We start from the raw sequence: 47,694 nt of genomic DNA, 5'->3' as shown, positions 1-47,694 counted from the left end.
GTACTGAACATCCGACCGCGCAAGCGCTTCAATTGGAAATGCCCGATTGAGGTCATGACAGAGGTAGTGGCGTTGCAGCATGATGCACCTGCTTCAATCCAGTAACCGTGTTGCACTCAGCTTCTGCAACCGCCCTCTTTATATTCTTATTTACACGGAGGATCTTTCTGATTCTGAACTCAGAATGCTTGAGACGCACAGCTGTGCACAAAGTCTCGCAAGAGGGTTCCTACTCCAATTTAAGCCAGAGGTATGCTGGACAATCGCCCATTCATACGAAAATGCGTTCGCAAAAGCCCTGCATGCTTAGGGCGGATAATCCGCTCCCAGTCATTCGCCCTACGAGCTGAGGCTCGATGAAATGACCACAAAAAAGCCCGGCATCTGCCGGGCTTTTTTATGTCCGCTGCGCATTCACCTGCGCGGGCTAAGCCTCTTTCTTCACCCTGAACCACGCCGCATAGAGCGCCGGCAGGAACAGCAGCGTCAGCGCCGTGGCGACGATCAGGCCGCCCATGATCGCCACCGCCATCGGCCCGAAGAACACGCTGCGCGACAGCGGGATCATTGCCAGTACGGCGGCCAGGGCGGTCAGCACGATGGGGCGGAACCGCCGTACCGTGGCTTCGATGATCGCGTGCCAGGTATCCATGCCATGGGCGCGATCCTGCTCGATCTGGTCCACGAGGATCACCGAGTTGCGCATGATCATCCCCGCCAGGGCGATGGTGCCGAGCATGGCGACGAAGCCGAAGGGCTTCTGGAACGCCAGCAGGAACAGGGTCACGCCGATCAGGCCCAGCGGCGCGGTGAGGAACACCATGATCATCCGCGAGAAGCTGCGCAGCTGGATCATCAGCAGGCTGAGGACCACCACGATGAACAGCGGTACGCCGGCGTTCACCGAGTTTTGGCCCTTGGCCGAATCTTCCACGGTACCGCCGACTTCCAGCAGGAAGCCGTCGGGCAGCTCGGCGCGGATCGGGTCCAGCGTCGGCGAGATCTGCTTCACCAGCGTTGCCGGCAGCGAGTCGTCGTAGATGTCGGCACGCACGGTCACAGTCGGTAGGCGGTTGCGCCGCCAGATGATGCCTTCCTCGAAGCCATATTCCAGGGTCGCGACCTGCGACAGTGCCACGCTGCGGCCGCTGCTGGTCTGCATCGACAGGCTGGGCAATTGCGAGAGGTCATGCCGGCCGCGCTCGTCGCCGCGCAGGAGGATCTCGATCAGCTCGTTGTCCTCGCGGTAGTAGCTGACGGTGGAGCCGGTCAGCGAGCTCTGCAGGAACTGCGAGATATCCGAAGTACTCACGCCCAGGGCACGGGCGCGCTCCTGGTCGATGTCGAGGAAGATCGCCTTGCTCGGTTCTTCCCAGTCCAGGTGCACGTTCACCACATGGGGGTTCTCGCGCATCTTCTCGGCGACCTTGCGTGCCAACTCGCGGACTTCCGGGATGTGCTCACCGGAGACGCGGAACTGCACCGGGTAGCCGACCGGCGGGCCGTTCTCCAGGCGGCTGATACGAGTACGCAGGGTCGGGAAGTCCTCGTTCATGTGCTTGATCAGCCACTGGCGGATTTCCTCGCGCGACTCCAGGCTCTTCGCCAGGACCACGAACTGCGCGAAGCTCGCCGCCGGCAGTTGCTGGTCCAGCGGCAGGTAGAAGCGCGGCGAGCCGGTGCCAACGTAAGCCACGTAATTGTCGATGCCCGGGTGCTCGGCGAGCATCTTCTCCAGGCGATTGACCTGCTCGGTGGTGGCGGTGAGCGAATCGCCCTCGGCCAGCTTGAGGTCCACCAGCAACTCCAGGCGCGCCGAAGGCGGAAAGAACTGCTGCGGCACCAGGCGGAACAGCATGATCGAGCCGATGAAGGCCGCCACGGTCAGCAGGATCACCGTCTTGCGGTAGCGCACGCACCATTCCACCACGCGGCGGAAGCGCTGATAGAAGGCAGTGGAATACGGATCGTGGCCTTTGTCGGTGCCGCCGTGTTTTTCCGCGTAACGCTTGGCAAGGTCGGGCAGAAGTTTCTCGCCCAGGTAGGGCACGAAGACCACGGCGGCGATCCACGACACCAGCAACGCGATGGTCACCACCTGGAACAGCGAGCGAGTGTACTCGCCGGTGCCCGATTGCGCGGTGGCGATGGGCAGGAAACCAGCAGCGGTCACCAGCGTGCCGGTGAGCATCGGGAAGGCCGTACTGGTCCAGGCGTAACTCGCCGCCTTGAGCCGGTCGTAGCCCTGCTCCATCTTCACCGCCATCATCTCCACGGCGATGATCGCGTCGTCCACCAACAAGCCCAGCGCCAGCACCAGCGCGCCGAGGGAAATCTTGTGCAGGCCGATGCCGAAGTAGTACATGCAGGCGAAGGTCATCGCCAGCACCAGCGGGATCGACAGCGCCACTACCAGGCCGGTGCGCAGGCCGAGGGAGAAGAAGCTCACCAGCAGCACGATGATCAGCGCCTCGGCCAGCACACGGACGAACTCGCCGACGCCTTCGCGCACCGCTGCCGGCTGGTCGGACACCTTGCGCAGCTCCATGCCTGCCGGCAGCGTCTGCTGCAGGCGTTCGAATTCCGCGTCAAGCTTCTTGCCCAGCACCAGGATGTCGCCGCCGTCCTTCATGGCCACGGCGATACCAATGGCGTCCTCGCCCATGAAGCGCATGCGCGGCGCGGGCGGGTCGTTGAAACCGCGGTGCACCTCGGCCACATCGCCGATACGGAAGGTACGATCACCGACGCGGATCGGGAAGGAGCGGATGTCCTCCACCGAGTCGAAGCGACCGGACACGCGCAGTTGCACCCGGTCAGTGGCCGTCTCGAAGAAGCCGGTTGCGGTGACCGCGTTCTGTTCTTCCAGCGCCTTCTGCACCGCCGCCAACGGGAGGCCGAGGGTGGCGAGCTTGGTGTTGGACAGGTCGATCCAGACTTTCTCGTCCTGCAGGCCGACCAGTTCGACCTTGCCGACGTCCTTGATGCGCTGCAACTGCAGCTGCAGGCGGTCGGCGTAGTCCTTGAGCACCGCGTAGTCGAAGCCCTTGCCCGACAACGCGTAGATGTTGCCGAAGGTGGTGCCGAACTCGTCGTTGAAGAACGGCCCCTGGATGCCCTGCGGAAGGGTGTAGCGAATGTCGTTGACCTTCTTGCGGATCTGGTACCAGAGCTCGGGGATATCGCGGGAGTGGAAGTCCTCGCGGGCGACGAAGGTCACCTGGGATTCACCGGGCCGCGAGAAGGAAATGATGCGGTCGAAGTCGCCGGTCTCCATCAGCTTCTTCTCGATGCGCTCGGTGACCTGGCGCGAGACTTCCTCGGCGGTCGCGCCCGGCCAGTTGGTCTTCACCACCATGGCCTTGAAGGTGAATGGCGGGTCTTCGCTCTGCCCGAGCTTGGTGTAGGACAGCGCACCGACTATGCCCAGCAGCAGCATGAGGTACAGCACGATGGAGCGGTTCTGCAGCGCCCAGGCGGAAAGGTTGAATTGCATCGGGCGTTACTCCTTCGCCACCAGCTTGATCGACCGGTTCTCCCGGTCGACAGGCCGTACCTCCTGCCCTTCACGCAGCACCTGGACACCGGCTGCCACCACCCAGTCGCCATCCTTCAAGCCTTCGAGCACCGGCACGCGGTCTTCGGCGTAGGGACCGACGCGCACCGGGCGACGGTGTAGGGTGGAAGTCTTCGGATCGACCACCCAGACAAATGGCTGGCCTGCCTCCGAGGTCAGCGCGGCCAGTGGCACCGCCAGCGGCACGGCGCCCTCGGCATGGACGTAGACGCGGGCGCTCTGGCCCAGTTCGGCGGGCACTTTCGGATCGTCGAAGGCAACGCGCGCTGCAAAGGTGCGCGATTGCGGATCGGTCGCCGGCGACAGTTCACGAATCTTGCCGCTGAAGCGCTTGTCACGCTGCGACCAGAGCTCGACGCTCACCGCCTCACCAACGCGGAAGCGCTCGAAGGCATGTTCGGGGAAGCTGATCAGTACTTCGCGGCCGCCATCGGCGGCCAGGGTGAAGACGGTCTGCCCGGCGGCGACCACCTGCCCCACCTCTACACGGCGCGTGGCGATCACGCCGTCCTGGGGCGAGCGCAACACCGCGTAGCCAGCCTGGTTGCTGGCCACGTCGTATTCGGCACGAATCTGCTTCACGCGCGCTTCGCCGGCGCGGTAGGTGTTCTCGATGTTGTCGAACTGCGACTGGCTGACCAGCTGGCGCTCCAGCAGGGTCTTGTAGCGGGTGTATTCGGAGCGGACGGTCTGCAGGTTGGCTTCGGCAGCCGCCACCTGGGCACGGGTGGCTTCGAGCTGCAGACGAACGTCTTCGGGATCGAGTTCCGCCAGCGGCTGGTCCTTCTTCACCCGTTCGCCGGTTTCCACCAGGCGCTTGCTGACTTTGCCACCGATGCGGAACGCCAACTCCGGCTCGTGGCGGGCATGGACTTCGCCGGGATAGGCTTCGGTGACGTCACGCGCCGGCAGCGGCTGCACCACGATGGCCGGACGCACGGCGGGCTTGGGAGGCTCGCCATTACCGCAGGCAGAAAGGGACAGAATGAAGGCAGCAGGCAGCGCGACAGACAGAGCATGGCGGAACATGATGTGTGACCCTTTCGCAAAACGCGGTTGGAATTCTTATACTCCCCAGTATAGTAAAAATACAGAACCCATCAGTCCAGTATTAGAAATGTAAAATCATGTCGCCATCGAACTCATCGAACGGACCGGGTCGCCCCAAGGATCCCGCCAAGCGCCGAGCCATTCTCGAGGCCGCCAAGGAGCTCTTCGTCCGCCATGGCTACGACGGCAGCAGCATGGAGGCCATCGCCGCCGGAGCCGGGGTGTCCAAGCTCACCGTGTACAGCCACTTCACGGACAAGGAGACGCTGTTCGTCGAAGCCGTGCAGGCCAAGTGTGCGGAGAACCTGCCAGAGCTGTTTGCTGAGCCATCGGCCGATGCGCCGCTGGAAAGCCTGCTGCTGAACCTGGCGCGCGGCTTCAATCAGTTGATCAACAGCCCGGAAGCCATTGCGCTGAGCCGGCTGATGATTGCCCAGGGCGGGCAGAACCCGCATCTGTCACAGCTGTTCTTCGACGCCGGCCCGCAACGCGTGCTGGACCAGATGGAACGCCTGCTGGAGCAGGCTCGCCAGCAGGGAAAACTGGCGATGGACAGCCCGCGCCGGGCCGCCGAGCACTTCCTGATGCTGGTGCAGGGCTGCGTGCACTTCCGCCTGATGATCGGTTGCGTGGAGCCGCCGACCGAGGAGGAGTCCGAGGCTCACGCGCAGGAAGTGGTGGCGCTGTTCCTCAAGGCCTTCAGGCCCTGACTCGCGCCGGAGTGCCTTGAGAAGAAGCGAGCTTGCTCGCGAACAGGGCTTCCCGGCGAGTTCGGCGTTAGGCGGGTTTGCGAGCAAGCTCGCTCCTACAAAAGCAAAGCTGCGGCGAAATGTTCTGTAGGAGTTTCTCGGGACCTCGAGCTGGCCGTCAGCCCTTGAGGCTCTTCAGCGGATAGATGTCATAGCGGCTGGACTTGCCTTCCAGGCTGTAGCTGGGCTTCTGCCCCTCGATGATCGGCGCCTTGCGTGGGCGCTTGACCACCACCCGGTGGCTGGCCAGCTTCAGCGCCGCATCCAGCAGCGCCGGCGCGTCCAGGTCGTCGCCCACCAGTGGGCGGAACAGGCGCATTTCCTTCTTCACCAGCGCGCTCTTGTCGCGGTGCGGGAACATCGGGTCGAGGTAGATCACCTGCGGCGCCTCGCCTTCCCAGGCGGCCATGCGCTCGATGGCGTTGCCCTGCAGCAGGCGCATGCGCGCGACGATGGCGCCCACCTCGAAATCCCCGGCGGCACGGGCCAGGCCGTCTTCCAGCAGTGCGGCGATGATCGGTTGGCGCTCGGTCAGGTGCATCTCGCAGCCCAGGGTCGCCAGCACGAAGGCGTCCTTGCCCAGGCCGGCGGTGGCATCCAGCACATGGGGACGCACGCCCTGCTGGATACCCACGGCCTTGGCAATCATCTGCCCGGCGCCGCCGCCGAACTGGCGGCGGTGAGCCGTGGCGCCTTCGAGGAAGTCCACCCGCACCGGGCCGGGCGAGTCCGGCCCCAATTGCAGCAATTGCAGGCCGTTATCGCCCAGTTGCAGGGCGAAGTCCGCATCCCCCTCGCCCATCGGCAGCCCGAGCCGCTGCGCCCACTGCTCGGCGAACGCCTGCCAGGCAGGCGCCAGGGCCTGGACGACGATGCGCGGCGGAGTGAGGACTTCGGTCATGACGGGGCGATCCTGGAAAAAACCGCGATTCTACCGCAGCGCGCAGCCAGCGGGCTCAACGGCAGATCTGCCAGCCGCCCAGGTCGAGGTGAAAATGGTCATGGTGGGCGCGGTTGTAGTCCGGCCCCAGCACAGCGTCGAAGTTGCTGCAGGCGCCGTCGCGCACGGCACGCAGGAAGCGAGCGGCATCGCCCTCCCCCGACCAGTCCCTGGCCACGACGATGCGCCGGCCGTCGGCGAGGCGGAAGGCAGCAATATCCAGCGCGTTGGCGCTCGCGTGCTGGCTGCGGCGGGCATCGGCGCGCCCGTAGATATTGCGGCAGGCAAAACTGCCCAGGTGCTCCACGCCAACGACCGGCTGGCCGTAGACGGCCCTTGCAGCCGGATGCAGCGAGTGCCGCTCGAACAGCGCGAAGCTCACCGCCAGCGGGCAACTGGCGAGGAAGCTGCTGCTCAGCTTTACCTCGGCGGCCTGCACGCGCCAGACGTTCTGCAACGGGCAACCGGCGACCGGCTCGCTGTCGGCCATCGGCTGCGCCTTGAGATCAGAACTCTGCAACGCCAGACGGCACAGGCCGACGTCGTCACGCAGTCGCCAGAGCTTGTAGCGGGTCAGCAGGTTGGGCTCATCGCGCACATCCAGCGGTGCCCAAGGATTCCAGCGAGCTGGCAGGCCCAGCCACTGCTGCTGCACCGATAACGCGAACCCCGCGCAGGCGAGGACGAAAGCGAGCAGCCACCAGCGCAAGCGTCAGCCCCGGAAGAGTCCGTTGATGCGGTCGAAGGGCATGGCGCCGTGCATCGGCTTGAGGTCGCCCTTGGCCAGCGCTTCGGCGCCACTGAAGAAGGCGCCGTAAGCCGCGCGTGCCAGGGTCGAACCGACGCTGACGCGCTTCACCCCCAACGCTGCCAGCTCCTCCAGGCCAAGTTGCACGGCGGGCGAGCCCACCAGCACGTTGACCGGTCGCGGTGCCACGGCGCTGACCACGGCGGCGATTTCCTCGCGGGTTTTCAGGCCCGGCGCGTAGAGCACGTCGGCGCCGGCTTCGGCGAAGGCCACCAGGCGGCGGATGGTGTCGTCCAGGTCGGCACGGCCATGCAGGAAGTTCTCCGCCCGCGCCGCCAGGGTGAACGTGAATGGCAGGGCTCGGGCCGCACGCACGGCGGCGGTAATGCGCTCGACCGCCAGTTCCAGCGGATAGATGGGTGTGTCCGGGCGGCCGCTGGCGTCTTCGATGGAGCCACCCACCAGCCCGCAGGCGGCAGCCAGGCGGATAGTCTCGGCGCAATCGTCAGGCGTATCGCCATAGCCATTCTCCAGATCGGCGGCAACCGGCAACGGCGTCGCCTCGATGATCTGCCGCGCATTGGCCAGGGCTTCGTCGCGACTGACCGCGCCTTCGGCGTCGCGGCGTCCCAGCGCGAAAGCCAGCCCGGCGCTGGTGGTCGCGAGGGCTTCGAACCCCAGGTGGGCAAGCATCTTCGCCGAACCGGCATCCCAGGGGTTGGGCAGGACGAACAGGCCCTCGCGCTGGTGCAGCGCGCGGAAGGCTTCGCCGCGTTGTTGTTGATGGGTCATGGCTGTCTCCTGGCCGAACGGGAAGGAGCAGGTTAGCCCCCTCGCCCGCTCGCCGCCATGCACAGTTGGGGTGTCAGAGCAGGCCGAGCTGCTCCACGTCCGGCTTCGGCGCGAACAGCGCCGGCAAACCCGGAAGGCGCTCGCGCAGCAAGGCATGGAAGCGCTGCGCCTGTTCGGCGGCACGGTGGTTGTCCGGCGTGTGGAGGAAAACGTAGGGCGTCAGGCCCTGCTCGATCCACTCGGCTACCTTGCCGACCCAGGGCGCAAGGTGAACGAGATTAGCGTCCAGGTCCGGCCCACCGATGAAGCGCACCTGCGGGCTGTCGCTGAAGGCCGCCGGGCGCACCGGCACCTTGGGCTTCTTCGACTGTGCGTGCAGCACGGCAGGATCGTCAGACCGGCAGGCAAACAGCGCCCGCGAGTCCAGGCAGATACGTTCTACACCGCGATCCAGCAGCAGCCGGTTGAGCGCCCGCTCCTCCTCGCCCTTGGCAAAGAACGCCGGGTGCCGCACCTCGACGGCAAGGCGACGCTCGGCGAAGGCGTCGAGCCAGGCCGCCAGCTCGCCCAGCCGATCCGGTCCGAAACTGGCCGACACCTGCAGCCACAGCGGCGCGACGCGCTTACCCAGCGGCTTCAGCAGATCAAGGAAGTGCCGCGTGTTCTCCAACTGGCCGCGCAGGTCACCCTCGTGGCTGATATCGCGGGGCAGCTTGGCGCAGAAGCGGAACGTCTCCGGCATGGTCTGCGCCCAGCGCGCGAGGGTATCGGCGTTGGGGCGGGCGTAGAAAGTGGTGTTGCCTTCCACGGCGTTGAACACCTGGGAGTAGAAGCCCAGGGTATCGGCGGGACGCAGGTCGGCGGGATAGAAGGTGCCGCGCCAGGCAGGCTCGTTCCAGGATGGACATCCGAGGAAATACGGCAGTGACATCGAATCAGGCGTAGAGGTCGAGACCGAGGACTTCCTGGCCTTCGTACTGGCCGGCCATGCTGGCGGTGCTGGTGTAGCTGGCCAGCGCCTGGGCAGCACGGGAGCTCAGCGGGCGCTGGTACTCGATGTCTCGCAGGGTCGCCGGCACGCCGTAGCTGCTGGCGCTGGACGATTCGACGCGGCGGGTCTGCGGCTGCGAATCCAGCCCCTGGCTCGCCGAGGTCGGCGCGGGTTGGTCGCGGCGGGCTTCGACGTCACTCTGCACATCCCGATACGGCGTGACCGCAGTACCCGTCCGGGAACCGCGCTCAGGCGTCTGGGATATGGAAGTGAAACCGTCGATACGCATGTCAGAAACTCGGTGGGAATGCGCTCACTCTAGCGAGCGCTCCAGGCTGCGGTCAATTGGCACAGGTCAGGCTTTCTTGGGTGTCGCCACGTTGTCGCGCAGGTAGACGGGCTGCGCGTGCTCTGCGTCAACCGCCTCGCCCCGCGCCCAGGCGAATTCGGCCAGGGTCAGCAGGTCTTCGGCGTGCGGCAGCAGGCTGGCATCGCGGGCGGCAACCTTCACCGCCAGGCGCTCCTCGAAGCCCCAGCCGGTTCCGGAGCCGAACCACGCGCCCTGGGCATCGCGCGGCAGCTCGACGCGCTCGGGCGGCAGCACCGCCTCGGCGCCGGCCAGACGCATCTCGCCCTGCTCCACGCGGTAGCAGCCCCAGTACACCTCGTCCATGCGCGCATCGATGGCCGCGGCTACCTGGGCGGCGCCGTGCTCGCGGTGCGCACGCTGGGCCAATACCGCCAGGTCGGAGATCGGCAGCACCGGCTTCTGCAGAGCGAACGCCAGGCCCTGGACGACGCCGATGGCGATACGCACACCGGTGAAGGCGCCGGGGCCGCGGCCGAAGGCGATGGCGTCGACGGCGGACAGCGCGATGCCGGCCTCGCCGAGGATGTCCTGCACCATGGGCAACAGGCGCTGGGCGTGCAGGCGCGGGATCACCTCATGGCGCACGAACCGACGGCCGTCATGCAGCAGGGCGACGGAACAGGCTTCGGTCGAGGTATCCAGGGCCAGCAGCGTGGGCATGGTGCTTTCCATTAGTCGATAAAAAACGGGCGGGCATTATAAACGCCAAAGGCCCGCATGTGCGGGCCTTTGGCAGACGCGAGAGCGATCAGCTCAGGGCGGCGAGCACCTTGGTGGTGATCTGCTCTACCGAGCCGACACCCTCGACGCGGGTGTACTTCGGGGTGCCTTGGGCGGCGGCCAGCTTCTGGTAGAAATCGACCAGCGGCTTGGTCTGCGAGTGGTAGACCGACAGGCGGTGACGCACGGTGGCTTCCTTGTCGTCTTCGCGCTGGATCAGCTCTTCACCGGTCTCGTCGTCCTTGCCGGCAACCTTCGGCGGGTTGTGCTCGACGTGGTAGACGCGGCCGGAAGCGGCATGCACACGGCGGCCGGCGATGCGGCTGACGATTTCTTCGTCTTCAACGGCGATCTCGACGACGTTGTCGATGGTGACGCCCGCTTCCTTCATGGCCTCGGCCTGGGGAATGGTGCGCGGGAAGCCATCGAACAGGAAGCCGTTGGCGCAGTCGGGCTGGGCGATACGTTCCTTGACCAGGTTGATGATCAGGTCATCGGAGACCAGACCACCGGCGTCCATCACGCTCTTGGCCTGCAGGCCCAGTTCGGTGCCGGCCTTGACCGCTGCACGCAGCATGTCGCCGGTGGAGATCTGCGGAATGCCGAACTTCTCAGTGATGAAGCGAGCCTGGGTACCTTTGCCGGCACCGGGCGCCCCGAGCAGAATCACACGCATCGATATGCTCCTTAATACTTGTTAAGCGAAATCACGGATCCGCCTCTTGGGGCCAATCTCATCGTGCTGGAATGGCGCAGACATGCGCCGAAAGGTTGCTCACGATACACAGCGGTCCCCTGCCAGACAAGCCGGCCATGGGGACTGCGCGAGCCGGTCCCGGGCGCTTGATGGCACCCGGAACAGCCATCAAATTAATCTCATTTGCCGGCTCGGCAATCCACCTTTGGTGGGGGGTGATGTGCCCTCAACCGGTATTGCGCAGCCCCGCGGCGATCCCCGCGACCGTCACCAGCATGGCCTGCTCCAGACCGCCGCAGGCATCGCCGGCGCAGCGTCGCGAGCGGGCCAGCAGCTCGGCCTGGAGCAGGTGCAGCGGGTCCAGGTAGGTATTGCGCACACCAATGGATTCGCGCGTCTCGGCGGCGTGGGCGAGCAGTTGGGACTGCCCGGTCAGCCCCAGCACCACGCGCACCGACTGCGACAATAGGTCGCGTAAATGCGCACCTAATGGTCGCAGTTCCGATTGCACCAGGCGCTCGTCGTAGAGTTGGGCAATTTCCCGGTCAGCCTTGGCCAGCACCATCTCCAGCATGTCGATGCGGGTGGTGAAGAACGGCCACTCCTTGCGCATACGGGACAACAGCGCGCCCTCGCCACGCTCGATGGCCTTGAACAGCGCGTCTTCCCAGCCCAGCCAGGCCGGCAGCATCAGGCGCGTCTGGGTCCAGGCGAAGATCCAGGGGATCGCCCGCAGGCTTTCCACCCCGCCCTCGCGTCGTTTGGCCGGGCGGCTGCCCAGCGGCAGGCGGCCCAGTTCCTGCTCCGGCGTGGCCTCGCGGAAGTAGTCGACGAACTGCGGGTTCTCCCGCACCACCGCGCGGTAGGCGAGCACGCCGTCGGCGGCCAGGCGATCCATCTCCTCGCGCCAGGCCGGCTCGGGCACCGGCGGTGGCTGCAGGGTGGCTTCCAGCACCGCGGCCAGGTAAAGGTTGAGGTTCTGCTCGGCGATGTCCGGCAGGCCGAACTTGAAGCGGATCATCTCGCCCTGTTCGGTGGTGCGGAAACGCCCAGCCACGGAGCCCGGCGGCTGCGAAAGGATGGCCGCGTGGGCCGGACCACCGCCACGACCGACCGTGCCACCACGGCCATGGAACAACAGCAGTTCGACGCCGTGGTTGCGGCAGATGTCCACCAGCGCCTCCTGCGCGCGGTACTGCGCCCAGGCGGCAGCCAGGGTGCCGGCGTCCTTGGCCGAGTCGGAATAGCCGATCATCACTTCCTGCGGTCCGGCCAGGCGGGTGCGGTAGCTGTCGAGGCTGAGCAGGCGGTCGATGCAGGGGCCGGCGTGGTCGAGGTCATCCAGCGTCTCGAACAGCGGCACCACGCGCATCGGCCGCTCCAGCCCGCACTCCTTGAGCAGCAATTGCACAGCAAGCACATCGGATGGATGACCGGCCATGGAGATGACGTAGGAGCCCAGCGACGCTGCCGGCGCCTGCGCCACCACGCGGCAGGTGGCGAGTACTTCGGCGGTCTCGGGGGAAGGTTGGTAGTTCGCCGGCAGCAGCGGGCGACGGCTGGCGAGCTCTTCCAGGAGGAATTCCTGGCGCACGCTTTCGTCCCACTCGGCGTAGTTGCCCAAGCCCAGGTACTCGGTAATTTCGCTCATTGCCCTGGCGTGGCGCGTGGAATCCTGGCGCACGTCCAGCCGGGCCAGGAACAGGCCGAAGGTAGCGGCGCGGCGCAGGGTATCGAGCAAGGCGCCATCGGCGATCACGCCCATGTCGCAATCGTGCAGCGAGCGGTGACAGAGTTGCAGTGGTTCAAGCAGCTCGCGGTTGTCTTGCAGCACCTCGCTGCCGGGCTCTTCGCCGGTATGGATGGCCCGCTCGGCCCAGGCACGGGTGGCACGCAGGCGTTCGCGCAGCTGCTTGAGCAGCGCGCGGTAGGGCTCGGCAAGCTCGCCCACTTCGGCGCGCAGTTCTTCGCTGGCCTGCTGCATGGACAGATCGGCAGCCAGGCTGTCCACGTCGCGCAGGTAGAGATCGGCGGCCATCCAGCGCGCCAGCAGCAGGACCTCGCGGGTGATGGCGGCGGTGACATTGGGATTGCCGTCGCGGTCGCCGCCCATCCAGGAGGCGAAGCGAATCGGCGCGGACTCCAGCGGCAGCCGTTCGCCGAGGGTTTCCTGCAGGGTGCGATCGACGTGGCGCAGGAAGTCCGGCAGCGCGTGCCAGAGGGAATGCTCGATCACCGCGAAGCCCCATTTCGCCTCGTCCACCGGGGTCGGCCGGGTGCGGCGGATTTCGTCGGTGTGCCAGGCCTCGGCGATCAGCCGCTGGAGTTTTTCCTGCACCGCCTGGCGCTCTTCGGGCAACAGGTCGCTGTGGTCACCAGCGGCCAGTTGGCCAGCGATGGCGTCGTACTTCTGAATCAGCGTGCGGCGCGCCACTTCGGTGGGGTGCGCGGTGAGCACCAGCTCGATCTCCAGCTCCGCCACCTGCCGCGCCAGGCCTTCCGCCCCCAGGCCGGACTTTTTCAGACGGCCCAGCAGTTCGGCCAGGACGCGGTTCTCGAAAGGTTCCGGCTCCTTCGGCGTGCGGCGGCGAATGCGGTGGTACTGCTCGGCGATGTTGGCCAGGTTGAGAAACTGGTTGAAGGCGCGCGCCACCGGCAGCAGTTCGTCCTCGCCCAGGCCGTCGAGGGCGGCGGTGAGCTGCTTGGCGCCTTCGGCCGAGCCGCGCCGGGCGGACTTGGCGCCCGTGCGGATCAGCTCGATCTTGTCGAGGAAGCCCTGCCCGTACTGGGCGCGGATGGTCTGCCCGAGCAGTTCGCCAAGCAGGTGAACGTCCTCGCGCAGGCGCGCATCGATATCCGGCATCGCGGTCTCCTTGGAGTGAGAGCGCCCATTGGAAAGGGCCACGCTGAGAGTTTCACAGTGCCGCCAGGTGTGGCGGCTGACAAGCGCTCGACGAACGCCCGCAGTCATGCTCGGACAACGTCTAGGCTGAAAGTTATCCCCATCGTCGGGAAAACCTGCGGCGGCCTCACGAGGGCCGACCGCCACGTAACGACCCTAGAGGTGAACATGAAGATCCGCGAGCTGGTACGCCATTGGGAACAGAACGCCAGGGGGCGCATGACCCACCATCAGTACAGCATTCCGCTGGACGTCGAGACCGCCGCGCGTCTGGCCGCGCTGCACGACATGTACCCCAAGCGCAGCGTCGAGGAGTTGCTGGGAGAACTGGTCAACGCTGCGCTGGAGGAGCTGGAGGCGAGCCTCCCCTACGTGCAGGGGAACAAGGTGGTGGCCCACGACGAACAGGGCGACCCGATCTACGAAGACACAGGCCCGACGCCGCGCTTCCTGGCGCTGTCGCGCAAGTACCTGCATGAACTGACGGAGGCGGAGCACTCCTGAATCGGCATCTGCCGAGGCGCATGGTTTCAGGCTTCAGGAGCACTGCCCTACTGCGGCTGCTTCGGTGCCTGGACGGCCCCTCACCCCAGCCCTCTCCCCCAGGGAGAGGGAGCAGATTGCGCCGGCTGACGCCATGGTTTCATCCTGCTCCATCCGGTCCCCTTTCCCTCCGGGAGAGGGTCAGGGTGAGGACTGCCCCAGTGCAGAAGCATACTGGCGAAGCCGGCCCACCTGCCTTCCTGCACGGACCAATCAATGCCGGCCGTGGACGCCGGGCACGTGCAAATGCCCCGCCTCGGCGCACGCATCGGGAATCACCGAAGGCTCCGCCGGCTGCTCCAGCTCGCGCAGGATACCGCAATCCACGCTGCTGCCCTCGCCCTGGCACTGCGCGCGCAGGTCGCGCAATTGCTGGCTGAGCGACTGCAGTTCGGCGATGCGCACCTCGACGTGGTGCAGGTGCTCGTCGATCAGCCGGTTGGCAGTACCGCAGTCGGACTCGGGGCGGTCGCGCAGGCCGAGGAGGATGCGGATCTCCTCCTGGGTCATGTCCAGCGAACGGCAATGGCGGATGAACGACAGCCGCTCGACGTGGCTGGCGTCGTACTGGCGGTAGTTGCCTTCGCTGCGCGACGGTGCGGGCAGCAGGCCTTCGCGCTCGTAATAGCGAATGGTTTCCACCGGGCAGCCGGTCAGTTTCGCCAGTTCACCGATCTTCATTTTCGACTCCTCGCCAGCAGGTGCTTGACTCTGTAGTTGCTACAGGGTGTGCAATCAGCAGCAACTCGTCAAACAGGAACGGACGACATGACTGCCAATCGCCAGGGCCCGATCATCCACGGCCCCGCCCCAATCCAGGATCAGCACCGCGAACAGGAAGCCGCCGGCTGCTGTGGCTGCGACAAAGGCGCGCTGCTGCGCGCGCCGGCCGCCGAACCTGCGCCGCATGATCACGGCCATGCCCACGATCACGATCACGATCACGATCACGATCACGATCACGATCACGATCACGATCACGATCATCAGCATGAGCACATCGACCCCGCGCAAGCGGCAAGCGCCGTGGCAGGGGCTGCGGCCGGCGAGCTGCGCTGGACCAGCCTGCGCATCGAGGCCATGGACTGTCCCACCGAGGAACGCCTGCTGCGCGACGCACTGGGCCGCGTGCCGACGGTGGAGGACCTCGACTTCAACCTGATGCAGCGCCTGCTGCGCGTGCAGCACCGTTTCGACAGCATCGAGCCGTTGCAGAAGCTGGTGGCGTCCCTGGGCATGCAGGCCGAGCCCGTGGCTGAAAACGCCCCCGTGCCCGCACAACCCGCCCAGCAGAAACCCTGGTGGCCACTGGCGCTGGCCGGTGTCGCGGCGGCAGGTGCTGAGTTCTTCGAGTGGTTCGCCATCGGCCCGCAGTGGCTGGTGGCGGCGCTGGCCATTGCCGCCATCCTTGGCGCGGGACTGCCGACCTACCGCAAGGGCTGGATCGCCCTGAAGAACCGCAATCTCAACATCAATGCCCTGATGAGCATCGCCGTGACCGGCGCCATGCTGATCGGCCAGTGGCCGGAAGCGGCCATGGTCGCCGTGCTGTTCGCCATCGCCGAACTGATCGAGGCCAAGTCGCTGGATCGCGCGCGCAACGCCATTCGCGGCCTGCTGCAGCTGGCGCCGGAACAGGCGACGGTACAGGTGGACGGGCAATGGCAGGAAGTCTCCGCCAAGTCCGTCGCTCTCGGCGCTCGGGTGCGGGTGCGCCCCGGCGAGCGCATCGCCCTGGACGGCGAGGTGCTCGACGGCCGCTCCAGCGTCAACCAGGCACCCATCACCGGCGAGAGTCTGCCGGTGGAAAAACAGGCCGGCGACACCCTGTTCGCCGGCACCATCAACGGTGAAAGCGCGCTGGAATACCGCGTCACCCGCGTAGCCGACGACAGCACCCTGGCACGCATCATCCATGCGGTGGAAGAAGCCCAGGGCTCGCGGGCGCCGACCCAGCGCTTCGTCGACCAGTTCTCCCGCCTCTACACCCCGGCGGTGTTTCTCATCGCCATCGCCACTGCGCTGCTGCCGCCGCTGTTCTTCGGCGGCGCCTGGCTCGACTGGGTCTACCGCGCGTTGGTGCTGCTGGTGATCGCCTGCCCCTGCGCACTGGTCATCTCCACTCCGGTGACCATCGTCAGCGGCCTGTCGGCGGCGGCTCGCCTGGGCATCCTGATCAAGGGCGGGGTGTTCCTGGAAATGGGCCGCTCGTTAAGCTGGATCGCCCTCGACAAGACCGGCACCCTCACCGAAGGTCGCCCGCGCCAGACCGATTTCACCGCCCTGCGGGAGACCGCCGCCGGCGACGTGCGCGCACTGGCCGCCAGCCTCGCTGCTCGCTCGGATCACCCGGTCTCGCACGCCGTGGCCCAGGCCGCCGAAGCGGACAATATCGCGCTGTACAGCGTCGGCGAGCTGACCGCCCTGCCCGGCCGCGGCGTGAAAGGCGAGATCGACGGTCGCACCTACCACCTGGGCAACCACCGCCTGGTGGAGGAGCTGGAGCTGTGCTCGAAGGAGCTGGAAGAGCGCCTCGACGCCCTCGAACAGCAAGGCAAGACGGTCATCGTGCTGCTCGATGGGCAAGGTCCGCTGGCGCTGTTCGCCGTGGCCGACGGCGTGAAGGAGACCAGCCGCGAAGCCGTCGCCCAGCTGCATGAACTGGGCGTGAGGACGCTGATGCTGACCGGCGATAACCCACACACCGCCGCCGCCATCGGCGCCCAGGTGGGCATCGACGAAGCACTGGGCAACCTGCTACCCGAGGACAAGCTGCGCGAGGTAAAGCAGCGCCAGGAAGGTGGCAAGCGAGTGGGCATGGTCGGCGACGGCATCAACGACGCTCCCGCCCTGGCACGCGCCGACATCGGTTTCGCCATGGGCGCGGCGGGCACCGATACGGCCATCGAAACCGCCGGCGTCGCGCTGATGGATGACGACCTGCGCAAGCTGCCGTCCTTCATTCGCCTGTCGCGCCAGACCCACCGCGTGCTGATCCAGAACATCACCCTCGCGCTGGGCATCAAGGCGGTGTTCCTTGCCCTCACCCTGGCCGGCGAAGGCACCCTGTGGATGGCGGTTTTCGCCGACATGGGCGCCAGCCTGCTGGTCGTGTTCAACGGCCTGCGATTACTGCGTCATCGCGGCTGATTCCAGTGGATCGTCGCCAATGCCCGCCCATACGGCGGGCATTTTTTTTGAACCCCCTGACAAAACCCTTAGTCCCCTAATCAGATGCCCACGAAGCCGCAGACCCGCGCGGCAGGCATCCACCGGCACTCGAATCGCCGAGGGAACCCTTTACCAAACGTCAGAGGATTCATCCAATGGAACTGAAATCTCAGAGCGCTCGAACCGTCCCGACCGCCTCCACCCGCGCTTCCCTGCGCCTCAGCCTGCTCGCCCTTGGCAGCGCCGCGCTGCTGGCTGGCTGCGCCGGCAACCCGCCCAGCGAACAGATGGCCGTCACCGAATCGGCGGTTAACGCCGCCGTCAGCTCAGGTGGACCGGAATTCGCCCCGGTCGAAACCAAGAATGCCCAGGACAAACTCGCCCAGGCGCGCATCGCCCTGAACGACAAGGAATACGACCAGGCCAAGCGCCTGGCGCAGCAGGCCGAATGGGACGCTCGCGTGGCCGAGCGCAAGTCGCAGGCCGTGAAGGCGCAGAACAACGTCAAGGACGCCCAGCAGGGTGTGATGGAGCTGCGTCAGGAAGGTCTGCAGCAGGCCCAGTGATCCCGCCCCTACGTCCGGTCATATAAGGAATTCCGACATGAACAAGCTCATCGTACTGCCCGCCGTCTCGACCCTCGCCCTGGCCCTCGCCGCGTGCTCCACACCGCCCAACGCCAACCTGGAGAAAGCCCGCAGCGACTTCCAGGCGCTGCAGGCCGAGCCCCAGGCCACCCAGCAGGCCGCGCTGGAAACCAAGGACGCCGGCGATTGGCTGGCCAAGACCGACAAAGCCTACCGCGACGGCGCCGACCAGAAGGACGTCGACCAGATGGCCTACCTGACCCAGCAGCGCATCGAGCTGGCCAACCAGACGGTGGCCCTGCGGGACGCCGAGGATCAGTTGAAGAACACCTCGGCCCAGCGCGCCCAGGCCCGCCTGGATGCCCGTACCGCACAGCTGAACAAGCTCAAGGGCGAGTTGAACGCCAAGCAGACCTCGCGCGGGACCATGGTGTCCTTCGGCGATGTGTTGTTCGACCTCGACCGCGCCGAGCTGAAACCTGGCGCCATGGGCAATGTGCAGAACCTCGCCGGCTACCTGCAGCAGAATCCGGAACGCAAGGTCATCGTCGAGGGCTACACCGACAGCAGCGGCTCGTCCTCCTACAATCAGAGGCTCTCCGAGCGTCGCGCGGACGCCATTCGCCTGGCGCTGCTGAGCCAGGGTGTCACCTCCGATCGCGTCGTTTCTCGCGGTTACGGCAAGGAGTACCCGGTGTCGAGCAACGCCACTCCGGCCGGCCGTGCCATGAACCGCCGCGTCGAGGTGACCATTTCCAATGACGCCAACCCGGTGCAGCCGCGTTCGGCGGTAAGCGGCACTTATTGATCCTTCGGGAGACAGCGCTCTTGTAGGATGGCGTGGAGCGAAGCGATACCCTTCGAGCACTGCATCAACAGCATGCGAATCGCTCCGCTCCACCCGTCCTACGACCTGCGTTCCCTGTTGGAGCGGGCCAAGCCCGCGACCATGGGCATTTATTCAGGCCAGCAGGCGCCGGTAAAGCTCGGCCATCTCGGCCGAGAAAGGCACCAGCACCACTTCCTTCAGCGAACTTCCTTCACCGCGCGGACGACGCAGTTCGTCCACGGCGACCCGCGCCGCGGCTTCGGCGGGATAACCGTAGATACCGGTACTGATGGCAGGAAAGGCGATGCTGGCGAGGCCGTTGCCTTCGGCCAGTTGCAGGCTGTTGCAGTAGCACTGGGCAAGCACCTCGGGCTCGCCGTGCTCACCGCCGCGCCAGACAGGCCCGACAGTGTGTATGACGTAGCGCGCCGGCAGGCGGAAGCCGGGAGTGATCTTCGCCTGGCCGGCCTTGCAGCCACCCAGCGGGCGGCAGGCGTGGACCAGATCCGGGCCCGCGGCCCGGTGGATTGCGCCGTCGACGCCACCACCGCCCAGCAGCGAACTGTTGGCGGCGTTGACGATGACGTCGACGTCGAGGCGGGTGATGTCGCCCTGCCAGATGCGGATCTCGGGATGGCTCATGACCTTCCTCCCTCAGTCCGCCGGGTCAGGGCCGACCGTCACTTGGTTTCTTGCGGAGTCTGCTCACCCATGCAGCGCACGGCGCGCTTGCGGCCGTCGACCAGCACACCGGTCAGGCCCTTCTGGGTCATGTCGAACATCACCAGCACGCCGTCGATGCACTGCGCCTGCTGGTCGGCCGGATCGAGGGAAAGTTTGGTGTCCTGGCCGGGGATGCTCTTCAGCAGGGTGAACTGGGTCAGCTCCAGGGCGTCCTCGGGCTTGGCAAAGTGCAGGTAGCCGTAATACCAGAGCGTGCCGACCGAGACGAAGATGGTGGCGATGACAGTGAGGATGTAGGAGATCGGGTTGCGGTCGTTCATGGGGTGCCTTGTTGTTTCGGGTCCGCCTGCGATTCCTGTGGCTTCGCCGGAGAGGGAGAGTTCGGGACTTCGGCCAACCGGCGCAGGCCGGTGAAGTGCTGCGGATCGTCAAGGAAGCGCAGCATCACTTCGCGCCACACCGGCTCCCCGAAGGTTTCCACGTGATTGCCGCGTGTCAGCTGGAAGACCTTGGGCGGCGGCGCGGCCTTGTAGAGGGTCAGGCCGTTGTCCAGGGGCACAATGGTATCGTCGATGCTGTGGAAGAACAGCACGGGTGCGCCAGAAAGTCGCGGCATGGAGCGGATCGCGCTATCGCCGTCGGGCACCAGCCAGGACAGCGGCACCTGCAGCGGCCAGGTCAGCCAACTGGTGCTAAGGGTGTACTGCGCCACATCGCGGTAACTGGCCGGCACGCCATCGAGCACCACGGCATTCAACTTCTTCTGCCGCTCAGGGTGCATGCCCAGGTAATGCACCGCCATGGCGCCGCCCAGGCTCTGGCCCAGCAGGATCACCGGTTTGCCCTGCACCTCCGGTGCCTTGTCCAGCCAGGCGAAGGCGGCGTCGATGTCCTGGTAGATTGCCGGCAGGCTCGGCTCGCCCTCGGACTTGCCGTAACCGCGGTAATCCAGCATCAGCACCTGGTAGCCCTGCTCCGGCAGCCAGTACGCGCCGCCCAGGTGCCACGCCATGTTGCCGCCATTGCCGTGCAGGTGCAGCACGGTGCCCCTGACCGGCACGCCCGCTTTCGCCGGCAACCACCAGCCGGCGAGCTTAACGCCATCGGCGGTGGTGAACGTGAGGTCGCGGAACTCCAGTTTGGCCCGCGCGGGCGTGATGGCGACGTCATCGCTGGGGTAGAACAGCAGCGAGCTGCAACCGCTGAGGGCTACCAGCACTGCCAGCGCGGCGGCCTTGAAGCATCGGATCATCGGCAAGTCATCCTTGGGAGCTTCCTTCAAATGGATCAGCAATGGCGCGCTATCAAAGCCCCTCTCCCCCGCCCTCTCCCTGAAGGGAGAGGGAGCTATCCGTGTCGCCTGACGCTATAGGATGTCATCCTGCACCGAACGATCCCCTCTCCCTTCGGAGCGGGGTGTGTAGCCCGGGTTAGGGAGAGGGCGTGTCCAGCCGCACGCCATGCCGTCCAATCGTTAGAGGATATTGGCGTAGTCCGCCTCGATGCGGTCGAGGCTGAGGTGGTTGAGGAAGTTGGAGAAACACATCCACGCCGACAGTGCGTTGAGGTCGCGGAACTGCGGCGGCAGGTACTTGGGCGGCACCACCAGGCCCTCGTCCACCAGTTGGCGCAGGGTGCGCATGTCTTCCAGGGTGGCCTTGCCGCAGAACAGCAGCGGGATCTGCTCCAGCTTGCCCTTGCGCACGGCGAGCTGGATGTAGTTGTAGATCAGGATGAAGCCCTTGAGGTACGACAGGTCCTTGGTGAACGGCAGGCCCGACGGCGTCGAACCGCGGAACACCCGGCTGGCGTTCTGGTAGCTGCTTTCCGCGCTGTAGTTCTGCTCGCGGTAGAAGTTGAACACTTCCAGGAAGTCCGCCCCCTCCTCCGCCATGTGGATGGCGCGGGTGCGGTTGGTGAGCTTGCGCAGGCGGGTCGGGTAGGAGGCGAAGGCGATCACTTCCATCAGGATCGCCAGGCCTTCCTGGGTCACGGTGGACGACGGCGGGCCCTTGGCGAGGAAGGTGCAGATCGGCTGGTTGAGGCCATTGAGCGTGGTGCCGACGTGCACCAGGCCTTCGTGGACTTCCAGCGCGCGCACGTCGCGCTCGTTGAACATGGCGTCGGCACGCACCTTGATGTAATCGGCGCCGGCCGCCGCGTCAGCGACGATGCCGTCGGACTCGAAGACGCGGATGGTGTCTTCCTTGCCGTCGAAGACCTTGTTCAGGCGCTCCTGCAACATCCGCACCGCGTCGCTGGCGGTAAGGGTCTTGGGTTCGTCCTTGAGGTCGCCTCGGTCGGCGATGTTGTTCAGGTAGTCCGAGAGCATCAGGCCCAGGTCGGCCAGGGTCGGGTCGCCGGCATGAAAAGCATCGGAGGCCGAGCCGTAGAGCTCCTGGGAAATCAGCCCGAAGTCCTGGGTGCCGCGTGCTTCGAGCATGCGGATGACCATGCGATATTCCTTGCACATGCGCCGCATGATCTGCCCGACCGGATTGAACTGCCCCAGGTGGCGGGTAATGTCGCGCTCGATGTTCTGGAATTCCTGCTTCTTCGCGCTGCTGTCGAAGGACAGTGGGCGACTGTCGTAGTAGCTGCGGTCGACCTTGGGCGCATGCTTGCCGCGGCCCTTGAGGAAGTCGTCGCGGATGCTGTCATCCCACTTGATGGCATCGAGTACGCGGATCGGTGTCTGCGCCTCGACGATCCGGTCGGACAGGCTGCGGATGATCTGCTGGTACTCGTTGGGCGTGGACTTCTTGCGCCGTGGGGTCATTGCTTTTCTCCCGGGGTCACGCGCGAGAAGCGCAGCGCTTCGACGAACACGTCGGAATTGGCCGGATCATTCAGGTAGGCGATGACGTCGGCGAGCGGGCTGCTCACCAGCGCACCGGCACCCTGCTCGGTGTCGACCTTCTCGCCCTTGAGCGCGCCTTCCTTCATGTCCTGCAGGATATGCTCGACATCCAGGTTATAGATCACCAGTTCGTCCTTGTCGGTGATCTCGAAGCCGGCCAGGGCGAAGTTGCCGCCCATGCTCTTCGGCAACCCGGCCGAGAGGTACCAGCGACTGCCGTGATGGGCGACGGTGAAGCCGAAGTCCTCGACACTGTCGGTGTTGTCCTTGCTGTCGACGTAGCTGAGCGCACGGTAGAGGTTGGAGCCGGAGCGGGTGACCTCGAGGAACTGCTCCTCGCCGTACTCGTCCACACGTGACCACTGGCCCAGCAGGTGAGCCGGCGCGGGCTCGTTGGCCGGAATCGGGTCCTTGAACGTCACCAGACAGCCACTGAGCAGGCAGATGCTCAACAGCAGCAGTGCACGCCAGACTTTCATCACGCCCTCCTTAGGTCCGGATGCCTTTGCATGCGATGCGCCAAGGCGTCCAGAGTTCCGACACGAAAACCCCGCCGGATGGCGGGGTTGGAATGCAGCAGCCGGGGCTACAGGCCCATCACCAGATCGAGATAGCGGCTAAGGATGGCACGCATTTCCTCGGTCTGCAGGTGGTCGGCGCCGTCCAGCAGGCCCTGATACTCCATCTGCAGGATGATGGCCGTCAACACCCGGGCATCCTGCTCGGGCTGCTTTGAACCGAGCACTTCGAAGAAATGCACCACGCCCAGGGAAAGAATCCGCCGGTGGCGCTGCGCCAGATCGCTGAGGCTGGGGTTGAGCAGCGCCTCCTGGCGGAAGGCCTGTTCGGCCAGCAGGTGCTCGCGGCGTTCGTTGAGCTGGACCATGACGTACTGGATCGCCAGCTCGACGATATTCGCGGTCAGCTCCCGGCGCGCCTGTGGGTCGTCCTGGGCGAGGCCGGCGGCCATGGCCTGGAGGTCACCCTCGACGCTGCCCCAGAAGGTCGACAGGGCTTCGGCGCTACGCTCGACGAAGAGCGCGAAGGTATCGGTGATGAGGTCCTGGATGTCCTTGAAGTAGTAGGTGGTGGCGGACAGCGGCACGCCGGCCTCGGCGGCCACGGCACGGTGGCGTACGGCGCGGACGCCATCGCGCACGATGATCCGCAGGGCGGCGTCGAGGATCGCCTGGCGGCGCTGCTCGCTGCCCTGGCGGCTGGCCTTGCGGCCCTGGTATTTGACACTTTCGGCGATGGCGCTGGCGACTTGCGCGGCACTGTCTCGCGGGGACACTGGGGTCACGGGCATTACCTCCGACGGCGCGGCCTGATGGCGCATTGTTCGAGCTTTTCTGTGGGAAAACAATCGCCGCCATGCGGCTGCGACACCGGCGCACGAAGCAGGCCGCGAGGCAGAGCAGGCGGCAGGGAGTCAGGCCTGGGTGTATGACGTGCCACATAGCGCACGAGCCACGGGAGTGACATGCATTTCGTCGGACGATCCTACAAGAACCGCCCGACCTCGGAAACGCACGGAGGGCCCGTGTCGCCCGTCCGCCCGATCGACGCAAAAACGAAAAAGGCCGCCCAGTGGGCGGCCTTTTTCGCTGACTCCTGCGCTTACGCCTGCGGGCGCATATGCGGGAACAGGATGACGTCGCGGATCGACGGCGAGTTGGTCAGCAACATCACCAGGCGGTCGATACCGATGCCTTCGCCGGCGGTGGGCGGCATGCCGTATTCCAGCGCGTTGACGAAGTCGGCGTCGTAGTGCATCGCCTCGTCGTCACCGGCGTCCTTCTCCTTCACCTGCAGCATGAAGCGCTCGGCCTGGTCTTCGGCGTCGTTGAGCTCGGAGTAGGCGTTGGCGATCTCGCGGCCACCGATGAACAGCTCGAAGCGGTCGGTGACGCTCGGGTCGTTGTCGTTGCGGCGCGCCAGCGGGGAGACTTCGAACGGATACTGGGTGATGAAGTGCGGCTGCTCCAGCTTGTGCTCGACCAGCTCTTCGAAAATCATCACCTGCAGCTTGCCCAGGCCTTCGTGGCCGAGAACCTTGGCGCCGGCCTTCTTGGCGATGGCGCGGGCCTTCTCGAGGTCGTTCAGATCAGCCGCGGTGAGTTCCGGGTTGTACTTGAGGATGGCATCGAACACGGACAGGCGGGCGAACGGCTCGCCGAAGTGGAAGACCTTGTCGCCGTAGGGCACGTCGGTGCTGCCGAGCACCGCCTGGGCCAGCTCGCGGAACAGCTCCTCGGTCAGGTCCATGTTGTCTTCGTAGTCGGCGTAGGCCTGGTAGAACTCGAGCATGGTGAACTCGGGGTTGTGCCGGGTCGAAACGCCTTCGTTACGGAAGTTGCGGTTGATCTCGAAGACCTTCTCGAAGCCACCGACCACCAGGCGCTTGAGGTACAGCTCCGGGGCGATACGCAGGAACATGGCCATGTCCAGCGCGTTGTGGTGGGTTTCGAAGGGCTTGGCCGCCGCGCCGCCGGGGATGGTCTGCAGCATCGGGGTTTCCACTTCGAGGAAGCCGCGATCGGAAAGGAAGCGACGGATGTGGGCGATGACCTGCGAACGCACGCGGAAGGTGTGGCGGGTTTCTTCGTTGACGATCAGGTCGACGTAGCGCTGGCGGTAGCGCTGCTCGGTGTCGGTCAGGCCGTGGTGCTTGTCCGGCAGCGGGCGCAGGGACTTGGTCAGCAGGCGCACGCTGGTCATCTCGACGTACAGGTCGCCCTTGCCGGAACGGGCCAGGGTGCCTTCGGCGCCGATGATATCGCCCAGGTCCCAGGTCTTGATCTCGGCCAGGGTTTCTTCCGGCAGGGTCTTGCGGTTCACGTAGGCCTGCAGACGGCCGCTGCTGTCCTGCAGGACGATGAACGAACCACGGTTGAGCATGATGCGACCGGCGACCTTGACCGGGATGGCGGCTGCTTCCAGCTCTTCCTTGGTCTTGTCGGCGTACTGTTTCTGCAGGTCCGCGAAGTAGTCGGCGCGGCGGAAGTCGTTGGGGAAGGCAATGGCCTTGGCCTCACGCACGGCGGCAAGCTTTTCCTTGCGCTGGGCAATCAGCTTGTTTTCTTCCTGTTGCAGGTCGTGCTGGTCGAGTTGTTGGTCGCTCATGGTCGTCTATCTGCCTGGCGTCTTGATCAATATGGGGTTACTGGCAGGGCTCGCCGTATGGCGAGCCCTGCAGGGTGGTGCTGTTTACAGGCCTTGTTTCAGGCTGGCTTCCAGGTATTCGTTGAGGTCGCCGTCGAGCACCTTGTCGCAATCGCTGCGTTCCACGCCGGTACGCAGGTCCTTGATACGCGACTGGTCGAGCACGTAGGAACGGATCTGGTGGCCCCAGCCGATATCGGACTTGGTGTCTTCCAGCGCCTGCGAGGCGGCGGTGCGTTTCTGCATCTCCTGCTCGTACAACCGGGCCCGCAGCATCTTCATGGCGGTGTCCTTGTTGGCGTGCTGGGAGCGTTCGTTCTGGCACGCCACCACGGTGTTGGTCGGCACGTGGGTGATACGCACCGCGGAGTCGGTGGTGTTCACGTGCTGACCGCCCGCGCCGGAGGAGCGGTAGGTGTCGATGCGCAGGTCGGCCGGGTTGATCTCGATCTCGATGTTGTCGTCGATTTCCGGCGAGACGAACACTGCGGTGAACGAGGTGTGGCGACGGTTGCCGGAGTCGAACGGGCTCTTGCGCACCAGTCGGTGCACGCCGATCTCGGTGCGCAGCCAGCCGAAGGCGTACTCGCCCTTGATGTGCACAGTGGCGCCCTTGATGCCGGCGACTTCGCCCTCGGACAGCTCGACGATCTCGGCATCGAAGCCGTTCTTGTCGGCCCAGCGCAGGTACATGCGCAGCAGCATGTTGGCCCAGTCCTGGGCTTCGGTGCCGCCGGAGCCGGCCTGGATGTCCAGGTAGGCGTTGTTGGGGTCCATCTCGCCGCTGAACATGCGGCGGAACTCGAGCTTCTCGAGGATCTCGCGCAGGCGCTGGACTTCGGCCTCGACGTCGGCCACGGCGCCTTCGTCATCCTCTTCGACCGCCATGTCGAGCAGGTCGCGGGAGTCGGCCAGACCGCCGGTGAGCTCGTCGAGGGTCTCGACGATCTGCGCCAGCATGGCGCGCTCGCGGCCCAGGTTCTGGGCGTATTCGGGCTTGTTCCAGACCGCCGGGTCTTCCAGCTCGCGGTTGACTTCAATCAGACGATCATGTTTCAGATCGTAGTCAAAGATACCCCCGAATCGACTGGGTACGGTCGGTGAGGTCCTTGATGCTGTTGAGGATCGGTTGGATTTCCATGGCGGGCATCTCTCACGGGTAAAGGGCGTAGAAAAGCCGGCAAGTATACGTGATTTTTCGCCGCCTTTTCAGGCTTTGCGACAAAGCACGCCCACCGTTTTCGCGCCCTCCCCGCCCGTTCAGCCGGCGATGGCCACCTGGTTGCGTCCGCCGTGCTTGGCGTTGTAGAGCGCCTGGTCAGCCAGTTCGATGAGCTGGCGGCAGGCCTGCCCGGCCTGGGGGATCAGCGTCGCCACACCGATACTGATGGTCAGCGACGAGCCCGGAGTGGGCAGTTCGTGGCGGATATTCAGGTCCTGCACCAGGCGCCGCAGCTTCTCGGCGAGCAGGCGTGCGCCGCCGGGCGAGGTGTTGGGCAGGACCATGACGAACTCCTCGCCGCCGTAGCGCGCCGGCAGGTCCGAGGGGCGGCTGGCGCTGGCGCGGATCGCCCCGGCCACCTGGCGCAGCGCCTCGTCGCCCTGCACGTGGCCGAAGGTGTCGTTGTAAGCCTTGAAGTGATCCACGTCGATCAACAGGATCGACAGCTGGGTCTGCTCGCGCAGGCCGCGGCGCCACTCCATTTCCAGGTATTCGTCGAAGTGCCGGCGGTTGGACAGCCCGGTCAGGCCGTCGGAGTTCATCAGCCGCTGCAACACCAGGTTGGTTTCCAGCAACTGCTGCTGGCTCTCGCGCAGGGCTCGGTAGGCCTCGTCGCGCTGCTGCAGGGCGAGGTAAGAACGCGAGTGGTAGCGCACGCGGGCGATCAGCTCAATGGCGTCGGGCAGCTTGACCAGGTAGTCGTTGGCGCCGGCGCTGAACGCCGCGCTCTTCACCGCCGGGTCTTCCTTGGTCGACAGCACGATGATCGGCAGGTCGCGGGTGGCCGGGTTGCCGCGGTACTCGCGTACCAGCGAGAGGCCATCGGCGCCGGGCATCACCAGGTCCTGGAGGATCACCGTGGGTTTGATCTGAATGGCCAGGGCAATGGCCTGGTGCGGATCGGAGCAGAAATGGAAGTCGATGCCAGGGTCGTCCGCCAGCGCGCGGCGCACGGCCTCGCCGATCATCGGCTGGTCATCGACCAGCAGCACCATCACAGCGGAATCGCCTGGGGTGTTCACGGGGTAGTCACTCGTCAAAGGGTTCATCTGATGGGGCTCCGTAGCCGGCACTCAGGCGCAGACTTCAGCGAGTCTTCGGGCGATGTCGCCCAGCGCGCGAATCTCCACGGCGGCGCCGATCGCCGCCGCAGCCTTGGGCATACCGTACACGGCGCTGCTGGCCTGGTCCTGGGCCAGCGTCAAAAAGCCGCGTTCGCGCATGCGTTTCAATCCCTCGGCGCCGTCCCGGCCCATGCCGGTGAGCAGCACGCCAACGGCGTCGCCAGGCCAGTACTCCACCACACTGTCGAAGAACACATCGATCGAGGGCCGATAGATGTGGCCACTGGGCTGGGCGGTGTAGGCCAGCTCGCCGCCCTTGACCAGGCGGATATGGTGATTGGTGCCGGCCAGCAGCACGCAGCCCGGCTGCGGCGGCTCGCCGTTGCGGGCCAGGCGCACCGGAATCGTCGATTGGGTCGAGAGCCACTCGGCCATGCCGGCGGCAAACACCTCGTCGACATGCTGGACGACCACAATGGCCGCCGGGAAATCCGCCGGCAGACGGGCGAACAGATCGGCCAGCGCCGCCGGGCCGCCCGCCGAGGAGCCGATGGCGATCAGCTTGCGCGCCCCCGAACCCTTGCGCGCCGGCGCCGCGCTGGCGGTCGGGCGGCTGTCGAGCGGGGCGTTGAGCCAGGCCAGGTTCTGCAGTTTTCGCAGCAGCGGCCGAGCCGCCTCGGCAGGGTCTCCGGAGCCCATGGCCGGGGTGTTCACCGCGTCCACGGCGCCATTGCCCATGGCGTCGAACACGCGGCTCATGTTCTGCTCCAGGTCCACCGTGACGACGATGATCGCGCAAGGGCTCTGGGCCATGATCCGGCGGGTCGCCTCGACGCCATCCATCACTGGCATCAGCAGGTCCATGAGGATCACGTCGGGCTTCTGCGCGGCGCACATCTCCAGCGCTTCGGCGCCGTTGGCGGCGACCCAGACGACGCGGTGCGCCGGCTCGAACGCGAGCGCGCGGCGCATCGCCTCCACCGCCAGGGGCATGTCGTTGACTATCCCTATCTTCATCCCTGCGCACTCCCGATCAGGTCGACCACCGCATCCAGCAGGGCCTCGTCGTGGAAGCTGGCCTTGGCCAGATAATAGTCGGCGCCGGCATCCAGGCCGCGTCGACGATCTTCTTCGCGGTCCTTGTAGGACACCACCATCACCGGCAGCGATTGCAGGCGGGTGTCGCGGCGGATCAGGGTCACCAGCTCGATACCGTCCATGCGCGGCATGTCGATGTCGGTGATGACCAGGTCGAAATGCTCCGAGCGCAGGGCGTTCCAGCCGTCCATGCCGTCCACCGCCACAGCGACATCGTAGCCACGGCCCAGCAGCAGCTTACGCTCCAATTCACGCACGGTGAGCGAGTCGTCCACCACCAGCACGCGCTTGCGCGCCGGGCCGGCGAGGCGCCCGGTAGGGTCGATGCGTTCGAGCCGGCCGGTAGCCAGGAGCTTCTCCACCGAGCGCAGCATGTCCTCGACGTCGAGGATCAACACCGGCGTGCCGTCATCCAGCAGCGCACCGGCGGAAACGTCCTGCACCTTGCCCAGCCGCGCGTCCAGCGGCACCACCACCAGGGTGCGCTCGCCGATGAACTTCTCCACCGCCACGCCATAGGCACTTTCGCGGTCACGGATCACCACCACCGGAATCTCGTCCGGCGTAGCTTCGCCATCGGGGCGCTGCAACAGTTGGCTGGCGGACACCAGCCCGACATGCCGACCTTCGTGCCAGAACTGCTGGCGGCCTTCGAGCTGGACGATCTCGTCCGGCGCCAACCGGCGCATGCGTTCGATGTGCGCCAGCGGGAAGGCATAGGTCTCGCCACCGATGGTGACGACCAGACTGCGCACCACGGACAGCGTCAGCGGCACTTCCAGGTGGAAGCGCGCGCCCTGCCCGCGCACCTGCTCCATGCGGATGCCGCCGCGCAGCTGGCGCACCATGTGCTGCACGGCGTCCAGGCCGACACCGCGGCCGGACACCTCGGTGACCTGCTCGCGCATGCTGAAGCCGGGCAGGAACAGGAAGCTCAGCAGCTCGTCCTCGGTGAGGCGCGCCACGGTTTCCTCGGTGGACAGCTGGCGGCGGACGATGGCGCTGCGCAGGCGGTCGAGGTCAACACCGCCGCCGTCATCCTGCAGCTCCAGGACCAGCATGCCAGCGTGATGGCGAGCCAGCAGCTGGATGCTGCCCTGTTCCGGCTTGCCGGCGCGGGCGCGTACCTCGGCGGATTCGATACCGTGGTCGACGGCGTTGCGCAGCAGATGAGTGAGCGGCGCCTCGAGTTTTTCCAGCACATCGCGGTCGACCTGGGTCGTCGCGCCATGCACGTCGAGGCGCACGGCCTTGCCCAACGAGCGGCCGAGATCGCGGACCATCCGCGCCTGCCCGGACAGCACGTCGGAGAACGGTCGCATGCGGCAGGACAATGCGGTGTCGTAGAGCGACTGCGCGCGCTGGCCGGCCTTGAAGCTGAATTCGTCCAGCTCGGCGATCTGCTCGCTGAGCAGTTGCTGGCACTCGCCGACCAGGCGGCGCGCGTCGGCCAGATAAGCCTGCGCCTCGGCGTCGAGATTGGCCGTGCTGGCGGCGTCGCGGGCGCCATCCAGGACGCGGCTGGCACTGGCCTGGATGCGCTTGAGGCGCTGCAGGGAATCGAGCAGCGGCTTGAGGCGCTGGGACTCCACCAGCGACTTGCTGGAATAGTCGAGCAGTTGGTTGAGGCGCTCGGCGGTAACCCGCAGCACGCGTTCGCCGGCTTCATCGCTGTCGCTGGAGCGGCGACGGGGTGCCGGCTCGGCGGGCGCGGCAAGCGGCGTGGGCGATTCAGTAGCCGCCTCAATGGCGACGGGGGCCGGCTCGACCGGCATGGCAACGGGAGGCGCCGGCGGTGCCGGGGTCTTTCCGGAAAGCAGCGCCTGCAGGCGTTCGACCATGGCCGGCACGCCCTGCTGGGCCTGCTCCGCACGCTCGGGCTGGGCGTCGGCGATGTGCAGGAGGATATCGGTGCCGGCCAGCAGCGCGTCGATATGCCCGGAGGTCAGCCGCAGGCGGCCCTCCTGGGCGCCGACCAGGCAGTCCTCCATCACATGGGCGACCTGCACGCCGGCATCCAGCCCGACGATCCGCGCCGCGCCCTTAAGCGAGTGCGCCGCGCGCATGCAGGCTTCGAGCTGGTCGGCCTGGGTCGGGTTGCGCTCCAGCGCCATCAGGCCCTGCACCAGCACCTGCGTCTGAGCCTCCGCCTCCAGGCGGAACAGCTCCAGCATCGATGCGTCCTTCATCTGGTCCGGGGTCATGCGAGGCTCCGGGTGGCGGCATCGAGCAGGGCTTCCTGATCGAGCAGGCGGATGCTGCGGCTGCGCCACAGCATCACGCCGCGGGTAAAGCGATCGGTGGCCGCGTGGTTCTGGGACGAAGCTTCGACTATGGCGCCCTCGTCCAACTCATGGATGCCTTCCACCTCGTCCACCGGCGAGATGATCGGCCCGCCAACGGCCGCCAGGATCAGCATGCGCGGCACGACGCGGGCGTCGTCACGAGTGGCCGTACGATTGTCGAGGCCGAGCAGCTCGCCCAGGGAAATGCACGCCACCAGGGTGCCACGCACATTGGCCACGCCCAGCAGCGCTGGCGAGCGCTGGTGCGGCAGCGAGTGCACGACGCAGGACGGTGCCACCTCGGCCAGCGCGCGGGTGGGCAGGCCCAGCCATTCCTCGCCGAGTCGGAAGATCAGGTGCGGGCGGCCCTCTTCGATGGCCACTTCGGTGGGTTCGACAGGCGCCAGCTCCGCACCTTCGCTGCCCAGCGCGTAACGGTCCAGCAGGCTGATGGCGGCGGCGGCATGCACCGGGCAGTTGCGGCAATGGATGTGCTCGGCCAGCTTCGGGCAGCTCCGGTCGCCGCGCACGCCGATGCGGTTCCAGCAGTCGTCCACTGACGGCAGGTCGGATCCAAAGGTGGCGTAGCCGCGTTCAACCATTGCGCTTCACTCCTCGCGCGGCGCGCTCCTGCAGACGCCGGGCGCCGGCCGTGTCGCCCTGGGCCGCGAGCAGTGCGGCCAGGTGCTGCAGGCTTTCCTGATGATCGGGTTTCAGGTAAAGGGCCTTGCGGTAGAAGGCCTGCGCCTCGTTACCCTGGCCCTGGGCATCGGCCAGCAGGCCGAGCCAGTAGAATGCTTCGGCGTCCGGGCCATTCTCGGCCAGCCACGCCTCGCAACGCTGGCGCGCTTCGGCGGCCTGGCCGGCGTTGGCCAGCCGGGCGATCTCCACCAGCGCGTTACCGGCAGACACAGTGACCGGCTGCTCGGGTTTGGCGGCCAGGCGCGGGCGCACCGGCGCGGGTTTGGGCGGAGCCGGACGTGGGATCGGCGCCGGCGCGGTCCAGTTCAGCGGCGCCACGCGGGGAGCCGGTTCGACGCTTTCCAGTGGGAAGGCGAAGGATTGCGGGACACCCAGCGGACGCAGCCCGATGCGCGACATCAGGCTGGCCTCGGCCGGGCCGATGAACAGCACGCCATCCGGCCGCGTCAGGCGACACAGCACTTCCACTACCTGTTCCTGGGTCGGCCGGTCGAAATAGATCAGCAGGTTGCGGCAGAACACATAGTCATAGGGCGCCTCGCCGGCCAGCAAGCCCTGCGCCAGCAGGTTACCGACGCGAAAGCGGACCTTGCGGCGCACCGCCTCGGCGAGTTGGTAATCGTTGCCATCGGCGCTGAAATGGCGGTCGCGGAATTCCAGGCTGGAACCGCGGAAGGAGTTGCGGCCATAACGCCCTTCTTCCGCCCGCTCCAGCACCGCGCGGCTGACATCCAACGCATCGACCTGGAAGGCGGACGGTGCCAGTCCTGCGTCCAGCAGTGCCATGACGATCGAGTACGGCTCCTCGCCAGTCGAGCACGGCAGGCTCAGCACACGCAGCGGGCGGCTGCCGGCCAGCTCCAGCACGCGCCGGGACGCGAGATCGGCGAGCGCGCCGAAGGATTCGGGATAACGGAAGAACCAGGTCTCCGGAACGATCACCGCCTCGATCAGCGCCTGCACTTCCTCGGTGGAGCCCTGCAGAAGCATCCAGTAATGCTCGCCATTGCCACCGCTGACCTTGTTGCAGCGCTGGCGCACGGCGCGCTCGATCACGACGTCGCCGACGGACTCGGCGTCCAGGCCGATTCGTTCCTTGAGCAACCGGGCGAAGCGCGGATCGGTGGTCATGCCGGCGCACTCCCGTCCAGCAGCAGGCGCGCGCGGGCTTCGTCGCTGAGCAACTGGTCAACGCTCACGCGCTGCAACAGGCCCTGCTCGTCTTCCAGAACGGGGCCAAGGTAGCGGGCGCTGCCGTTGTCCAGTTCATAGTCGCGGAAGCTCGCCGGGTCGCGGCGCAAGGTGTGGGTGGCCTGTTCGAGGATCAGCCCGAGCCGCTGTTCCTGCCCTTCCGCAACGGCGCGATAGCGCACCAGCACCAGACGCGTACTGGTGCGGCGTGGCGCGCTGTGGCCGAAGGCGAGCTGGCTCATGTCCAGCACCGGCAGCAGCGCGCCACGGTGCGGAAACAGCCCGGCAACCCAGGCTGGTGCTTCCGGCACACGCTTGAGCGCCGGCACCGGCAGCACTTCGATCACGTCATGGACATCCAGCGCATAGCGGTCCGCACCCAGGCGGAATTGCAGGTACAGCCTGCCCGCCGCGGCGGTGTCAGACCTTGAAGCGCGAGACGCCATTGCGCAGTCCGTTGGCCACGAGGTTCAGCTCATCGATGGCGAAGCTGGCCTGACGCAGGGATTCCACAGTCTGCCCGGTGGCCTCGCCCAGCTGCACCAGCGCCTGGTTGATCTGCTCGGCGCCGGTGGCCTGGGCCTGCATGCCTTCGTTGACCATCTGCACACGCGGTGCCAGGGCCTGCACCTGCTGGATGATCTGCGAGAGCTGCTCGCCGACCTGGCCGACTTCGGAAATGCCGCGACGCACCTCCTCGGAGAACTTGTCCATGCCCATTACGCCGGCAGAGACGGCGGACTGGATCTCGCGGACCATCTGCTCGATATCGTAAGTGGCCACGGCGGTCTGGTCGGCCAGCCGGCGCACTTCGGTAGCCACCACGGCGAAGCCGCGGCCGTACTCGCCGGCCTTCTCCGCCTCGATAGCGGCGTTGAGCGACAGCAGGTTGGTCTGGTCGGCCACCTTGACGATGGTGGTGACCACCTGGTTGATGTTGCCGGCGCGCTCGTTGAGGATCGCCAGCTTGGCGTTGACCAGTTCGGCGGCGCCCATCACGTGGTGCATGGTCTCTTCCATGCGCGCCAGGCCGAGCTGGCCGGAGCCGGCCAGGGTGGAAGTCTGCTCGGCAGCCGACGACACTTCGGTCATGGTGCGCACCAGGTCGCGCGAGGTGGCGGCGATTTCCCGCGAGGTAGCGCCGATCTCGGTGGTCGTGGCGGCGGTCTCGGTGGCGGTGGCCTGCTGCTGCTTGGAGGTGGCGGCGATTTCGGTGACCGAGGTGGTCACCTGGATGGCCGAGCGCTGCGCCTGCGAAACCAGGCCCTTGAGCTCCTCGGCCATGCCGTTGAAGCCGGTCTCTATCACCGCGAACTCGTCGTTGCGCTCCATCGCCAGGCGCGTGGTGAAGTCCCCGCTGCCCATCACCTGCAAACCTTTGACCACCTGGCTCACCGGTCCGGTGATGGCACGCATCAGCAACAGGCCGCACACCGCGGCGACGGCGATGGCCAGCAGCAGGGAGATCAGCATGATGGCCTTGGCGGTGGTCACCTCGGTGACGATGTTCGCGGAAGCGGCATCGGCGATCTCCTTGTTCAGCGAGATCAGTTGGTTGAGGGTCTTGCGGCCGTCTTCCCACATGGGCTCCAGGCGATCCAGCAGGAGCTTGCGCGCCGCTTCACGGTCAGTGCCGTAAAGCTGCAGTACCTGGCCCAGCAACGCGTCGTACTCGCTCGCCTGCTGCTTGAAGTGGGCGAGGATCTCATGGTCGCGCGGATCGTTGACGGTGCGTTCGTAGGAGGCAATGCGCTCGATCAGGGTGTCGTGATTGGCACGGAACTCCTGGCGACGAGCCTCGTCGAGGGCCTTGCCGTCACTCAGGCCGACCAACACCTGGGTCAGCAGGATACTGTCAGTCCAGGCCGAGCGGACGGTTGTCAGGGCGTAAGTGCCAGGCATGGCGTCCTCACTGACCCGCTTGGTGCTGGCCTCGACGCGCAGCAGGCGGGTGTAGGAAATCACCACCATCAGCAGCATGATCGCGATGACGACGGCAAAGCTGGCCAGGATGCGTTGGCGTAAAGTCCAGTTCTTCACAGCGTTCCCCAAGAGATTTGTGGCGTACTGATGTAGGAAGTATTCGGGGAAACACGCCGCGAAAGTAAATTCCTACCAAATCATCAGCAAGATAGGACATATAGTATCCGCAGACACCGGAACCTTTTCTCTTTATTCCGAATTTTTAGCACGCTGGTTCTGCCACTCTCACTCTTCCTGTCCTTCGGCCAATCCAAGACTCATGCTCAGCCTTGCCCTGGCCGCCCACCTTGGCCTGTTCCTCTCAGCCTTCACCGCCGCCACCCTGCTGCCACTGCAATCCGAAGCCTTGCTCGTGGCTCTGCTGCTGGGCGGCCAGTACCCCGTGTGGTCGCTATTGCTGGCCGCGAGCCTGGGCAATGTGCTCGGCTCGCTGGTGAACTGGCTGCTGGGCCGGGGTCTGGAGCGCTGGCGCGGGCGCCGCTGGTTTCCGGTGAGCGATGCGGCGCTGGAGAAAGCCCAGCGCCATTACCGGCGCTTCGGCAACTGGTCGCTGCTGCTCAGCTGGGCGCCGGTGATCGGTGACCCGCTGACACTGGTCGCCGGTGTCATGCGCGAGCCCCTGTGGCGTTTCCTGCTTCTGGTCAGCGTCGCCAAGGTCGGGCGCTACGCCGTACTGGCCTGGCTCACGCTCGCCTGACTTGCCCTTGGTCAGAACGGCCAGGAATTTCCTCTGCGAGTCCTGTTTTGCCACTGCAGCGAAAAATTGGCGCCAAGTAATATCACCGCGCCATCACCGTGCATGGCAGAGCCTGCCGGCTCCACACAATGGATGAAGAAAAGGGAAATTCACGATGTTCAGAAGCATGAGTATTGGCCGCCGCGCGTCCCTGGGTTTCGCTGTCATGGGCCTGCTCCTGGTGTTTCTTGGGTTGTTCTCGCTGTACAAGCTGTCGACCCTGCGCGCCGCTTCCGAGGAAATCGACAGCAACTGGCTGCTGAGCATCAGCCAGATGAACCAGCTGTCGGGCGACATCGCCCGCATCCGCCTGGAATCCATGCGCCTGCTGGTCAACCACGACAGCACCGCGCGCCAGCACAGCCTGGAGCTGATCGCCGAAGCGCGGCAGGACAAGGACAAGGTGCTGGCCGACTACCGCCGGCTGATCCTCAGCAGCGAAGAGCAGCAGCGCACCGATGAACTTCGCCAGGCGCTGGACGGCTACCTGGGCTTTGTCGACCAGTTGCTGGAAAAGGTCCGCCAGAACGACGAGGAAGGCGCGCTGCACATCCTCAACGGCAACATCACCCAGCAGGGCGCCGAACTGAACAAGCGCCTCACCGCGCTGATCGACCTCAACCGCAACGGCGCCGCTGCTGCCGCCGACCGCGCCGTGGAGCAGTTCCAGAGCGGCCGAATGGTGGTCGGCGGCATTCTGCTGCTGAGTGTCGGCCTGACCCTGCTACTGGCCTGGCAACTCACCCGCAGTATCGTCGTACCGCTAAGCCAGGCGGTGCGCGTGGCCCAGACCATCGCCAGCGGCGACCTGAGCCAGCGCTTCGGCATCGAGGGCCGTGACGAGCCGGCACAGTTGCTCAAGGCCCTCGCGGAGATGCAGACCAGCCTGCGCGAGACCATCCGTGGCATCGGCAATTCGGCCAGCCAGCTGGCCTCGGCCGCCGAGGAAATGCACAGCGTCATGGACGACAGCAGCCGCGCGCTGCAGCAGCAGAGCGACCAGATCGAGATGGCCGCCACCGCGGTCAACCAGATGACCAGCGCCGTGGAGGAAGTCGCCAGCAACGCCGCCTCGACCTCCGCCGCCTCCCGCGAGGCCATCGACGCCGCGCGCAGCGGCAGCGAGCGGGTGGACGAAACCTCCAGCGCCATCGGCATCCTGGCTGGTGAAGTGGGCCAGGCTTCGCAGCAGGCCGAAGCCCTGGCAAACCAGGCGCAGGACATCGGCAAGGTGCTGGAAGTGATCCGCAGCGTCGCCGAGCAGACCAACCTGCTGGCGCTCAACGCCGCCATCGAAGCCGCCCGCGCCGGCGAGGCCGGGCGTGGTTTCGCGGTGGTCGCCGACGAGGTTCGCTCGCTGGCCCAGCGCACGCAGAGCTCGACCCGTGAGATCGAGGAGCTGGTGTCGGCCATCCAGAACGGCAGCGATCGCACCGTCACCGCGCTGCTCAGCAGTACCGCCCACGCCGAGCGCACCGTCAGCCGCACCGGCGAGGCAGGCGACTCGCTGCAGGTGATCCTGCAACGCATGTCGCTGATCAACGAACGCAACCTGGTGATCGCCAGCGCCACCGAGGAACAGGCCCAGGTCGCCCGCGAGGTGGACCGCAACCTGCTGACCATCCGCGACCTGGCGACCCAGACCTCGGCCGGTGCCACCCAGACCAGCGCGGCAAGCCAGGAACTGTCGCGGCTGGCCGTGGACCTGAACGGCATGGTGGCGCGCTTCGTGGTCTGACGGCCCATGGCCCTACTCCCGTTTCGCCGTCGAGCTGGCGAAACGGGACGAGATGACAGGGAATTTTTCCGGTAACTTCCTATCCAATGGCCATCATGGAACGCCACAGGGTGGATAGATGAAACTGTTGAAATTCTCGGCCGTGCTGGCCGCAGCCGCATTGTTGAGCGCCTGCGGGGGGAACGAGGCCAAGGTCTGCGGCTCGGACGACGTGAAGAACCAGCTGGTGAAGGTCTTCCTCTCCGGCGCGCTTTCCGCCCAGTCCGATGCGCTGAGCAAGGCCGAGCTGAAGGACGTGGCGATCATCGACAAGGACCCGGACAGCGGCGTACTGGAATGCGTCGGCACCCTGACCGTACCGGTGGTCGGCCAGGTCGCCTCGGGCACCCTGAAGTACCAGATCGCCCCGGCGGCCAAGTCCGAGCACGACTACCTGCTGCTGCTCGCCGATGGCCCGCTGGCCAATGCCTTCGCCAAGCGCATCGAGGGGATGATCCCGCAGCAGTGAGGTTATCCACAGGCAATGAAAAACCGGCCCAGATGGCCGGTTTTTCATTGGGCGGGCATTTTGTAGGAGCGATGGCCCCTGGGAACGCCATTGAAAATGGAGTCCGCTGCGCAGGACAACATCGGCTTGCGGCGTATCCTCCAGGGAACTTTCGGCTTAAAAACCTTCCAGATCGATCAGCTCGCCCTCGAAGCGCAGCCAGCCGCCCTCTTCATTCGCCTCGCCACCCTGGATCTCGCCGTAATAGGACAACCCGTTATCCAGCGTCACGCAGACGTGGGTCGGCTCTTCCGGGGCATCCAGCTGGCCCTTGAAACGCACCTCGATCACGCCTTCTTCGGGAGCGCTGAGGGTGATGGTGACGCGGGCGTTATCCACTGCTTCGGCTTCGCGGCCCCAGTGCTCGGCGCTGACGGTAACGGTGGCGATCTCTTGACTCATGCTCGAACTCCAATACGAATGGCCCGCTGCGCAGGCCAAGTCGGCATAGGGTAAGCGACACCGTGTCGCCGCGATACCTCTCCGCCATGAACGAGGCCCGCATCGCGCGGGCCTCGTTCACTTCAAGCGCCGGTCAATCGGCGTGGATGTCGTTGTCCTTGGTCTCGCGCAGGAACAGCAGCGAGCACACCAGGCTCATCGCCGTCACCAGCACCGGGTACCAGAGCCCGTAGAAGATGTTGCCGGTATACACCACCAGGGCGAACGAGATGGTCGGCAGCAACCCGCCGAACCAGCCGTTGCCGATGTGGTACGGCAGCGACAGCGAGGTGTAGCGGATGCGTGTCGGGAACAGCTCGACCATCAGCGCCGCCAGCGGGCCATAGCAGCAGGTGGCGATGAAGATCAGCGCGACGATGATGGCCACCACCATCGGCCGGTTCACCAGCGAGGAATCAGCCACGGTCGGGTAGCCGGCATCCTTCACCGCTGCGCCCAGCGCGGCGGCGTCGAAGCCCTCGATGCGCTTCTCGCCCACGGTCACCACCAACTCGCTACCAGCCGGCGCAGCCAGCGTGCTGTAGGGCACGCCGCCTTTCACCAGCAGCGTCTTGGCCTTGTCGCAGGCGCTGTCGAACTTGGCCTTGCCCACCGGATCGAACTGGAAGGTGCAGGTGGCCGGGTCCGCCATCACGGTGACCGGCGCTTGGCGCGAGGCCGCGTCGATCTGCGGGTTGGCGTAGTGGGTCAGCGCCTTGAACAGCGGGAAATACAGCACCGTGGCCAGCAGCAACCCGGTGATCAGCACCGGCTTGCGACCGACCTTGTCCGACAGCCAGCCCATGATCACGAACAGCGGCGCACCGATCACCAGCGCAACGATCAGCATCCCGTTGGATAGCGCCGGGTCGACCTTGAGCACCTGGGTGAGGAAGAACATCACGTAGAACTGTGCGGCGTAGAAGGTCACCGCCTGCCCGGCGTTGATGCTGAACAGCGCGATCAGCACGATCTTCAGGTTGCTCCAGCGGGTGAACGATTCCTTGAGCGGCGATTTACTCACCTTGCCCTCGGCCTTCATCTTCAGGAACGCCGGCGACTCGTGCATGGACAGGCGAATCCAGGTGGAGATGCCCAGCAGCACGATGGAAATCAGGAATGGCAGGCGCCAGCCCCAGGTTTCGAACTCCGGCCCGGTGAGCTGGCGGCAACCCCAGATCACCACCAGCGACAGCAGCAGCCCGCCGGTGGCGGTGCACTGGATCCAGCTGGTGTAGGCGCCACGTTTGTGGTCCGGCGCGTGTTCGGCCACGTAGATCGCCGCGCCGCCGTACTCCCCGCCCAACGCCAGGCCCTGCAACAGGCGCAACACGATGAGGATGACCGGTGCCGCCACGCCGATGGTGGCGTAGGCCGGCAGCAGGCCGACGGCGAAGGTCGACAGGCCCATCAGCAGGATGGTGACGAGAAAGGTGTACTTGCGCCCGATCATGTCGCCCAGGCGGCCGAACACCAGCGCGCCGAAGGGACGGACGAGGAAGCCGGCGGCGAACGCCAGCAGGGCGAAGATGAAGGCAGTGGTGTCGTTGACCCCGGCGAAGAAGTGCTTGGCAATGATCGCCGCCAGCGATCCGTAGAGGAAGAAGTCGTACCACTCGAACACCGTGCCGAGCGACGAGGCGAAGATCACCTTGCGCTCGTCGCGACGCGTGGTCGCGGGACGCTCATAGGAGCTGGGCTGTGCTACATCGGTCATTACGGGCTCTCCTGCCCCTTCTGGGGGCTCTTGTTTTTGTCAGCCTCGACTGCCACGGCCTTCACACCGCGCGATACCGGTTGTCTTGCTACACGCCAAATAAAAAGTGGGCAGACGGGATCGCCGTCACGCCACCGGAGCTTCCTCCTGTGTGCGCCCACTGGAAGGGATGACCTCCGCGCCGCGCGCGGGTTCGCTCAAAATCATCTGCGCGGCCTTTTCCGCGATCACCAGCACCGGCGAACAGCTGTTGCCGGAGGTCAGGCTGGGCATGATCGAAGCGTCGGCGATGCGCAGGCCGGGAATGCCATGCACGCGCAACTGGCTGTCCACCACCGCCCCCCCGCCCTGCCCCATGCGGCAGGTACCGGCCGGGTGGAAGATGGTGGTGCCGATCTCGGCGGCGGCGCGGTGCAGGTCTTTCTCGGTCTGGTAATCCGGGCCGGGCTTGAACTCCACCGGGTTGAAACGCGCCAGCGCGGGTGCGGCGGCGATACGCCGGGTCAGGCGGATGGCATCGGCGGCTACGCGCAGGTCCTGTGGGTGGCTCAGGTAGTTGGGCTGGATCACCGGTTTGTCGCGCGGGTCGAGCGAACGCAGCGTGACCGAGCCACGGCTCAATGGGCGCAGGTCGCACACCGAAGCGGTGAACGCCGGGAAGCTGTGCAACGGCTCGCCGAAGCGCTCCAGCGACAGCGGCTGCACGTGGTATTCGAGGTTGGCCGAACGCTGGCCGGGGTCGGACTTGGCGAACGCGCCCAGTTGGCTCGGCGCCATGGACAGAGGCCCGCTGCGCTTGAACAGGTACTCCAGGCCCATGCCCATCTTGCCCCACAGCGTCGAGGCGATCTGGTTCAGCGAAGGTGCGCCGTTCATGCGGTAGATCAGGCGCAGCTGCAGGTGATCCTGCAGGTTGCCGCCGACGCCGGAGAGCTCATGGCGCACTCCGATTCCGTGCTTCTCCAGCAGATCGCGCGGACCGATGCCCGAGCGTTGCAGCAACACCGGCGTGTTGATCGCCCCGGCGCAGAGGATCACCTCGCGCCGGGCCCGCAGTTCACGCCGAGCCCCCTGCCAGTTCACTTCCAGGCCCACCGCGCGACCGTTTTCCAGCAGTACACGATGGGCTTCGACGTGGGTCAGCACGGTGAGATTGGCGCGGTTGGCAATGGGCCGCAGGAAAGCCTTCGACGCATTCCAGCGAACGCCGGAACGCTGGTTCACCTGGAAATAGCCGCAGCCTTCGTTGTCGCCGCCATTGAAGTCCTCCACCGAGCGCACGCCGGACTGCGCCGCCGCTTCGCGGAAGGCATCGAGGATCGCCCACGACAACCGCTGCTTCTCCACCCGCCATTCGCCGCCGGAGCCGTGCAAGTCGCTTGCGCCGGCGAAGTGGTCCTCCATCTTCATGAATAGCGGCAGCAGGTCGTTCCAACCCCAGCCAGGATTGCCCTCGGCCGCCCAGCCGTCGTAGTCCAGCGCCTGGCCGCGCATGTAGATCATGCCGTTGATCGAGGAGCAGCCGCCCAACGTGCGCCCGCGCGGGTACTTGATGGCGCGGCCGTTCAGGCCCGGCACCTTTTCGGTGTCGAAACACCAGTCGGTGCGCGGGTTGCCGATGCAATAGAGGTAACCGACGGGGATGTGGATCCAGGGATAGTTGTCCGGGCCGCCGGCTTCGAGCAGCAGCACGCGGTTGGCGGGGTCGGCGGACAGGCGGTTGGCCAGCAGGCAGCCGGCAGGGCCCGCGCCAACGATCAGGTAGTCATAAGCATCCAGTGCCTGCGGCATGGAAAGCACCTCGTCGTTTCTTGTTCTTTTGGGTATGACGACTGAGCCTAGTCGTTCGTTCGTGATAAAAGAACAGTCGTTTCGAGTCACCTGCTGTGCGTTTTCTAACAGTGCGCCTTCTGCCAACGAGAGCCGCCCATGTTCGACTGGAATGACCTGCGCTACTTCCTCGAGCTGCACCGCAGCGGCCGCCTGCTGACCACCGCCAAGCGCCTGGGCACCACCCACGCCACCGTGGCGCGGCATATCGAGAGCATCGAGCGTGACCTCGGCACCCAGCTGTTCGCCCAGCACACCGGCGGCTACCAGCTCACCCCGGCCGGCCAGGCGCTGCTCAAGCACGCCGAGGCCATGGAAAACACCGCCCTCCTCGCCCAGGAGGAAATGAGCCAGGCCATCTCGCCGCTGGGGCAGATCCGCATCGGCGTCACCGAAGGCCTGGGCACCATGTTCCTCGCCCCGCGCATGGGCGAACTGATGCAGAGGTATCCCGGGCTGGAGGTGGAACTGGTGTCGGTGCCACGCTTCGTCAGCATCACCAACCGCGAGGCGGACATCGCCATCACCCTGGAACGCCCCAGCGCCGACCTACTCATCAGCCGCCTGCTCACCCGCTACCGCCTGAGCCTGTTCGCCAGCCCCGCCTACCTGGAAAACGCCCCGCCCCTGCGCGACCGCGAGGACCTCAGCCAGCACCCGTGGATCGGCTACGTCGACGACCTGCTGTTCAGCCAGGAACTGCTGTTCCACCACAGCTTCTGCCGCCACCCGCAGGTGGTGTTCCGCAGCACCAGCGTGGTTGCCCAGCAACAAGCCGCCCAGGCGGGCATCGGCATCGCCATCCTCCCGCAGTACATGGGCCTGCACGACCCACGGCTGGTGCCGGTGCTGCCGGAGGAGTTCATCGAACGGGAATACTGGATGTGCACGCGGCGCGAGTTGCACCGGTCGGTGCGGCTGAGGCTGGTGTGGGATTTCCTGGTGGAGGTCTGCGGCCGCGAACAGGGCATTCTCGTCGAGGGGAAGAACGCAGCTCCCTAGCCACGCGGGCCGTTGCACATGCCGCACCGTCGCGCCAAGACTGCCGTGGCGCAGTGCGGCTATTCCGTAGGGGCAGGAGCGCCGCTCTTCACGCTTCCTCAACCACACCAGTCGCAATTCGGTGGACTGGCAGACGAAGACCATCGCATCAAGGGCATCAATGAAGGCCAGCGGTTCGTAAACGCCCGCGATTCCCCGTCCTGTCGTCCTGAGAAAGCCGTCCTACCCCCGAAGAGGACACTCTGTTCCTCAGCAAACCCTGATTCCAGAGCAGGCTCTGCCTGAAGCGTCTGATTTGGATGCCGCGCTATACAACACCATTGCTGAACACGGGCTGAACAAACATAACTTCCTTGTCCAGGTAGCACATGCCAGTGCTGCCCATCCCTGACAGGAAGTACAGAGATGAATGCTCCAGCCTCGCAGGAAGTCCCGTCCTCGCCCCTCGACACGGGCCTTCAATGCCTGATTACGCTGTCGAGCTTCCACGGCATCGCCGCCAGCGCCGAGCAACTGCGCCACGAATTCGCCGAAGGCGCCCAAACCTTTGACCGCGACCGCCTATTACTCGCCGCCCGGAAACTTGGGCTGCTCGCCAAATCCGCACAGTCACAACCATTACGCCTGGCACAAACGCCACTGCCCGCCATTGCCGAAGCCGTCGACGGCAGCTTCTTCATCCTTGCCCGTGTCGATCAGGGCCAGGCGTTGATCCAAGTCCCCGGACAACGCCCCGAAGCGATACCGCTGGCCAATCTGAAGGAACGCTGGAACGGCCGGCTGATCCTGTTGCGGTCCCAGGCGTCCATTGGTGGTGAACTGGCACGTTTTGACTTCACCTGGTTCATTCCCGCCATCGTCCGCTACCGCAAATTGCTCAGCGAGGTATTGATTGCCTCCTTCTTCCTCCAGCTGTTTGCCCTGCTGACGCCATTGTTCTTTCAGGTAGTGATGGACAAGGTCCTGGTCCATCGGGGCCTGTCCACCCTCGATGTGCTATGTGTCGGGCTGCTGACCATCCTCATCTTCGAAAGCCTGCTCAGCGGCCTGCGCACCTACGTCTTTGCCCACACCGCCAGCCGCATCGATGTGGAGCTGGGCTCACGCCTGTACCGCCATCTGATCGCCCTGCCCATCGCCTATTTCCATGCACGACGGGTCGGCGACTCGGTAGCGCGGGTGCGCGAGCTGGAGAACATTCGCAGTTTCCTGACGGGTAATGCGATCACGCTGCTGCTGGATCTGCTGTTCTGCGTGGTGTTCATCGCGGTGATGCTGGTCTACAGCGGTTGGCTGACGCTGGTGGTGATCTTGTCATTGCCGGTCTACGTGCTGCTGTCGCTGCTTATCACCCCACCCTTGCGCGCTCGCCTGCAGGAGAGCTTCAACCGCGGCGCGGAGAACCAGGCCTTTCTGGTCGAATCCCTCAACGGCATCGACACCCTGAAATCCCTGGCAGTGGAGCCGCAGTCCACACGGCGTTGGGACAACCAACTGGCCGCTTACGTCGCCGCCAGTTTTCGCACACAGGTTCTCTCTACGCTGGCGAACGAGGGCGTCGGCCTTATCGGCAAGCTGGTGACCGTGATGACCCTTTGGCTCGGCGCGCGCCTGGTCATCGAGGGAGACTTGTCGGTCGGCCAGTTGATCGCCTTCAACATGCTTGCCGGCCGCGTGGCCCAGCCGATCATGCGCCTCGCTCAGCTATGGCCGAATTTCCAGCAGACCGGCGTTTCCATGCAGCGCCTGGGCGACATTCTCAATACCCGCAGCGAGGCCGGACTCGGCCAGCGCAGCTCGCTGCCGCCGTTGCGCGGTCGGATCGAGTTCGATCAGGTGTATTTCCGCTATCGCAGCGATGGCTCGGAAGTACTGCGCGGCATCAGCCTGGATATTCGCCCAGGCGAGGTAATCGGCATCGTCGGCCGCTCGGGCTCGGGCAAGAGCACTCTCACCCGTCTGTTGCAACGCCTTTACGTGCCCGATCGTGGGCGGGTACTGGTGGATGGCATGGACCTGGCGCTGGCCGAAATGTCTTCGCTGCGTCGGCAGATCGGCGTGGTGTTGCAGGAAAACCTGCTGTTCAACCGCAGCATCCGCGACAACATCGCCCTCACCGACCCAGGCGCGGCGCTGGAGCGGGTGATCGAGGTCGCCCACCTGGCCGGCGCCCACGAGTTCATCCTGGAACTGCCCGAAGGCTACGACACTATCGTCGGCGAACACGGCGCCTCACTTTCGGGCGGCCAGCGGCAACGCATCGCCATCGCCCGTGCGCTGCTGAATAACCCGCGCATCCTGATCTTCGACGAGGCCACCAGCGCGCTGGACTACGAGTCCGAGCGGATCATCCAGCAGAACATGCGCGCCATCTGCCAGGGCCGCAGCGTCATCATCATTGCCCACCGCCTGAGTGCGGTGCGTCGAGCCAACCGCATCGTGGTGCTGGAGCGCGGGCAGATCGTCGAGCAAGGCAGTCATGCCGAACTGTTGCTCCTTGAGCAGGGCCACTACGCGCGCCTGAACCAGTTGCAGCACGGTGACGACCAATGAGCGCCCATCGCGAGCTGCTGCAGCGCTATCGTCTGGCGTGGAACCACGCCTGGGGCCTGCGCCACAGCCTGGACACAACTCCGCGCTTGCCTCACGAAGCACAGTTTCTCCCCGCCGCCTTGGCCTTGCAGGAAACCCCCGTTCACCCGGCCCCTCGCTACCTGCAATGGCTGATCATGACGCTGGCGACACTGGCCGTTCTCTGGGCCGTCCTGGGCCAGGTGGATGTGGTCGCCACCGCCAACGGACGCATCGTCCCCAGTGGCCGCAGCAAGGTCATCCAGCCGCATGAAGTCGCCGTGGTGAAGGCCATTCACGTCACCGATGGCCAGGCCGTGAAGGCCGGCGATCTGCTGGTGGAGCTAGACCCGAGCCAGACCAGCGCCGATGTCGAGCGATTAGGCAGCGATCTGCTCGCCAGCCAGGTGGATGCAGTTCGCGCGCAGGCCATGCTCGATGCGATCACCAACCAACACCCCCCCACCAACGTCGCCGCCAAACTGCCACAAGCCAGCGTTGAGCAACAACAAGCCGCCAACCTCTGGCTGCAAGGTCAGTACCAGGAGTTGCGCAGCGGCCTGGCGCAGCAGGAAGCGGTGATTGCCCAGCGCAGCGCAGAAATCCAGGCCGCGAGACTGTCAGCCAGCAAACTGGAGCAGATGCTGCCCATCACCCGGCGCATTACTTCCGACTATGCGCGCCTGGCGGAGCAAGGGTTGGTGCCCAAGCACCACTACCTGAACAAGCAGCAGGAGCAGATGGAGCAGGAGCGTCAACTGACCGAGCAGCAAAGCCGCATACTCGAACTCACATCAGCGCGGCAAGCCGCGCAACAGCAACGGGAAACCACCCTGGCGCAAAACCGCCGCGCCATGCTCGACCTGTTGCACCAGTCCGAGCAGAAAGCCGCCGCCCTGCAACAGGAGCTGCACAAGGCCGAACGCCTGGACAGCCTCACCCGCCTCACCGCTCCGGTGGACGGCACCGTCCAGCAACTGGCGATCCGTACCGCTGGTGGCGTGGTCACCGAAGCGCAACCGCTGATGGTGCTGGTGCCCCGCGACCAACCGATAGAAATCGAAGCCCAGCTGGAGAACAAGGACATTGGCTTTGTGCATCCGGGCCAGGACGTGGCCGTAAAGATCGAGGCCTTCAACTTCACCAAGTACGGCGTGCTCCACGGGAAAGTGCTGAGCCTCTCCGAGGACGCTATTGAGGACGAAAAGCGCGGGTTGCTCTATAGCCTGCACATCGAACTCAACCAGAACCATATCCGTGTGGGCAGCGAAGATTTGCCGCTGACACCGGGAATGGCAGTGCGTGCGGAAATTAAGACCGATCGACAACGGGTTATTGACTACTTCCTCAGTCCGTTGAAGCGATACATGGATGAGAGCTTGGAGGAAAGATGACATGCAAGTAAGCATCGTGAATTTAAAAGCGCACCCATGAAAACTCAGCACACCGACAAACACTTAACCAAACGGAAATGCAGACATGACCAATATGACACCCTATTCACAATCCGGGCAGGATGAAATCGACTTCATACTTAAAAAAGGCGAATCCGCTAGAAAATGGATACTACCCGCAAACAAAACTATAACTTGGTCAACACTTGCAAACCAAGACACAGGAGTACTCGGGTCAAATTTCGGATTCACAGACCCCGCTCAAAAATCACTAATCAGCTCAGTACTCCAAAGATATTCAGAAGTGACAAATGTCAACTTCCTCTATACCTCCCCTTCCTTCAGCCCCGTGGCCGACCTACTGATATATAACATGCGCACCGACGCTTATAATGGCGTAGCCGTCGTCAACCCAGGCGACCAATATGCAACTATCGGCTTACGTGTTGAACATCAAAACACCCCCCAAGGCTGGGCAGTTACAGCTCATGAGGTCGGACACATTTTAGGCCTGCAACACACACATGAAAAAATCAATAACGAATGGATCTACTCCTCCAACGCTTCAATGTACAACAAAATCGATACAGTCATGTCATACAATAGCGTAAGAAAATTTTACTATGAGTACCAAGCAGAACCAACCGATTTAGGTATTTATGACATCGCCGCAATTCAATATCTTTACGGAGCAAATACCTCGGCGGCCGCAAAAACTGAGTGCAACACCCGACCATTTCGGTAAGGTGTTGCCCCATGTCCTATCACGAACTCAGCGCCACAGAGCGCGTCACGATC

General features: G+C 65.4%; 42 protein-coding genes. 12 read left to right on the top strand and 30 right to left on the bottom strand.

Going from position 1 to position 47,694, the window contains the following annotated elements; all coding sequences use genetic code 11:
• Positions 1–427: 427 nt before the first annotated feature.
• Entirely contained in the window at positions 428–3,496 is a 3,069-nt protein-coding gene (locus A9513_RS27990) for an efflux RND transporter permease subunit (RefSeq protein ID WP_065086144.1), read from the bottom strand.
• Between the two features lie 6 nt (positions 3,497–3,502).
• On the bottom strand, positions 3,503–4,606 hold the full coding sequence (locus A9513_RS27985; RefSeq protein ID WP_065086143.1) for an efflux RND transporter periplasmic adaptor subunit: 1,104 nt from the start codon (positions 4,604–4,606) through the stop codon (positions 3,503–3,505).
• A 98-nt stretch (positions 4,607–4,704) separates the two neighbouring features.
• Between A9513_RS27985 and A9513_RS27980 the strand changes: the two genes are divergently transcribed.
• Complete coding sequence (locus tag A9513_RS27980) at positions 4,705–5,337, top strand: TetR/AcrR family transcriptional regulator (RefSeq protein WP_024765655.1); 633 nt, start codon at positions 4,705–4,707, stop codon at positions 5,335–5,337.
• Between the two features lie 157 nt (positions 5,338–5,494).
• Here A9513_RS27980 and A9513_RS27975 read toward each other — a convergent pair whose 3' ends face one another.
• The 8 genes from A9513_RS27975 to ppc all read right to left on the bottom strand — a co-directional run bounded on the left by A9513_RS27975 (position 5,495) and on the right by ppc (position 13,497).
• Positions 5,495–6,277 carry a class I SAM-dependent methyltransferase gene (locus tag A9513_RS27975; RefSeq protein ID WP_065086142.1) on the bottom strand — a complete coding sequence of 261 codons (783 nt, stop codon included), beginning with the start codon at positions 6,275–6,277 and terminating at the stop codon, positions 5,495–5,497.
• 55 nt (positions 6,278–6,332) lie between these two features.
• Entirely contained in the window at positions 6,333–7,025 is a 693-nt protein-coding gene (locus A9513_RS27970; protein ID WP_065086141.1) for an extensin family protein, read from the bottom strand.
• A 3-nt stretch (positions 7,026–7,028) separates the two neighbouring features.
• A complete protein-coding gene (locus tag A9513_RS27965) occupies positions 7,029–7,856 on the bottom strand; it encodes an oxaloacetate decarboxylase (protein ID WP_065086140.1) in 828 nt (275 codons plus the stop codon).
• Positions 7,857–7,929: 73 nt separating this feature from the next.
• Complete coding sequence (locus tag A9513_RS27960; protein WP_065086139.1) at positions 7,930–8,787, bottom strand: DUF72 domain-containing protein; 858 nt, start codon at positions 8,785–8,787, stop codon at positions 7,930–7,932.
• A 4-nt stretch (positions 8,788–8,791) separates the two neighbouring features.
• Positions 8,792–9,136: a hypothetical protein gene (locus A9513_RS27955; RefSeq protein ID WP_024765660.1), complete on the bottom strand. Its 345-nt coding sequence runs from the start codon at positions 9,134–9,136 to the stop codon at positions 8,792–8,794.
• 66 nt (positions 9,137–9,202) lie between these two features.
• On the bottom strand, positions 9,203–9,877 hold the full coding sequence (gene tsaB / locus A9513_RS27950) for a tRNA (adenosine(37)-N6)-threonylcarbamoyltransferase complex dimerization subunit type 1 TsaB (protein WP_024765661.1): 675 nt from the start codon (positions 9,875–9,877) through the stop codon (positions 9,203–9,205).
• A gap of 88 nt (positions 9,878–9,965) precedes the next feature.
• Positions 9,966–10,613, bottom strand: coding sequence for an adenylate kinase (gene adk, locus A9513_RS27945; RefSeq protein WP_024765662.1), 648 nt, complete (start codon positions 10,611–10,613; stop codon positions 9,966–9,968).
• Between the two features lie 247 nt (positions 10,614–10,860).
• The gene (gene ppc / locus A9513_RS27940) at positions 10,861–13,497 is read right to left on the bottom strand and encodes a phosphoenolpyruvate carboxylase (protein WP_065086138.1); all 2,637 of its coding nucleotides are present in this window, start codon (positions 13,495–13,497) and stop codon (positions 10,861–10,863) included.
• A gap of 207 nt (positions 13,498–13,704) precedes the next feature.
• Between ppc and A9513_RS27935 the strand changes: the two genes are divergently transcribed.
• Complete coding sequence (locus A9513_RS27935) at positions 13,705–14,040, top strand: hypothetical protein (protein WP_037009585.1); 336 nt, start codon at positions 13,705–13,707, stop codon at positions 14,038–14,040.
• A gap of 252 nt (positions 14,041–14,292) precedes the next feature.
• Here A9513_RS27935 and cadR read toward each other — a convergent pair whose 3' ends face one another.
• Both cadR and A9513_RS36655 read right to left on the bottom strand, forming a co-directional pair.
• Entirely contained in the window at positions 14,293–14,760 is a 468-nt protein-coding gene (cadR, locus tag A9513_RS27930; RefSeq protein WP_024765664.1) for a Cd(II)/Pb(II)-responsive transcriptional regulator, read from the bottom strand.
• 54 nt (positions 14,761–14,814) lie between these two features.
• On the bottom strand, positions 14,815–15,072 hold the full coding sequence (locus A9513_RS36655; RefSeq protein WP_065086137.1) for a hypothetical protein: 258 nt from the start codon (positions 15,070–15,072) through the stop codon (positions 14,815–14,817).
• An 87-nt stretch (positions 15,073–15,159) separates the two neighbouring features.
• On the opposite strand from A9513_RS36655, the gene A9513_RS27920 reads away from it, so the two are divergent.
• The 3 genes from A9513_RS27920 to A9513_RS27910 all read left to right on the top strand — a co-directional run bounded on the left by A9513_RS27920 (position 15,160) and on the right by A9513_RS27910 (position 18,645).
• Positions 15,160–17,229: a heavy metal translocating P-type ATPase gene (locus A9513_RS27920; RefSeq protein WP_065086145.1), complete on the top strand. Its 2,070-nt coding sequence runs from the start codon at positions 15,160–15,162 to the stop codon at positions 17,227–17,229.
• A gap of 176 nt (positions 17,230–17,405) precedes the next feature.
• Positions 17,406–17,816, top strand: a complete 411-nt coding sequence (locus A9513_RS27915; protein WP_024765665.1) for a DUF4398 domain-containing protein — start codon at positions 17,406–17,408, stop codon at positions 17,814–17,816.
• Positions 17,817–17,853: 37 nt separating this feature from the next.
• Positions 17,854–18,645, top strand: coding sequence for an OmpA family protein (locus A9513_RS27910; RefSeq protein WP_065086136.1), 792 nt, complete (start codon positions 17,854–17,856; stop codon positions 18,643–18,645).
• Positions 18,646–18,798: 153 nt separating this feature from the next.
• Here A9513_RS27910 and A9513_RS27905 read toward each other — a convergent pair whose 3' ends face one another.
• The 15 genes from A9513_RS27905 to A9513_RS27835 form a co-directional block, all read right to left on the bottom strand.
• Positions 18,799–19,308 carry an O-acetyl-ADP-ribose deacetylase gene (locus A9513_RS27905; RefSeq protein WP_065086135.1) on the bottom strand — a complete coding sequence of 170 codons (510 nt, stop codon included), beginning with the start codon at positions 19,306–19,308 and terminating at the stop codon, positions 18,799–18,801.
• A gap of 38 nt (positions 19,309–19,346) precedes the next feature.
• Positions 19,347–19,670 (bottom strand): hypothetical protein, encoded by a 324-nt coding sequence (locus A9513_RS27900; protein WP_024765667.1) that lies wholly within the window; start codon positions 19,668–19,670, stop codon positions 19,347–19,349.
• Entirely contained in the window at positions 19,667–20,602 is a 936-nt protein-coding gene (locus A9513_RS27895; protein WP_065086134.1) for an alpha/beta hydrolase, read from the bottom strand. The genes A9513_RS27900 and A9513_RS27895 overlap by 4 nt, the downstream gene beginning before the upstream one ends.
• Before the next feature lie 222 nt (positions 20,603–20,824).
• Complete coding sequence (locus tag A9513_RS27890) at positions 20,825–22,129, bottom strand: flavohemoglobin expression-modulating QEGLA motif protein (RefSeq protein WP_054908275.1); 1,305 nt, start codon at positions 22,127–22,129, stop codon at positions 20,825–20,827.
• Entirely contained in the window at positions 22,126–22,689 is a 564-nt protein-coding gene (locus A9513_RS27885; RefSeq protein ID WP_065086133.1) for a hypothetical protein, read from the bottom strand. The genes A9513_RS27890 and A9513_RS27885 overlap by 4 nt, the downstream gene beginning before the upstream one ends.
• Before the next feature lie 107 nt (positions 22,690–22,796).
• Positions 22,797–23,513: a TetR/AcrR family transcriptional regulator gene (locus A9513_RS27880; RefSeq protein ID WP_024765671.1), complete on the bottom strand. Its 717-nt coding sequence runs from the start codon at positions 23,511–23,513 to the stop codon at positions 22,797–22,799.
• A gap of 317 nt (positions 23,514–23,830) precedes the next feature.
• Positions 23,831–25,336 carry a lysine--tRNA ligase gene (gene lysS / locus A9513_RS27875; protein ID WP_024765672.1) on the bottom strand — a complete coding sequence of 502 codons (1,506 nt, stop codon included), beginning with the start codon at positions 25,334–25,336 and terminating at the stop codon, positions 23,831–23,833.
• 84 nt (positions 25,337–25,420) lie between these two features.
• Positions 25,421–26,516 (bottom strand): peptide chain release factor 2 gene (gene prfB / locus A9513_RS27870; protein WP_099051256.1). Its coding sequence is split into 2 segments (ribosomal slippage): positions 25,421–26,443 and positions 26,445–26,516, totalling 1,095 coding nucleotides; the frame shifts between segments, so codons are not numbered across the junction.
• 119 nt (positions 26,517–26,635) lie between these two features.
• On the bottom strand, positions 26,636–27,646 hold the full coding sequence (locus A9513_RS27865; RefSeq protein ID WP_024765674.1) for a PleD family two-component system response regulator: 1,011 nt from the start codon (positions 27,644–27,646) through the stop codon (positions 26,636–26,638).
• A gap of 24 nt (positions 27,647–27,670) precedes the next feature.
• The gene (locus tag A9513_RS27860) at positions 27,671–28,678 is read right to left on the bottom strand and encodes a chemotaxis response regulator protein-glutamate methylesterase (RefSeq protein WP_024765675.1); all 1,008 of its coding nucleotides are present in this window, start codon (positions 28,676–28,678) and stop codon (positions 27,671–27,673) included.
• The gene (locus tag A9513_RS27855) at positions 28,675–30,963 is read right to left on the bottom strand and encodes a hybrid sensor histidine kinase/response regulator (protein ID WP_065086132.1); all 2,289 of its coding nucleotides are present in this window, start codon (positions 30,961–30,963) and stop codon (positions 28,675–28,677) included. The genes A9513_RS27860 and A9513_RS27855 overlap by 4 nt, the downstream gene beginning before the upstream one ends.
• A complete protein-coding gene (locus tag A9513_RS27850; RefSeq protein WP_065086131.1) occupies positions 30,960–31,646 on the bottom strand; it encodes a chemotaxis protein CheW in 687 nt (228 codons plus the stop codon). Before A9513_RS27850 ends, A9513_RS27855 begins: the two co-directional genes overlap by 4 nt.
• Positions 31,639–32,877 (bottom strand): protein-glutamate O-methyltransferase CheR, encoded by a 1,239-nt coding sequence (locus tag A9513_RS27845; protein WP_065086130.1) that lies wholly within the window; start codon positions 32,875–32,877, stop codon positions 31,639–31,641. Before A9513_RS27845 ends, A9513_RS27850 begins: the two co-directional genes overlap by 8 nt.
• Positions 32,874–33,383 (bottom strand): chemotaxis protein CheW, encoded by a 510-nt coding sequence (locus tag A9513_RS27840; RefSeq protein ID WP_065086129.1) that lies wholly within the window; start codon positions 33,381–33,383, stop codon positions 32,874–32,876. The genes A9513_RS27845 and A9513_RS27840 overlap by 4 nt, the downstream gene beginning before the upstream one ends.
• Positions 33,358–34,977 (bottom strand): methyl-accepting chemotaxis protein, encoded by a 1,620-nt coding sequence (locus tag A9513_RS27835; RefSeq protein ID WP_065086128.1) that lies wholly within the window; start codon positions 34,975–34,977, stop codon positions 33,358–33,360. Before A9513_RS27835 ends, A9513_RS27840 begins: the two co-directional genes overlap by 26 nt.
• A gap of 202 nt (positions 34,978–35,179) precedes the next feature.
• Here A9513_RS27835 and A9513_RS27830 point away from each other — a divergent pair, with 202 nt between their 5' ends.
• The 3 genes from A9513_RS27830 (at position 35,180) to A9513_RS27820 (ending at position 37,902) form a co-directional block, all read left to right on the top strand.
• Positions 35,180–35,617 carry a YqaA family protein gene (locus A9513_RS27830; protein WP_065086127.1) on the top strand — a complete coding sequence of 146 codons (438 nt, stop codon included), beginning with the start codon at positions 35,180–35,182 and terminating at the stop codon, positions 35,615–35,617.
• A 154-nt stretch (positions 35,618–35,771) separates the two neighbouring features.
• Entirely contained in the window at positions 35,772–37,394 is a 1,623-nt protein-coding gene (locus A9513_RS27825) for a methyl-accepting chemotaxis protein (RefSeq protein WP_065086126.1), read from the top strand.
• Positions 37,395–37,512: 118 nt separating this feature from the next.
• On the top strand, positions 37,513–37,902 hold the full coding sequence (locus A9513_RS27820; RefSeq protein ID WP_024765682.1) for a hypothetical protein: 390 nt from the start codon (positions 37,513–37,515) through the stop codon (positions 37,900–37,902).
• 156 nt (positions 37,903–38,058) lie between these two features.
• Here A9513_RS27820 and A9513_RS27815 read toward each other — a convergent pair whose 3' ends face one another.
• The 3 genes from A9513_RS27815 to A9513_RS27805 form a co-directional block, all read right to left on the bottom strand.
• Positions 38,059–38,343: a hypothetical protein gene (locus A9513_RS27815; protein ID WP_024765683.1), complete on the bottom strand. Its 285-nt coding sequence runs from the start codon at positions 38,341–38,343 to the stop codon at positions 38,059–38,061.
• Positions 38,344–38,476: 133 nt separating this feature from the next.
• A complete protein-coding gene (locus A9513_RS27810) occupies positions 38,477–40,099 on the bottom strand; it encodes an MFS transporter (protein ID WP_065086125.1) in 1,623 nt (540 codons plus the stop codon).
• 126 nt (positions 40,100–40,225) lie between these two features.
• Positions 40,226–41,890, bottom strand: coding sequence for a GMC family oxidoreductase (locus tag A9513_RS27805; RefSeq protein WP_024765684.1), 1,665 nt, complete (start codon positions 41,888–41,890; stop codon positions 40,226–40,228).
• A 138-nt stretch (positions 41,891–42,028) separates the two neighbouring features.
• On the opposite strand from A9513_RS27805, the gene A9513_RS27800 reads away from it, so the two are divergent.
• From A9513_RS27800 to A9513_RS35260, 4 genes are all read left to right on the top strand, one after another.
• Entirely contained in the window at positions 42,029–42,931 is a 903-nt protein-coding gene (locus tag A9513_RS27800; RefSeq protein WP_024765685.1) for a LysR family transcriptional regulator, read from the top strand.
• A gap of 405 nt (positions 42,932–43,336) precedes the next feature.
• Positions 43,337–45,484, top strand: a complete 2,148-nt coding sequence (locus A9513_RS27795) for a type I secretion system permease/ATPase (protein ID WP_024765686.1) — start codon at positions 43,337–43,339, stop codon at positions 45,482–45,484.
• Positions 45,481–46,896, top strand: a complete 1,416-nt coding sequence (locus A9513_RS27790) for an HlyD family type I secretion periplasmic adaptor subunit (RefSeq protein ID WP_065086124.1) — start codon at positions 45,481–45,483, stop codon at positions 46,894–46,896. Before A9513_RS27795 ends, A9513_RS27790 begins: the two co-directional genes overlap by 4 nt.
• 85 nt (positions 46,897–46,981) lie before the next feature.
• Entirely contained in the window at positions 46,982–47,641 is a 660-nt protein-coding gene (locus A9513_RS35260; RefSeq protein ID WP_083196238.1) for a M12 family metallo-peptidase, read from the top strand.
• Positions 47,642–47,694 lie beyond the last annotated feature (53 nt).

Origin of the sequence: Pseudomonas sp. AU12215 (assembly GCF_001675465.2) — a bacterium.
Lineage (GTDB): Bacteria > Pseudomonadota > Gammaproteobacteria > Pseudomonadales > Pseudomonadaceae > Pseudomonas > Pseudomonas nitroreducens.
Note: the sequence above shows the minus strand (reverse complement) of the source record. Positions and strands in the feature narration are given on the sequence as shown.

What these genes read in the sequence shown, in the direction of transcription:
- A9513_RS27815 (WP_024765683.1), bottom strand. Translation starts at nt 38,343, where the DNA reads ATGAGTCAAGAGATCGCCACCGTTACCGTCAGCGCCGAGCACTGGGGC.
- A9513_RS27805 (WP_024765684.1), bottom strand. Translation starts at nt 41,890, where the DNA reads ATGCCGCAGGCACTGGATGCTTATGACTACCTGATCGTTGGCGCGGGC.
- adk (WP_024765662.1), bottom strand. Translation starts at nt 10,613, where the DNA reads ATGCGTGTGATTCTGCTCGGGGCGCCCGGTGCCGGCAAAGGTACCCAG.
- A9513_RS27905 (WP_065086135.1), bottom strand. Translation starts at nt 19,308, where the DNA reads ATGAGCCATCCCGAGATCCGCATCTGGCAGGGCGACATCACCCGCCTC.
- A9513_RS27850 (WP_065086131.1), bottom strand. Translation starts at nt 31,646, where the DNA reads ATGGTTGAACGCGGCTACGCCACCTTTGGATCCGACCTGCCGTCAGTG.
- lysS (WP_024765672.1), bottom strand. Translation starts at nt 25,336, where the DNA reads ATGAGCGACCAACAACTCGACCAGCACGACCTGCAACAGGAAGAAAAC.
- A9513_RS27820 (WP_024765682.1), top strand. Translation starts at nt 37,513, where the DNA reads ATGAAACTGTTGAAATTCTCGGCCGTGCTGGCCGCAGCCGCATTGTTG.
- A9513_RS27860 (WP_024765675.1), bottom strand. Translation starts at nt 28,678, where the DNA reads ATGAAGATAGGGATAGTCAACGACATGCCCCTGGCGGTGGAGGCGATG.
- A9513_RS27825 (WP_065086126.1), top strand. Translation starts at nt 35,772, where the DNA reads ATGTTCAGAAGCATGAGTATTGGCCGCCGCGCGTCCCTGGGTTTCGCT.
- A9513_RS35260 (WP_083196238.1), top strand. Translation starts at nt 46,982, where the DNA reads ATGACCAATATGACACCCTATTCACAATCCGGGCAGGATGAAATCGAC.
- A9513_RS27810 (WP_065086125.1), bottom strand. Translation starts at nt 40,099, where the DNA reads ATGACCGATGTAGCACAGCCCAGCTCCTATGAGCGTCCCGCGACCACG.
- A9513_RS27885 (WP_065086133.1), bottom strand. Translation starts at nt 22,689, where the DNA reads ATGAAAGTCTGGCGTGCACTGCTGCTGTTGAGCATCTGCCTGCTCAGT.
- A9513_RS27830 (WP_065086127.1), top strand. Translation starts at nt 35,180, where the DNA reads ATGCTCAGCCTTGCCCTGGCCGCCCACCTTGGCCTGTTCCTCTCAGCC.
- A9513_RS27990 (WP_065086144.1), bottom strand. Translation starts at nt 3,496, where the DNA reads ATGCAATTCAACCTTTCCGCCTGGGCGCTGCAGAACCGCTCCATCGTG.
- A9513_RS27965 (WP_065086140.1), bottom strand. Translation starts at nt 7,856, where the DNA reads ATGACCCATCAACAACAACGCGGCGAAGCCTTCCGCGCGCTGCACCAG.
- A9513_RS27915 (WP_024765665.1), top strand. Translation starts at nt 17,406, where the DNA reads ATGGAACTGAAATCTCAGAGCGCTCGAACCGTCCCGACCGCCTCCACC.
- A9513_RS27960 (WP_065086139.1), bottom strand. Translation starts at nt 8,787, where the DNA reads ATGTCACTGCCGTATTTCCTCGGATGTCCATCCTGGAACGAGCCTGCC.
- A9513_RS27790 (WP_065086124.1), top strand. Translation starts at nt 45,481, where the DNA reads ATGAGCGCCCATCGCGAGCTGCTGCAGCGCTATCGTCTGGCGTGGAAC.
- A9513_RS27800 (WP_024765685.1), top strand. Translation starts at nt 42,029, where the DNA reads ATGTTCGACTGGAATGACCTGCGCTACTTCCTCGAGCTGCACCGCAGC.
- A9513_RS27855 (WP_065086132.1), bottom strand. Translation starts at nt 30,963, where the DNA reads ATGACCCCGGACCAGATGAAGGACGCATCGATGCTGGAGCTGTTCCGC.
- A9513_RS27920 (WP_065086145.1), top strand. Translation starts at nt 15,160, where the DNA reads ATGGACTGTCCCACCGAGGAACGCCTGCTGCGCGACGCACTGGGCCGC.
- A9513_RS36655 (WP_065086137.1), bottom strand. Translation starts at nt 15,072, where the DNA reads ATGCTGATGATCGTGATCGTGATCGTGATCGTGATCGTGATCGTGATC.
- A9513_RS27910 (WP_065086136.1), top strand. Translation starts at nt 17,854, where the DNA reads ATGAACAAGCTCATCGTACTGCCCGCCGTCTCGACCCTCGCCCTGGCC.
- A9513_RS27890 (WP_054908275.1), bottom strand. Translation starts at nt 22,129, where the DNA reads ATGACCCCACGGCGCAAGAAGTCCACGCCCAACGAGTACCAGCAGATC.
- A9513_RS27900 (WP_024765667.1), bottom strand. Translation starts at nt 19,670, where the DNA reads ATGAACGACCGCAACCCGATCTCCTACATCCTCACTGTCATCGCCACC.
- A9513_RS27975 (WP_065086142.1), bottom strand. Translation starts at nt 6,277, where the DNA reads ATGACCGAAGTCCTCACTCCGCCGCGCATCGTCGTCCAGGCCCTGGCG.
- cadR (WP_024765664.1), bottom strand. Translation starts at nt 14,760, where the DNA reads ATGAAGATCGGTGAACTGGCGAAACTGACCGGCTGCCCGGTGGAAACC.
- A9513_RS27935 (WP_037009585.1), top strand. Translation starts at nt 13,705, where the DNA reads ATGAAGATCCGCGAGCTGGTACGCCATTGGGAACAGAACGCCAGGGGG.
- A9513_RS27840 (WP_065086129.1), bottom strand. Translation starts at nt 33,383, where the DNA reads ATGGCGTCTCGCGCTTCAAGGTCTGACACCGCCGCGGCGGGCAGGCTG.
- A9513_RS27985 (WP_065086143.1), bottom strand. Translation starts at nt 4,606, where the DNA reads ATGTTCCGCCATGCTCTGTCTGTCGCGCTGCCTGCTGCCTTCATTCTG.
- A9513_RS27865 (WP_024765674.1), bottom strand. Translation starts at nt 27,646, where the DNA reads ATGAACCCTTTGACGAGTGACTACCCCGTGAACACCCCAGGCGATTCC.
- ppc (WP_065086138.1), bottom strand. Translation starts at nt 13,497, where the DNA reads ATGCCGGATATCGATGCGCGCCTGCGCGAGGACGTTCACCTGCTTGGC.
- A9513_RS27895 (WP_065086134.1), bottom strand. Translation starts at nt 20,602, where the DNA reads ATGATCCGATGCTTCAAGGCCGCCGCGCTGGCAGTGCTGGTAGCCCTC.
- tsaB (WP_024765661.1), bottom strand. Translation starts at nt 9,877, where the DNA reads ATGCCCACGCTGCTGGCCCTGGATACCTCGACCGAAGCCTGTTCCGTC.
- A9513_RS27955 (WP_024765660.1), bottom strand. Translation starts at nt 9,136, where the DNA reads ATGCGTATCGACGGTTTCACTTCCATATCCCAGACGCCTGAGCGCGGT.
- A9513_RS27980 (WP_024765655.1), top strand. Translation starts at nt 4,705, where the DNA reads ATGTCGCCATCGAACTCATCGAACGGACCGGGTCGCCCCAAGGATCCC.
- A9513_RS27795 (WP_024765686.1), top strand. Translation starts at nt 43,337, where the DNA reads ATGAATGCTCCAGCCTCGCAGGAAGTCCCGTCCTCGCCCCTCGACACG.
- A9513_RS27845 (WP_065086130.1), bottom strand. Translation starts at nt 32,877, where the DNA reads ATGACCACCGATCCGCGCTTCGCCCGGTTGCTCAAGGAACGAATCGGC.